Raw genomic sequence first — 57671 nt, 5'->3', positions numbered from 1 at the left:
AGGTTACGGTTAAAGGGCAGGAAGTTCTTCTCCAGCGCGTGTTTGTAGCCGAGCAGCACCTGTTCGGAGAATCCCATCCCTTCAGGATGAATGAGGGCAATCTGCCGTCGATTCTGGCTAATCAGATAGTTACAGGCCGTTTCGGTGGCAAAGCTGTGGTCAAACTGAATACTGGTCACATCGTCGCCCGCTTCCAGGCAATCCACCAGAATGACGTTTTCCTGGCTGATATTCAGCGGGAAACGCGCCCCAATAATCAGCACATCGTCACACAGGCCACAACTTAATTCATCAAGGGCGCTCATTACTTCTGCTTTGGTGTTGGCAAAGCGGAGCAACAGATGCTTTTGGTGCTGGCTCAGATGTTTTTCCAGTGCGTAAAGGTAGCCCGTCGTCTGGTTAATGTTGTCCTGCGCGCAAATCACGCCAATGCAACCGGTGCTCTGGCTGAGTAATGACTGGGCAATCACATTCGGACGATAGTTCAGTTCATCCACCGCCTTTAACACGGCAAGACGACTGGCTTCCTTCACACCACGCGATCCGCTCAACACGCGCGACACCGTGGCTTTAGACACGCCAGCCAAACGCGATACATCGTTGATAGTAGACATCATTCTCCCCTGACAGAGCCTGCCTGGCTCCTTCAATCCTGAATTTAACATTGGCTCAAATAATCACCACACGCAGTATAGCTGTTTCCGTTTTTCATGGAAACCGATTTTCCGTTTCCACTCAAAAAGTATGAAATAGCACCAAAACCGTGAGCCAAATCCAAATAATTAGCCTTATAAGAATAAGATCTTGACGGTTGTCACAGTTCCGTTTGCTTCATATGGAAACCGGTTTCCGTATGATATCAAATCAGACTCGCAATAAGTTTTTACATTTTGAGGATGGTTAATAATGTTCAGGATTATGTTGTGTTGCTCTGCAGGGATGTCCACCAGTCTGCTGGTTCGTAAAATGGTCGAAGCCGCAGAAGAGCGGAAGCTGCCAGTCCAAATTGATGCATATGGCGTTTCCGAATTTGACATTCAGTTTCCAAATTACCAGGTGGTGCTGCTTGGCCCCCAGGTAAAATACATGCTTAACACGCTCTCAGAGAAGGCTGCCACCCAAAACATCCCCGTAAAAGCCATTGATATGCAGGATTACGGAATGCAACGCGGTGACAAGGTGCTGGATTTTGCTCTGTCGCTGATTGAAGCGGCACATTAGAAAGGTGTCATTATGAGTTCGTTATATCAATCAATGGTTGCTGTCATAGAACAATCCATCACCCCTCTTGCCGGTAAACTGGGCCAGCAAAAGTATGTGATTGCGATTCGTGATGGTTTTACCGCGGCGCTGCCGTTTATGATCATCGGCTCGTTCATGCTGGTGTTTATTTTTCCGCCGTTCTCTGCCGAAACCACCAACAGCTTTGCCCGTGGCTGGCTCGATTTCTCCGCCACGTATCGTGAACAGTTGATGCTGCCGTTTAACCTCAGCATGGGCGTTATGACGTTCTTCATCTCTGTGGGCATTGGCGCCAGTCTGGGCCGTCAGTTTAATCTCGATCCAATCATGTCCGGCCTGCTGGCGTTTATGGCCTTTTTACTGGTCGCCGCCCCGTATGCCGACGGGAAAATCTCCACCCAGTACCTTTCCGGTCAGGGGATCTTTACCGCGCTGATCACCGCCATCTATGCCACGCGCGTTTATGCCTGGCTGAAGCAGCACAACATCACTATCCGTCTGCCGAAAGAGGTTCCGACCGGCGTCGCCCGTTCGTTTGAGATCCTCATTCCGGTTCTGGTGGTCATTGCGACGTTACACCCGCTGAACCTGTTTATTGAAGCGCAGACCGGCATGATCATTCCGCAGGCGATCATGCACCTGCTGGCACCGTTGGTTTCCGCGTCTGACTCCCTGCCGGCGATTCTGCTTTCGGTCCTGATGTGCCAGATTTTCTGGTTTGCTGGTATTCACGGTTCGCTGATCGTCACAGGCATTATGAACCCATTCTGGATGGCCAACCTTTCCGCGAACCAGGCGGCGCTGGCAGCAGGCGCGGCATTGCCACACGTCTATTTACAAGGTTTCTGGGATCACTACCTGCTGATCGGCGGCGTGGGCTCGACTTTACCACTGGCCTTCCTGCTGCTGCGTAGTCGCGTTACCCATCTGCGGACGATCGGCAAAATGGGCATCGTCCCTAGCTTCTTCAACATTAATGAGCCTATTCTGTTCGGTGCGCCGATCATCATGAACCCGATGCTGTTTATCCCGTTCGTTTTCGTGCCCATGATCAACGCCGTACTGGCTTACACCGCAACCCGTCTGGGCTGGCTGGATCAGGTGGTGTCACTGACGCCGTGGACCACGCCCGCACCGATTGGCGCCTCCTGGGCGGCAAACTGGGCCTTTAGTCCGGTGGTGATGTGTCTGATCTGTATGGTGATGTCAGCGTTGATTTACCTCCCGTTCCTGCGCGCTTACGAACGTTCTCTGCTGAAGACAGAAGAGCAAAAAGCCCAGGATGCCGTCTCCGTGGCGAACGCTGCCCGTAGCAACTCATAATGAATCAAGGAGTCAGAACAATGAGATACCGTTTTCCTGAAAACTTCTGGTGGGGCAGTGCCTGCTCAGCGCTGCAAACCGAAGGGGATAGCCTGAACGGCGGCAAAAGCCAGACCACATGGGATGTGTGGTTCGACCGCCAGCCAGGTCGTTTCCATCAGGGGGTTGGCCCGGCGAACACCTCAACCTTTTATCAGCACTGGAAACAGGACATCGCGCTGCTGAAGCAGTTGAAACATAACAGCTTCCGCACCTCGTTAAGCTGGTCGCGCCTGATTCCAGACGGTACGGGCGAGGTGAATCCAGAAGCGGTGGCGTTCTATAACAACGTTATTGACGAACTGCTGGCGCAGGGTATCACGCCGTTTATCACGCTGTTTCACTTCGACATGCCGATGGTGATGCAGGAGAAAGGCGGCTGGGAAAACCGTGACGTCGTGGAAGCCTTTGGCCGCTACGCGCAGACGTGTTTCGAATTGTTCGGCAACCGCGTTAAGCACTGGTTCACCTTTAACGAGCCGATTGTGCCGGTAGAAGGCGGCTATCTGTATGACTTCCATTACCCCAACGTGGTGGATTTCAGACGCGCAGCCACCGTGGCGTATCACACCGTGCTGGCGCACTCGACGGCGGTTCGAGCTTATCGTGCGGGCAACAACGACGGCGAAATCGGTGTCGTGCTCAACCTGACGCCTTCTTATCCGCGCTCACAGCATCCGGCGGATGTGAAAGCCGCGCACCATGCGGATCTGCTGTTCAACTGCAGCTTCCTCGACCCGGTGCTGAAAGGGGAATATCCGGCGGATCTGGTGGCGTTACTGAAAGAGTACGATCAGCTGCCCGCCTGCCAACCAGGTGACGTACAGCTGATTGCCGATGGCAAAATCGACCTGCTGGGCATTAATTACTATCAGCCCCGCCGCGTAAAATGCCGCGATACCGCCATCAATCTGAATGCGCCATTTATGCCGGAGTGGTTGTTTGATTATTATGAAATGCCAGGCCGTAAAATGAACCCTTACCGGGGCTGGGAAATTTATGAGCCGGGTATTTACGATATTATTACCAATCTGCGTGATAATTACGGCAACCCGCGCTGCTTTATTTCTGAAAACGGAATGGGTGTAGAAAACGAACAGCGATTTATTCAGAACGGGCAAATTAATGACAGTTACCGTATTGAATTTGTCTCTGAACATCTTAAATGGCTACATAAAGGGATCAGTGAAGGCTGTCAGTGCCTTGGTTACCATATGTGGACCTTTATTGATAACTGGTCATGGCTCAACGGATATAAAAACCGCTATGGTTTTGTCCAGTTAGATTTAGACACGCAAAAACGTACGGTGAAAAAGAGCGGCGAGTGGTTCGCCAATACCGCCGAACATAACGGATTCGATTAAGAGATATTTACAATGATTGCATTAGAAGAAGCAGTAATGGAAATTATCGTCAATGCCGGACAGTCCCGCAGTCTGTGCTTCGAGGCGCTTCACGCTGCGCGTGCAGGCAACATTGACGAGGCGAAAAGCCTGCTTCGGGAGGCGGACGGTTACGCCCGTCAGGCCCACCACATGCAAACCAAATTGATCGAACAGGATGCCGGGGAAGCCCGGCAACCCATGACGTTAATTATGGTGCATGCGCAGGATCATTTAATGACATCGCTGCTAGCCCGCGAACTGTCAGAAGAAATTATTCATCTCTACCAACGTTAATTTAAATCTATACCCAATGGATTTCGAGTTGCGTCGAGGCGGCAAGAGAGAATTCCCTGGTGCTTACTCAACTAAGTGACTGGGGTGAACGAACGTAGCCAACAAAGAAACAGCTTGAAAGTCGAAGGGTAATAATAATAAACGGAGACGCTATTACGATTAAATAAACGCATTCTGTACCCGCACCTATAAATAACAGATCAACTTGTTTTGGTGATAGCGAATTACACCAAGGCGGGATGGTTATTATCTTAAAATAAATTAATGCGCACATCTCTTCAGAATGCTCAATGCAAACTGAAGGATAAAACGTAAATGAGATAACCATGAACATGATAAAAAAACTTCCATTAGCCATGGCGGTCGTGGCCGCGCTTTGCCCGATTTCTGTACTCGCACAGGAATTTACGCAGGAACAAATCGACGCCATTGTCGCCAAAGCCGTAGACAAAGCCCTTGCGGAACGTCAGGCGAAAATGGACGCTGCTGTGGCGAAAAAAACCGATGTGATTGTTGAGCCGCAAAGCGCCGCGCAGTCACCCGATATGGCCATCCCGTTCGGTGTGAAATTCAGCGGCTATGCGCGTTACGGCGCGCACTTCCAGAGCGGCGATCAGAAGTACGTCGGCGTGGACGGTTCCTATAACGGCGCGTCCGCCATTGGTCGTCTGGGTAACGAAGGCAACGGCGGCGAATTCCAGCTTTCCAAAGCATTCAAAGGCGACAACGGTGCGATCTGGGATATCAACGTGATGATCGACCACTGGGGCGACGAGGTGAACCTCAAAAAGGCCTACGCAGGGGTGACCAACGTTCTGGAATCCAACCCGAACGCCTATATCTGGGCGGGGCGCGACTTCCACCAGCGTCCGCAACAAGGGATCAACGACTACTTCTGGATGAACCACGACGGCCAGGGCGCCGGGGTGAAGAACTTCGATATTGGCGGCGTGCAGTTTGACGTGGCGACCGTGGCCGCCGTGGAATCGTGCAGCCCGGAAGTGATGGAAGATGAGGCCAACCCGTCACGCATCACCTGTACCGGCGGTTCCGGCACCGGTGACAAAGGCAACTACGCCGTGACCTCAAAAATCCACGGCATGAAACTCGGTCCGTTAGATCTGGAAATTTACGCCAACTACGGCTTTGACTCGAAAGCGGTCGATAGCGACGATCGCCTGAAGGCCTGGCAGGGCGCGTTTGTCGTCAGCCACACCAATGACAGCGGCGTCAACAAAGTGATCGCCCGTTACTCTGACAACTCCGACAACAGCGTCTACAACAAAACCGACGATCTGACGGCGATTTACGCCAGTTTCGAAGGGAGTCATAAATTCACGCAACAGGCGCAGGTTGAATACCTGTTGGCATTCCATGACTACGACAACAGCGCCGATCAGAGTGAAAATCGCAAGAACTATGGTGCTATTGTGCGTCCAATGTACTTCTGGAACGACGTGCACTCCACCTGGCTGGAAGCGGGCTATCAGCGTGTCGACTATGATAACGGCGGCGATAACAAAGGCTGGAAGCTGACGCTGTCGCAGAACATGTCGATTGCAATGGGGCCGGAGTTCCGCCCGATGCTGCGCTTCTACGTCACCGGCGGCAAAGTGGATAACGACCGCACCGCTCGCGTGAACGGCACGGATGACGAAACGCTGGACGATTTCAACGTCGGCGCGATGTGGGAAGCGTGGTTCTGATGAGCCATATCGCGTTCTGCCGGATGGTGGCATAAATGCCTTATCCGGCCTACAGGTCTCCGTACCGTAGGTCGGATAAGCGCAGCGCCATTCGACAAACAGAGTGTGAGATCATTGCATACCCTTTATGCGAACTTTCGCTGCCACCAGAAGCGCCGTCAGCAGCATCAGGCTGCCGGAGAGCATCAGGGGCGACAGCAGGCCAAGGTTATCGAGTGCATAGCCTCCCACCGCGGCCCCACAGGTATTGGCAAGCTGGATCACGGCGACCTGGACGGATCCAGCCTTTTCTGCCTGATCGGCAAGCGACCGGGTAATCCATGTCGACCACCCCACCGGCACCAGCGCAAACGCCAGTCCCCAGATAATCGCAATACCCGCCGACACAATCTTGTCGCTGCCCCACAACGTAAGCACCAACGCACTCAGCGCCAGTACCAGCGGTGCACCGGCTAATGCCAGCTTGACCGAGCGTTTAAGAATCACAGACGACAGCGAGGTGCCAACAAAACTGGCGATGCCAAAGCTCAGCAGCACCAGCGTCAGGCCATCGACATCAAAGCCCGCCAGATTCATATACACCGGGCGGATATAAGTGAAGAACGCAAACTGGCCGGCAAAGGACATAAAGATGGCGATCATCCCTGCCGCAACACCGGGACGATTCAACAAGCTGAACATGTTTTGCTTCTGATGAGAAGGCTCACCGGGCAGCGACGGCAGTGATTTCACCACCCAGACCATACACAGCAAGCCCATCACCGCTGCGGCGTTAAAGACGTGACGCCAGCCAATAATGCCGCCTAAAAAACTGCCCAACGGCGCAGCAATCACCAGCGCGATAGAAACCGCGCCGAAAATCACTGACAGCGCTTTTGGCACTGTACGCGGCGGAACCAGGCGCATGGTCAGCGACGCCGACATCGCCCAGAATCCACCCAGCGCCAGTCCCAGACAGGCTCGTCCCACCAGCAACAACGCAAAGGAGTTGGCAAAAGAGACCAGCAGGCAGGAGAGGGTCAGTAACACGGAGAACAGAATCACCACATAACGACGATCCGTTGCCTGAATGATCTGCGTGATAAACAGGCTGGCAAACATGGCGACAAACGCGGTGACAGTCACCGACTGTCCGGCAACGCCTTCAGAAATCCCCAGGTCCTGCGCCATTGGCGTCAACAGACTGACAGGTAAAAACTCGACGGTAATCAGGCAAGCGACACAGAACGCCACGGCAAATACCGCCGACCAGTTCGGACGGACGACAACGTCAGCGCGGGTTTTCTCTTCGATACATTCACTCATTTCTGCGACCTGCGTGGTGTTCTGGTGGAAAAGTCACGCAGTGTAACATTTTAATTGTGACGCATTTAACGTTTTGGCAACTATTTGTCCGATGGCTACACCTGCCTTACGCTTCACTTGCGTAACAACATTCGTATCCATATTGCTCTTAATGCAGCCAGTGCACGCCGTCTTCAGGCTGAAAAAAGGCGTTGTAGCGCATCTGGAAGGCGTTGATGTCCTGCATATCCGGATCAACCTCGCGTAAGAAACCGAGCGCCAGACGTACCTGCGCATCGGTGACTGGCGCAGCCAGCCTGGCCTTTTGCAGTAGGCGATGCCACTGCAACAGGTTCTGCTCGCTGCCGTCCACAATGACGCTCTGCCAGATCAACAAAACCTGAGCGGCATTTTGCAGATGTGACTCGTCGGGGCGATGGAGATACTGCATAAATGCCTCACCCTGCACTTTTCCCATCTGATCGATCATCGATTCTACCGCCACCACATCAATATTCAGGCGCTCGCTCAAGCGGCGAATCGCCCGCCGGGATCCGGAAGTGAGTACCCGAAACCCGATAACAAACACCACCGCCAGTGTGGCCAGCATTATCCAGATCATGCGTTCTCCTGCTTTATCAGCGCTCATGATATCTGGAAACGGCCCGTGAATACTAATCCACCAGAATGATTTTCAGCGCAAAAAGCACCGCGACCACAACGACGCACAGGTTCAGTTCCCGCCAGCGTCCGGTAAACACTTTCATGATGCAGTACGACATAAAGCCAAGCGCGATCCCCTCAGTAATGGAAAAACTAAAAGGCATCATCACCGTGGTGATAAACGCAGGAACCGATTCGGTTAAATCATCCCAGTTAACGCGGGAAAGGCTGGAGGTCATCAGCACACCGACAAAGATCAGCGCGCCTGCCGTTGCATACGCGGGAACCATACTCACCAGCGGAGAAAAGAACATCACCAGCAGGAAGAGCACACCAACCACCACCGCCGTCAGGCCGGTACGCCCGCCAACCGCCACGCCCGAGGTGCTCTCAATATAGGCTGTCACAGACGAGGTGCCGATAAACGCCCCGGCAACCGAGCTCACACTGTCGACATACAGTGCCCGCCTCATACCAGGAAACTTACCGTCGCTACCGATTAACCCGGCTTTATCCGTCACACCAATTAATGTTCCTGATGAATCAAACAAATTGATGAGCATGAAAGAAAAGATAATCCCGGCCAGATTAAGCGATAAAGAACCACTTAAATCGACCTCACCCATCACTCCGCTAATACTGGGAGGCACAGAATAAATGCCGCTAAAATGGACATCACCGAAAAATAACCCACAGCAGGAGGTGACGACAATAGAGACCAGCACCGCAGCATGAAAATGACGTGATGACAGCACGGTAATAATAAAGAAACCTAAAATCCCCAGTAATACGCTGTGGGAGCTTAAGTTACCAATGGTCACCAGGGTGTCTTTATTTGCAATAATGACGCCCGAATTTTTTAATCCCATCAATGCAATAAATAAACCAATACCACTGGTGATGCCGATACGTAAATTAATCGGGATATTGGAAATCATCCAGTAACGGATGCGAAAAAGGGTGAGTAAAAATAGTCCGACCGCCCCCCAGAAGATAGCCCCCATTCCCGTTTGCCAGCTTACCCCCATTGCTCCCACCACCACAAAGGCAAAAAACGCGTTCAATCCCATCGCCGGCGCTAATGCAACGGGAAGGTTAGCGACGAGGCCCATCGCGATGCTGCCAATACCGGCGATGAGACACGTGGTGACAAACACCACTTTGGGGTCCATCTGCGCGGCCCCAAGTATTTGCGGGTTAACAAAAACAATGTACACCATCGTTAAAAACGTCGTCATCCCGGCAATCGTTTCGGTCCGCACATCGGTGCCATGCTGGCGGAGTTTAAATAATCGCGAAAGGTGATTTGAATCATGCTGCACGTCATCACTGATATCATTATTCATTTTTCTCATCCATTTATGAAGATATAAGCAGGCCTCATTTAAAACATCTCCTGTCTTTAATTCAGTGATTGTAATCACAATGCAAATGCCCGTTAATCGATAAACTTAAAATAATTACCCGGCATTTCTTAATGATAAATAATAATCAAATTGATAAAATCAAAATGAGAAAAATATGAATAACAGCATAAGTCATAAATTTCATTATATTAGCCGCCAGGAACAGCAAGAATTGTTAGCCGTTGCACGCGGCGAAGCGGTTGCTGATTATATTATTGATAATGTCATCCTTCTCGATATTATCAATGGCGGAGAAATGACTGGCCCTATTGTGATCAAAGGGCGGCATATCGCGGGCATCGGGGCGGAGTATCGTGACGCTCCGGCATTACGGCGCATCGACGCCGACGGCGCAACGGCGGTACCCGGCTTTATCGACGCTCACCTGCACATTGAATCCAGCATGATGACGCCAGTGACCTTTGAAACCGCGACGCTGCCGCGCGGGCTCACCACCGTCGTGTGCGATCCTCATGAAATCGTCAATGTGATGGGCGAAAAAGGATTCTCCTGGTTTATCCGCTGCGCCGAACAGGCGAAGCAGAATCAGTATCTGCAGGTGAGTTCCTGCGTTCCCGCTCTGGAGGGATGTGATGTGAATGGCGCACATTTCTCCCTCGACCAGATGCTGGCCTGGCGCGATCACCCGCTGGTCGCCGGACTGGCCGAAGTGATGGATTACCCAGGCGTCATTGCCGGACAGGATGCGCTGCTCGATAAAATGGACGCCTTTCGCCATCTGACGCTGGACGGCCACTGCCCAGGAATGAGCGGTAAGGCGCTCAACGCCTACATCGCCGCCGGGATCGAGAATTGTCACGAGAGCTACACACTGGAGGAGGGGCGTCGCAAGTTGCAACGCGGAATGGCGCTGATGATCCGCGAAGGTTCCGCCGCCCGCAACCTCGACGCGCTGGCACCGCTGATCAACGCTTTTAACAGCCCACAGTGCCTGCTCTGTACCGACGATCGCAATCCCTGGGAAATTGCGCATGAAGGGCATATCGACGCCCTGATTCGCCGACTGATTTTACAGCATAACGTCCCGCTACACGTCGCTTATCGCGTCGCCAGTTGGTCTGCCGCTCATCATTTTGGCCTGCGCCATCTTGGCTTGCTGGCCCCCGGAAAACAGGCGGATATTGTCCTGCTCAGCGATGCCCGCAACGTGACGGTACAGCAGGTGTTTGTCAAAGGAGAACCCGTTGACACTGAACGTCTGAAAGCCGATGAACCGGCAAGGCTGGCGCAAACCGTTCCGCCGTATGGCAATACCATTGCGCGCCACCCCGTTTGCGCCAATGACTTCCCGCTGCATTTCACCCCCGGCAAACGCTATCGGGTGATCGATGTTATCCCTAACGAACTGGTGACAGGCGCCAGTGACTGCGAGTGCACCGCGGAGGGCTTCGATCGTCATGATATTTGCTATATCGCCGTGCTTGAACGCTACGGTCGCCAGTCGCCCCCGGCCTGTAGCTTATTAGGTGGATTCGGACTGCGTGAAGGCGCGCTGGCGGCCACGGTCAGCCATGACAGTCATAATATTGTGGTGATCGGTCGCAGCGCGGAAGAGATGGCTCTGGCGGTTAATCAGGTGATTGACGATGGCGGCGGGCTTTGCGTCGTTCGTAACGGCCAGGTGCAATGCCACTTGCCGCTGCCGATTGCCGGGTTAATGAGCACCGACACCGCCGATTCGCTGGCGGAGCAGATCGATGCGCTAAAAGCAGCAGGGCGCGAATGTGGCTCTCTGCCCGACGAGCCGTTTATCCAGATGGCGTTTCTCTCCCTGCCGGTGATCCCCGCGCTAAAACTCACCAGCCAGGGGCTGTTTGACGGTGACACGTTTACCTTCACTTCCCAGGAGATCGCTGACTGATTAAGGGTCGCCTAACCAGAGAATATAAAAGGGGAACTAAATACTGAATCTCAAGTGCTTATACGTGCCTGCTGTGGTTCATGATACTCGTGTCGGGTGTCGTACATCCTGTCTCGTTACCCCACTGCTGCCCCGGTAGACGGATAAGCTGTTCCTGTTTTGCGGGTTATTCTCCCGCAGTCAGATTCTACGCACCACGCAACCAGGCCGTTAACGTCAATCAGTGCCAGCGGCAGGCCGCACTGTGCCAGCCACGCCAAATTGGCTTCGCTGAGTTCCCCGCATTGTAGCTCTGCTTCCAGTTTATCCACTAGCGCCACAAGTTTCGGCGAATACACTCCTCTCTGCTATGGTTTCTTCGCTCACGGTAGTTTATTCACAAAAGATATACAGCGTCACGAAAAGACCGAAGGAGGTACTCTATAATGACTATCTGTAAACTATACCGCTACAGAGGAAAAAATCAGTCAAAATAACTTATTCAAACATAGTGGCATTACTGATGATTTAACAAAAATTCAGACTATCAGTCTTTGAGATTTATTGCATGAATGTCATCGTATACTATTTGAGAGATTTTATTTTTGCCGCTCTCCTTTATTATTATAAATAATTCATTTAATTCATAATTAGTATATGTAGAGTGATAAGATATGTTTATTTTATCTTCTCCAATTAACACCTTAACTTGATTGCTTTTCAATAAACGGCCAAAGCGATACTTACCAAGCATTGAGAAATTTTTATCCATAAGAGCAAAATAATCTGCTTTGGTCATTGAGTTTTTAAATTCTTTAGAAACCACATCGGCATAAATTCCATTAAAATCCTTTGAATTAAATTGCTCATGAAATGCCTCAACCACAAGGATTGCATCATGAGTGTTGTCATCACCACATCCTACCAGTGTAACAATGCTACATACTAATAACATCATAAAATAAACATAATATCTCATATCAATTCACTATGCATTTTGTATATTGCTGGCAAGTAATTATGCCACTAAACCCAGCACCACCAACGCCACCACTGAGTGTTGTAGATATATGTACAGGATCTTCCTTTTTATTTAACTCAGACAAAATTGTTACCACACCATTGGCAACCAGCCCTACATCAGTGGTTCCCCCAATATAATTGGATGAACCAGATGATGACGGAGCATTAGTAGCAGTACCATAAAGTGACGCACCTCCAGCCGCTCCTATACCGAGCCCCTCGCAAGACATCATATATACGCAGAGATCTAAGCCTTTATCACCATTTCCGGTAAGCACTCCAGCGGAAACACTACCCCCTGTAATGCCATAAGCTGAAAGACCGCCATCTAAAGATATAGAAAATAGAGAGGGCGAATAATGTGGGCCGCTTAAATCCTTTAATGTCTGAATTCCTTCATCATATGAAATACGTCCTTCGGACACTGCATTTGGTACACTAACAACGCTATTTCCCCACGGGGTGTTATAGCTAGGAAAATCTATCAAGCCCAACGGTTCGATTCTATTCACAGGATTTAATGGATATTTATAACAATTCCATCCCCCCCATCAACCCTATCGGATCCTGCATAATATACCGCCTCTCTAACGGGTCTTAGCAACGTTGCCAGATATAATACAATCCGGTTGCCTTATCATGTAGCTTAGCTTTCAGCCGGATAAACTGTTGCAGGTTTTCCGGGTTATCCTCTATCAGTCGATTGCCCCATTCATCATATTCTGCACGTAATACCGCTTCGCCACTGCTGGCTCTATTCTTGAATGATGAATCGTCGATAAGACGGTTTATCATAGCAATAACAATCATAGTACAATCCTTCATCCCTACGACTAATTGGTCGGATGTAACCCTCCCCCTGATGGGTAATATTCATTAAGCAAATCCTCCAACATATCATTTTCTTTTTAAGCAGGAGGTAATAAAACCAACTCCGACTCCAATACATATAGTTATCGTACTGATAGCAAAATAAACACCACTGATAACTTTTAATCCTTCAATCCCAGAAAAATCACCATATGTTTCATTCCAAAATATAAAATGCATAAGCGTCATTAGACCGCCCAAAAATAATATATACAGGAGACTTATTAGCAATTTTCCTCTGATATTATAAAAATAAAGAAGATATGATGAAAAAGAATTCAATAACCAAAGGCATGTCAATAAACCATTACGGTTAATGTGCATTCTATTATAGACATAGCTATGAATGAGAGAGCTTAACCATAAAAAAACACTACTAATTATGATGATTGTGATACCAATAACGATTATTCTTTTTGTAGTCATAACATTATTTCCCCAGCGTTGAATTATACACTGGGTCTGGAGTGAATCCATTCTCACCGGGCTGAGGTCCAGGATTTACTGGAGAGTTGGGCCAGGCCCCCTTAGGTATTGATGTGCCACACTCTTTCATTGCTTGTTCAGCACAATGACAACAATTGAATTCCGTAAAACTGTAATCTTTTCCCTTACATTGATCCATCGCTTTCTTAATACAATCATCAAGAGCGGGTTGTTTGGGTTCTGTACAAACAGTACCTTCTTGATGCGGGTCGGGATCGGGATTAACCCCTTTAGGGTCATAACTTGATGTTGAGCCATCATCAAATTTTACGTAACAATGCCTCGCATAGGGAATGGGTAGAAGAAGATCCCTGTGACACATTTGGAATAGCCCCAATGGATCTATTTTTGTGACCGGGTTAAGCGGATATTGATACAGATTCCGCCCTCCCGCTAACCCAATCGGGTCCTGCGTGATATATCTTCCCTGTGCTGGGTCGTAATACCGGTGCCGGTTATAGTACAACCCCGTCTCTTTATCCCACTGCTGCCCCGGCAGACGGATGAGCTGTTCCAGGTTATACGGGTTATCTTCCCGCAGGATATTCCCCCATTCATCAAACTCTGCGCGCCACGCAATGGCCCCGTTAACGTCAATCAGTGCCAGCGGCAGGCCCCGGTGGTCGCAGTGGTACAGGTGGATTTTTCTTACCGGTATATATATCGGCTCCAGCTGATTTTTCATCTGCTCCGGCGTCAGGCCGCACTGTGCCAGCCACGTCCGGCTGGCTTCGCTGAGTTCCCCGCGCCGTAGTTCCGCTTCCAGATTATCCACCATCGCCACCAGTTCCGGCGGGAAGGTCACGTTTGCTTCCTGCTGAAATTTCTCCGCCAGCGTGCGGCGGATGGCTCTGGTCAGTTCTCCGGTTGCCGTTTCAATACGGATGAGCGGGGTGAAGCTCCCCGGCAGGTACACCGTCTGGATGCGGGTTTTGTCCGTCTGCGTGGTGGTCAGCCGGTCGCCATCCTGGCCGTACCACACGGTTTCCTGCAGCGCTGGTTGTGAACACGAACCATCGTGAAATACCGTACATGCCCACACCCGTTTGCTGATGCGGCGGCCCGGCGGGTCGTAAAGATAACGGCTTTCCGTCAGCACGTTGCCTGCCTGCATCCGGCGGTAGTGCACCAGCCGGTGCTGGTTATCATACTCATAATGATGCGACAGGCTGCCGTGCGGGTGTATCCGGCGTTCATCTTTCTCCGTCAGCCTGCCGTGTTCGTCATAATGGTAAAAATTCTCCACATCCTGGCTGATGCGGTTATCCGGGAAGCGTTCCGGCAGCATCGGGTATCTATCCCGTTCCGCTGTCCGGTTGCCCGCCGGGTCGGTGAACGTCCACTGCGCCAGGTCGTGGTGGGGCGATGTGATATGTGTGCCGAGGAGCCTCCCGGCGTCGCCATACTGATAATCCCGCTGCTCATGCTGCCCGCGGATGCGGACAAGCTGTCCGCCGCTGTTCCAGGTGTAGTCGCGGTTAAGCTGAAGAATGCTGAGGTGATGGCTCTGTAGCTGACCGCCCGGCGTGTATGCCGTGGTCAGGTCGTATTCGCCGAAGCGGCGCTGCGTCTCCCGGTGCAGGCGGTCGCGGGTGAAGTCGATAAGCGGCGTGTCGCCGAGCTTCATGCCGGCCAGATACCCGCTGCCGTAGGTCAGCCACGCCACCGGGGGAAGGGCGTCCGGTGTCACGCGGTCCGGCAGTCCCTTATCGCTGTAATCGTGCCGGGTTTCGTGCTGCCACAGCAGCTCTCCCGTTTCGGGATGCTGCACCGTCTGGCGTTCAAGGTTCATCCGTCCCTGTTTATCGTACTCATACTGCACGGCGACGCGGTGGCCGTCGCTGAGATGGCTGACTTCGGCCAGCCAGCCGTGCTCGTTGTACTGCCAGCGCTCTGCCTCTTCATCATTCACCGTTCGGTATGTCAGGCGGTCTGACGCATCGTAATGCCACAGGGTGATGAGGCTTTCGTCCTCACTGCGGATAAGCTGCCCGGTAATACCGTACTGATAACGCTGTGTTCTGCCGTCAAAGCCCGTTTCCTGCACCAGCCTGTCCAGCACATCATAAGCGAAGGTGGTGTGGCTGCCGTTTTCGTTGGTCAGTTGCGTCACACGGCCTGCGGCGTCGTATGCCATCTGCCGGGTCAGGCCGCCAGTGGTGGTGCTCACCGGGTGTCCAGCGGCATCATACTCTGTGGTCTGCCTGCTGCCGTCCGGGTGGAGCACGACCATCAGGTCGCCCGCGATGCTGTACTCATAGCGGGTTTCGTGGCCCTGTGCATTTTTCTGGCTGACCAGTCTGCCCCGGTCATCGTAAGCACGGTACTGGCTGAGGCCTTCTTCCTGATGAAGGGCAGTGACCTGACCGAAGCGGTCATATTCGTAACGGGTCTGGTAGCCTGAGCAGTCGGTGAAGCTCAGCAACTGCCCGTAGCGGCTCCACGTCATCTGTTTCCGGCTGCCGGTGGCGTCTTCGGTGGCGGACGGGTATTCACTGTGCGGGTCAGCATACACATAGCGGGTGGTGCTGCCGTCGCGCAGGATTTCGGCGGTGAGTCTGCCCTGAACGTCGTATTCCTGCCGGTTTTGCAGGCCGTCCGGGTATACGGTGTCCGTCAACTGGCGCTGGCTGTTGTAATAAAATTCAGTACGCCTGCCGTCTGGCGCGACGATTTCTTTTAACTGGCCGGAGCCGGGACTCAGGCGGTATTCCGTCTTACGGCCCGCCGCATCGGTCTGTGCAATAAGTCTCCCTGCCGGGTCGTATTCACTGTGAATGGCGCTGCCATCGGAGCGTTCCTGTTTCACTACCCGCTTCAGCCCGCCTTCGCCTTCGGTGTAAAGCACCTCCCGGCGGTTCAGGCTGTCGGTGATAATGACGCGGTTCTGTTCATACGAGTAGGTATAGCTTAAGCCTTCCGGGTTACGCTGTTCCGTTACCCGCCCGGCGATGTCATAGCGATAGCGTATCTCTGGTCTGCCCGCATAACGGTGTGCCACCATGCGTCCCGGATGCGGCGGGTCATACGTAAAATGGCGTACTGCCGTGCCGCTGCGGTCGTATACCGTTGCCAGTTCGCCACGCGGGGAATAGTCGTATCGCGCCAGCGGCGCGGCGGGCAGAGTGTCCGGGTATTCCGGGTCGTGGGTCAGCCATACTTCTGCCAGACGAAGGCCGTTGTCCGTGTCGTACGCGGTGGCGGGCAGAGCATCCGGGAAGGGAAGGGGTTTTGTGCCACTGGCGGTTACCTGCTTCCGGTACTGTGCTGCCCGCTGCGCCTGCGTGGTCAGCACCAGCCGGAAGCGGCGGCCTGCACCGTCCGTCACGGCGCTGATTTCCCCGGCTGCATCACCGGTAGCGGCACGATGGAAGACCATTCTCCGCCCTAAATTGTCCACCAGAGCCGTCAGCGTCCAGTACGGCGGCAGCGGGGCAGGAAAGGGTTCCTCCGCTCCCGGTACGCGCGCAGACCAGCCCAGGATCCACCACGGTCCCTGAACGCTGTTGGTTGCCAGATACACGTGTGGACTGGTGCGAATGTCTTCCGGCAACGACTGCCACAGTGTGTGCAGCGGATTGCTTTCATGCAGCGCCGGCACGCCGCCCCGCGCCAGCCAGAGCGATTCGCTGCGGCTGAAGGCCGTTTCACCGGGAAACAGCGGCTCAAAGTGGATGCTTCTGCCGCCGTTATCGTTAATTATCAGTTCGTTATCGTGGATTTGTAAGCGGATATCGAAGGGCGCTTTCCAGCCGGGGCCAAAAATACCCACCGGTGCAGGCGTTTTCGTCCGGTAGCTGTTGTAAGTCCTCGAGAGCACAAACGGCAACGGACCCGGCAGGGCGAAATCGGTTTCACCGGGCTGCACCTTTGCACCCAGCAACGGATTGACCGGGTTACCGGAAGTCATCCCTCCCGGGCAGACCGAGCAGGCCACGCCGGTAGGTGCGCCAATCATCACACCCGCAGAGCCCTGGATTATCGGGCCACCCTTCATGGTGCCGTCGCCCTGACGCGCCGCCGGTTTTCCACTCATGCTTAAACCCTTTTTGCATATAAATCAGAAGGATTACCTTAAGCTGGCATCATGGGGGAAAACTGCGAGGGGAGAGCAATATTGCCCGGATTCGGAAAACGTTTAGGCGGGAGGAAAAAAGCCCAGCGCGCAGGCTGGGCAAAATGTTACCAATTACACACTTAAGCGGTTCTTAACTGCTGAATTTTTCTTTCCCGGCGTATTTTGCGCTCTTCCATAACCGCAACCATCGCCATCAGGCAGATACAGCCGATAGCGGCGGCGTCCAGCGCAGCGAAGGTACCCGCCCAGCCGGTCAAACCAAACACTGGCGTACCGTCGGCAATCATCCCCAGACCTAACTTGGCAAAGCTATCGCCGATCAAGTACGCAAAGGTACCCTTGATACCGTCCGCCGCGCCAATGGCTTTTTTCGGAACAAAACCCACCGCCGCCACGCCAATCAACAGTTGCGGGCCAAACACCAAGAAGCCGAGCGCAAACAGTGACGCGAGATAGACATACTGGTTGCTGGCATGTTGGTACACGCCAAGCGTCGCGATGATCAGCGCCAGCGCCACGCAGGCCACCAGAGCACGGCGACCGTTCGCCAGATCCGAGAGCCAACCCCACAGCAGCGTACCGACCAGCGCCCCCACCTCAAACAAGGTAAAGCCCTGAATTGCCACCTCTTTGGACAGTTTCAGCTCCTGGAAAGCGTACACGGTAGACCACTGATCGATGCCGATACGCACCACGTACAGGAAGATGTTCGAGAAACAGAGCAGCCAGATCACTTTGTTTTTCAGCACGTATTCAACGAAGATCTGCCATTTGGTCATGTCATTTTCTTCGGTCTCTTTATCCTCTTCGCTGATCTCTTCGCCAAACAGTTCTTCAGCTTTACCGAGGCCATACGATTCCGGCGAGTCGCTACCAAAGCGCAGACCGATAAAGCCAACAATCAGAGCGATAATAGACGGGAAGATAAACATCCCAATCACGTGTCCGTCGAACAGCACGTTCGCACCGAACAGCGCCACGCCTGCCGCACCTGCGCCGCCAAGGTTATGAGAGATATTCCAGAAGCCGAGGAAAGTGCCGCGCTTACGGCGAGGCGTCCATTTGGTGATAGTGGAATAGCTGCACGAGCCGCCGGTGCTCTGGAAGAAACCACTCAGGGCATAGAAGGCGATCATCAGGAACAGGCTTACGGAACCCGTTCCCATGCTGGCGCTGAAGCCGAGCATACAAATTGCAGAGAGGATCAGCATAAACGGCAGGAACTGCTTGGTGTTTTTGCCGTCCGCATAATAGGAAACCAGCGTTTTACCCACGCCGTAGGTGATGGAGAACCCCAGACCAATCATCCCCAGTTGCGTCATGCTCAACCCGTAGGTGGAAATCATATCGTTCTGGGCGATGTTAAAGTTCTTGCGGATCAAATACATAGTCAGGTAGCCGATGAAGACCACCAGATAAGACTGCATGAACGGTTTGAACCACATCTTGCGCCGCACATCGAGCGGCAGATCCAGGGTCGGTTTACGCACCTGGTTTAGAAAAGCCAGCATAGGACACTCCCGGGCTAATTTTTATACCTGCGAATGGCAGGCATTGTAAAAATCAGTCGGGAGACATGCCTGAGACAGCGTCCAGGCGAAACCGGGAAAATTTCTTAGTTTTGCCCCACTCGCGGTAAAAAAGTGAACTGCATCACGCTTCGCTGGCCTCACGTGGAGCCTGGGCGTTGAGGAATGGCAGTAACAGCAGGGCGGAGATCCCGGCAGCGATAGCGATGACCACGAAGAAACCGGTCCAGTGCCAGGTTTCCAGTACCTGCGCCAGCGGCCAGCCGGAAAGCGATGCACCGAGATAAGCAAACAGCCCAACAAATCCGGTTGCCGCCCCTGCCGCCTCTTTGTGCGAACACTCCGCCGCCGCCATACCGATCAGCATCTGCGGGCCAAAGACAAAGAATCCGGTGGTGAAGAAGCAGGCCGCCTGCATTACATAACTGGCAAACGGCATCAGCCACAGTGAACCCACCGAAAGCAAAATTCCGGCGGTAAAAATCAGGTTCATCGGCCCGCGATTGCCGTTGAACAGTTTGTCTGACCCCCAGCCCGCCACCAGCGCGCCGATAAATCCGCCCAACTCGAACATCGTCACCGCCATGTTGGCGGACACCAGATCGACACCCAGCGTCTCGGACATATACAGATTGCCCCAGTCGTTGATGGCGGCGCGCACCACGTACACCAGCACATAACAGAGTGATAGCAGCCAGATATAAGGGTTGAGCAGCACGTATTTCGTGAGGATCTCTTTACGGGTCAGTCCCGCGCCCTCCTGTTGCTGAGCAATTTCCAGGGCATCGTGCTGCCAGTCGCCTACCGGTGGCAGCCCCACGGCCTGCGGACGGTCGCGCAGTCGCCAGCAAAGAAAAATCCCGACGACGATCGCCAGCATTCCGGCTATCATCATCCCGGCACGCCAGCCATAATGCAGTGCCGCAGCAGCCATGACGATCGGAATCAACGCACCGCCAACGTTGTGCGCGGTATTCCAGATAGCCCACCAGCCGCCGCGCTCGTTGCGCGAATACCATGCTGTCAGCAGACGTGCGCACACCGGCGCGCCCCATCCCTGGAAGAAAGCGTTCAGCGCCCACAGCAGGGCAAACGCCCAGAGCGAAGTGGAGAAACCAAACAGAATATTGACGATGCCGGTGGCAATCAGCCCTATCCCCATAAAATAGCGGGCGTTAGAACGATCGCTGACGATGCCGGAAACGAATTTCGACACGCCATAGGTGATGTAAAACAGCGTCGCCAGCAGGCCGATATCGCTGCGGGTTAACACGCCGTTGGCGAGAATGTCCGGGACGGCGGCGTTAAAACTTTTCCGCGTGAAATAGAACAGGGCGTAGCCCAGCCAGATGGTCAGCAGAATATGGCGACGCCAGTAGCGATAAAGATCGTCGATCTCGCGCTTGTCCGTTAACTGCGGCGCATTCGCCGGGGCGTTAAAAAAGGTTAGCATTGCCGCTCCTCAAACGTAACGCAGGGGTAGCGAGACGCTGACTCGCGTACCGTGCGTGCAGGAAATCGTCAGCGAACCGCCGAGCGCCGTAACGCGCTCGCGCATCCCGGTCAGGCCAAAACCCTGCTGACCGGAGCCCGGCGGCAGACCGCTGCCGTCATCCTCAATCACCAGCATCAGCCGCTCGTCCTGCTGCCAGCCCTGCAGCGTCACCGCGCTGGCGTTGGCATGTTTCACTATATTGTTCAGTCCTTCCTGACAGACGCGAAACAGCGTCACCCGCAAACCCTCGCTGAGCGCCGTCTCGTCGATCCGCCAGTCGAGATGGCTGACGATGCCGCGACTTTCCAGCTCCATTTCCCGCATCAACGAGCGGATCGCCTGTTCCAGCGTTAAATCATCCAACTGGCGCGGACGCAGGCGTCCCAGCAGGCGGCGCACGGAATCATAGACGCCCAGCGAAAGCTGTTCGATAAGCTGTCCGCTCTGCTTCACGCCGCCGTTTTCAACCGCCAGCCGCTGCACGATTCCGGCCTGAGTACGGATCGCGGTGATGGTCTGGCCGATATCATCGTGCAACTCACGCGCCACGTCGCGGCGTACGCTCTCTTCCGTTTCCAGCAGGCGCTCCGCCAGCCGGTGATTGCGCGCCAGTTCGTTTTGCAGCGACTGGTTCAGCTCGCGCAGACGCTGAATACCCGCGCCAAGCAGCAGTCCGGTCAGGCTTTGCGCCAACAGGGAGAGCAATAAATCTACGGGGTGATCGTGCCAGGTCTGGCTGGCAATCAGCGCGATAGCGTTCATCAGGGTTGCGATCAGTGCCCCCTGCCAGCCGTAATGCCAGGCCAGCGCAATAATCGGCAGCGCCAGACAGAAGGGGGTAAATCGCGAAAGCTCTGCGGGTAATCCCAACTGGAGCCACAGACTGACGCTAAACAGCAGCAGATACCAGATCAGGTGCCGACCGCGCCAGTTCACCGGTTGCGACACCAGCGCCGGACCCAACGGCAGCCAGGTCGTACTGGTCAGATAGTGCCAGAACACCAGGCAGATCGGTGCCAGCGTCAATCCGCCGGTCAGGGTCAGCAGCAGCGCATTCCACGCTTCTTCCCCCTGTCCCAGCCAGGGTAGCGACTGCAACAGCGCTGCCGCCGTCAACGCCGCGCCCTGAAGCAGCAGCGTTCGCCAGTCACGCTGATGGCGATAACGGGAGATCAGCGCCACGGGCAGCAGCGTCAGCAGGCCGCCAATCAGCAAAAGGGGAAGATGCTCCAGCGCCACTTCCTGCGCCAGCCAGAAGGTCAGCAGCCATTCCGCGCCCAGCAATACCGGCCAATAGCCGCGTGGACATTGCAGCATCAGCCCCAGGCGCAAACCAAACGGGAACAGCAGTACCGCCAGTTCCGGACGCTCAACCAGATGCAGGCTGATGCTCCACAGACAAAACCAGGCGGCAGAGAAAATAAAAAAACAGGCGAGAACGGTGATAAACCGTGACAACAGGGTTTTCATTGCCAGCCGTCAAACATGCGCCGCGCCAGCTCAACGTCATTGCTGACGCCCAGTTTTTCCATCAGGTTTGCGCGATGGACGTGCACCGTTTTCGGCGATAGCCCCAGCTCGACAGCAATCTCTTTTACCGCCATCCCCTGCGCCAGTTTTTCCGCCACCTGGCGCTCGCGCCGGGTCAGCGGATCCTGGCGGCCAGCCGCCAGTTTGACGGCGATTTCTGGCGTCAAATAACAGCCGCCGGTAGCCACGGTATGTACTGCGGCAATCAGTTCATCCGGGCTGCAGCGTTTGGAGAGAAAGCCGCGCGCCCCGGCGTTCAGCGCCTGTTCCACCAGCGCCGGGCTGTCGTGTACCGAGAGCATGATGGTCGCCATCCCTTTTGGCAACTGGCTCAACAGCTCCAGACCGGAGATATCCGGCATCGAGATGTCGCAAATACACACCTGAACACCGCGTCCCGGCAATCCCGCCAGCGCCTCACGCCCCGAGCCAAACTCGGCGACCACCTGTAAATCGGCCTCCAGCCCAAGCAATTGGGCAAAGCCGGAGCGAACGATAAGGTGGTCGTCTATAAGGGCAACGGTAATCATGGCTCTGTCCTGGCGGGTAAAAAAAACGCGCTTACCTTAACGATAAGCGCGTTGCTGTTCAAGCCTTGAGCGATCAGGCGATACCCGTGGTGACCGTAAAACTCCGCGTTTGCTGCGGCGGCACGTCAAGTAATGAGCCATTTCGCTGGGCGGCGAGAAAGCCTTCCGGACGGCAGGTGGCGGGCAGGGCGAATGCTGCGACCTGCTGATCGCCGTTATACAGGATCCAGCGGGTGACATAGTTGAGTTCCGAACTGGCGAAACGGGTGACAAACGTGGTGCCATCCGGGGCGATCATGCGGAATTCGGGTTTATCCGTATACCTGTCCAATTTGTCGGCAAAGAAGACGATTTCCGGATCGTAAAAGTCAGGTTCATTGAGCGCGGCCAGCGACGCGTCGCCTTGTAAGATCCGCTGATTAAACGCCAGCCACTGTGCGGTGGGTTTCACATGCGCCGGGACCGATTCGCGAAGCCGCAGCGCCTCATCCGGGATATTCTGGCTGAAAGTGGCTTCCGGTACGTACGCATAGTTCATGTGGCACATGTACTGTAACGGCATCGCGACGGATGCGAGGTTAGTGACGGCCATCTGAATATCAAACAGCGCGCTCGCTTTATGCATCACCACCGCAGGCTGCGCCTGATAATGATGACCGAATCCCATCACATACTCGTAGCGTCCGGTCACGCGCAGACTGTCGCCGTCCAGTTCCAGCCAGGCCTCGTCCATCGCGGCGCAGGCCATTTCACCGTGCAACGGGTGCGTATCTTCCGGCGACGGGCAGCCATTGGCCAGCAGGCCGGAATGGAAGGCAAAACAGCCATAGGTCGCCACGACTTCCGTTGCGGGTTTCGGCTGGCGGAACATGTTGCGCATGGTCAGATCGTGGCCATCAAACCGGGCATCCCAGATCATCTGCCCCATCCAGGGCAGAATCACCAGATGACCACGACTGTTCTGTACCTTCAGCCCTTCCACACCGCTGGCATAACGAAAGGCAGTGACCGTGAAATCACAGTTCTCCAGCAGGACTTGAGGATGTTCACCAAAGAGCGTCCGCCACAGCGTAATACGTGTTGTCATCATCGTTCTCCTCAGGATGCAGTCGCTTCAGCCAGGCTGCGCACTTTGCTTTCACGCCAGAAGTAAACCCCTACGTAAACGAAGCACAGCATGGAGACGAGGAACGAGAGTTGTAGCGAGTGGAACATATCCGCCACATAACCCTGAATCGCCGGAACCACGGCGGCGCCAACGATGGCCATCACAATCACCGCACCCGCCATTTCAGTATGTTCGTTATCGACCGTATCCAGCGTACCGGCATAGATGGTCGCCCAGCAAGGTCCAAACAGAATGCTCACCAGTACCGCGACGTATACCGCGCTAAAGCTCGGAGCCAGCGAAACATAGGCAAGGAACAGCGCGCCGATAATGGAGTAAAGGATCAGCACCTTTTCCGGATTAAAACGGGTCATCAGGATGTTGGCGATAAACTTACCGATAAAGAAGCAGGCAAAGCTATAGACCATGAAGTTAGAAGCATCACGCTCGTTGATATCGCCCAACTCCAGCGCCAGACGGATGGTGAATGACCACACGGCAACCTGCATTCCCACGTACAGAAACTGCGCCACAATACCGCGGCGGAAACGGGCATTGCTCGCCAGATAGCGCAATGTGTCCATCGCTGACGGGCGTTTATGGTTGGCGGTTTGCGCTACTTTGCAGGTCGGGAAGCGGGTCAGCAGGAACAGTACCATCACCACCACCAGAACCATAATCATGTACTTATACGGCTCAAGGGTGTTTTCCAGCATCAACACTTTAAAGTTATGGATCTGCTCGGCATTCATCCCCGCCATCTGTTTTTCCAGACTATCGCCTTCGGAAAAGACCAGATATTTACCCAGCAAAATGCCGGACGCCGCGCCAATCGGATAGAAAGTCTGACTGATATTCAACCGTAAGGTGGCGTAGGCTTTTGGACCGATCATCGAACTGTAGGTGTTCGCCGCGGTTTCCAGGAAGCTCAGACCAATGGCAATCGCGAAGATCGCCGCAAGGAACATGGTGTAAGTGGCCATGTGTGAGGCCGGGAAAAAGAGCGTACAGCCGACGATATACAGCGTCAGGCCGATTAATATCGCTACTTTATAACTGGTCTTTTTAATCACCAGGGATGCCGGAATCGCAATTAAAAAATAACCGCCATAAAAGGCGCTCTGAACTAATGCTGAGGCAAAGTTGCTGAGTGAAAATACGCTTTTGAATTGCGTAATCAAAATATCATTTAATGCGGCTGCGCATCCCCATAACGGGAATAAACAGGATAACAAAATAAACTGGAACAGAGGGGTCTTATTCAGATATCCATCGGGCATCTGAATGATGTTTTTATCGTTCATAGTGCTACCTTTTACAGTGCAGGAGTATTATTCGTTTAGGGTAAGAAATTCATTAAATTGTTCGATACTCGGATAAGAGGATTGTGTGCCTTTCCCGGTAACGCTAAACGCAGCGAAAAGGACGGCTTTCTTCATCGCGGCTTCGACATCTCCGCTCTGGACATAGTAATGGGCAAAGCAACCGATAAAAGCATCGCCTGCGCCACTGGTATCAACAGCATTAACGCGAAACGCCGGAACATGAACTTCCTGGTCACGCGTCATCCATAACGCACCTTTTTCGCCCATGGTGACAATAATATTGTTTAACCCTTTATCCACCAGGGATCGGGCGGCGGTACGAATATGGTCATACGAGTCCACCGACATGCCGGTTAATATTTCCAGCTCGGTTTCATTCGGTACAAAGAAATCACATTTACAGGCGTACGACATATCTAATTCCCGCAATGCCGGAGCGGGATTTAATAACACTTCAATGCCATGCTTTTTGCCAAATTCAATGGCGTGATAAACCGTCTCCAGCTGAACTTCCAGTTGCAAGACAATAAGCTGACATTTTTTTAAATCTTCCGCAGCGCGATCGATATCTTCCGGAGAGAGGAATTTGTTCGCCCCTTTAATAATAAGAATGCTGTTACTGGAGTTCGCATTCACAAAAATCGGCGCCACGCCGCTACTGGTACACGGGACTTTTTCGACATAGGTGGTGTTGATGCCCCAGGATTCGAGATTGCGAATCGTGTTATCCGCAAAGATATCGTCACCGACTTTGGTCAGCATCAGCACTTTCGAATTGAGTTTCGCCGCAGCAACAGCTTGATTCGCACCTTTACCACCGCAGCCGATTTTAAACGCTGGCGCTTCCAGGGTTTCCCCTTCTTTGGGCATCTGATTGGTGTAGGTGATGAGATCCACCATGTTAGAGCCAATAACCGCGATATCCATTTTACTACCTCTCAGAAACAATCACACAACAATGATATTAAAATAACATTATCATGTTACTTCCGTATCATTTGTGACTACGATCGCGATTGGAAGATCATTTCACTGTTTATTTATTAGGCGTAATACGACTACCCTGCCATTCTGACTTTCCACAGAATGGTGACAATCAACTGAAAGTTAACTGTTTATAATCAAAAAAACGCGAACAAACGCGCTTTTCTTTACCGATTGTCAGACGTATAGTAATGCAGCAACGTTATGTTCCCACAGACACATAAATGTTACTAAAGGAACATACAAAAACAGAATCGCGGAGAAGGTGAATGGAAACAAAGCAAAAAGAACGTATTCGACGTCTGATGGAACTGTTGAAAAAAACGGATCGCATCCATCTGAAAGACGCGGCGCGTATGCTGGAGGTTTCCGTGATGACCATCCGCCGCGACCTTAGTCAGGATGACGAACCGTTACCCCTGACGCTGCTCGGCGGCTATATCGTCATGGTGAATAAACCTGCCGCGTCCTCTCACGCCCCGCTGCCTGCGGTTAAAACCCATCATCGCGACGATTTGCCTGTCGCGATCCTGGCGGCCGGTCTGGTGAGCGAAAACGATCTGATCTTTTTTGATAATGGTCCGGAGATGCCGTTGGTGATCAGCATGATCCCGGACGAGATCACCTTTACCGGGATCTGCTACTCGCACCAGGTTTTTATCGCGCTCAATGAAAAACCCAACGCCACAGCAATCCTCTGCGGGGGAACCTATCGGGCGAAGAGCGATGCGTTCTACGATGCCAATAACCCGTCACCACTGGATTCACTGAATCCGCGGAAAGTCTTTATCTCCGCCAGCGGCGTACACGAGCACTTCGGCGTCAGTTGGTTTAACCCGGACGACCTTGCCACTAAACGCAAAGCGATGGAGCGCGGACTACGTAAAATTTTACTGACGCGTTACGCCCTGTTCGATGAGGTCGCTCCCGCCAGCATCGGCCCGATTTCCACTTTTGATGTCCTGATATGCGATCGTCCGTTACCGGCAGATTACGCCACCCACTGCCGGAACGGTTCTGTCAACGTGATTACCCCTGATTCAGACGGCGATTAATTTACTCAAAGAACACGGCAATTTTGTTGAACATCGTCGGGTCTGACTGATTACGTACCACTTTCACTACATCTTCCAGCTTATCGATTTGGCTAATCATCTGCTCCAGACGCTGATCGTCGTTGACCAGAAGCCAGATGCGGCTCTGGTCGCTACTCTGAATCGGCAGACAGAGGATGCCCTCGACGTTAAATGCACGGCGGGCAAAGAGTCCGCAGACGTGGGTCATAACGCCTGGGTGGTTGCGGACGGTGAGTTCCAGAATGACGTTCTCATGTGATTGTTTCTGCATGGCTTATTCCCCCACCATCTCTGTATTTGCCGCGCCTGGCGGTACCATTGGATACACTTTTTCTTCCGCATCAATGCGTACATGGATCAGCGCCGGTCCCGGCCGACTGATGATCTCCTGCAATGCCGCCTGCGGGTCCGCTTCGTTATTCAGATCGCAGGTATGCAAACCAAATCCGGCAGCAATCTGCATGAAGTTGATGGTTCCCGGATAGGTCGCCGCAAAAACGCCCTGCTTGTAAAACAGACTCTGCTGTTGATGCACCAGCCCCAGCGCTTCGTTATTCATCAGGATGATTTTCACATCCAGTTGGTTTTCGCTGGCGGTCGCCATCTCCTGAATGTTCATCATCAGACTGCCGTCGCCGGAGAAGCACAGTACTTTCTTATCCGGGTTCGCCAGCGCCGCGCCAATTGCCGCCGGCAGACCAAATCCCATGGTGCCCAGCCCGCCAGAGGTCAGCCACTGGCGTGGACGGTTCAGCGGATAGGCCTGCGCCGCCCACATCTGATGCTGGCCCACGTCGGTAGTGATAATCGCGTTGTCGTCCACACAGGCCGCCACGGCGTTGATCAGACCATAATGACTGAGTGGGTCGCTTTCCTGTGGAATAGTACACGGAAATTCACGTTGCAAATCGCTGACCAACTGGTGCCACTCTGCGCGCGGTTTCGCCTCAATTTGTGGAATCAGTTGCGCCAGCACGTCATCCACATCCGCCTGAATCGCGATGTGCGGCTGCTTGATTTTACCCAGCTCCGCGCGGTCGATATCGACGTGGATAATTTTGGCGTTCGGGCAGAACTGCTCGGTTTTGCCTATCGCCCGGTCATCAAAACGCGCGCCCAGCACGATCAGCAGATCCGCCTCTTGCAGGATGAAGTTGGTGCTGCGTGCGCCGTGCATCCCTAACATGCCTAACGACAACGGATGCGCTTTCGGCAGCATTCCCAGCGCCATCAACGTCATGGTGGTCGGCAACTGCGCCTTTTCCGCCAGTTCACGCACCCGCTGTGGCGCATTAATCACCCCGCCACCGAGGTACAACACCGGGCGCTGTGCAGCGTTAATCATTGCGGCTGCGTCACGAATGCTGTCTGCACTGAAGTCCGGCGTCGCCATTTTCTGTGCCGGTTCTGGCATCTCGTCAATCTCGAGGACCGCCATCTGGATATCCTTAGGTATGTCTATCCACACCGGGCCAGGACGTCCGGACTGAGCAAGACGAAATGCGTCGCTCATCACCTGCGGGAGTTCATCGATATGTCTGACCAGATAGTTATGTTTTGTGATGGGGATAGAGATGCCGTAGGTGTCCACTTCCTGGAAGGCGTCGGTGCCGATCATGGAGGCCGGAACCTGCCCGGTGATACACACCATAGGGATAGAATCCAGGCGCGCATCGGCGATAGCGGTCACCAGATTGGTCGCGCCCGGCCCGCTACAGGCCATGCACACCGCCGGTTTGCCGTCGGTGCGCGCCATGCCCTGCGCAATGAACCCCGCTCCCTGCTCGTGGCGCGCCAGAATATGGCGGATTTGCGTGCTCTGACTTAAGGCATCATAGACGGGGAGAATCGATCCACCGGGAATCCCAGTGACAATCTTAATGCCCTGACGTTCCAGAAAATGAACGATGAATTCAGCGCCCGTAAAACGCGTACGCTGGGATGTTGATGTTGTGCCCGAACTTGCCATGCTCCAGTCCTTTTGTTCTGGGCCGACGCTCCGGACAGGTCTCTTAAACGAAAAACCCCGCCCGGTTTGCGCCGGCGGGGTTTTGGAATCGTGTGTTGTTCCGGACCCTACGGCGCATTGCCGACGACCACCACCACACGCACGACGACCGCTGCGCGAGATGGCGCAGTGTTTAGTAGGGTCGCAGTCAGCATGGAAGGGTTCATTAGGGACCTTGTCTGTTTAATGATTAACAGGATTTATACAAGCACAGCTTTCATAACCTGACAACGGAAAAATTTTCATCTGCGTAAAAATGCGTCGACGATCACGTTTCGCTAATAAAAACCCCTGAAAACAAAAAACCCCGCCGGAGCGAGGTTTTTCAGCGGGATGCGGTTGGTTGCCGCAAAGCACACTGTGTTATGTCAACAGCAAAAGTATACGCGTTCTGCGAAGAACACGCAATTTCGGCACGGATTTTGACGCTTTTGAGTATGGATCAGAAGTTCGGTACTGTCCACAAATACCTGTTCATTCATACAGTATTTATCTATAATATCTCCGTACGCAGTGTGTCAGGTGGGGCCGCATCGTAAACCGGCGCAACAAAGTCCTGGCTGAAACGGGTGGTGCCGTCAGCGCCTTAACCCCCCCGGTGAGCACACTGTGTTATGTCAACAAAGGTGCTGATAACAGGCGGCGGAAAGGCACGTCAGCACCGTGCTCCTTTGCTAAAGGAGACGCGTATGAGCCTCGTGGATATCGCTATTCTTATCCTGAAACTCATTGTTGCAACCATGCAACTGCTTGATGCTGTTCTGAAATACCTGAAGTAATTCAGATTCAAGTCGCACTAAAGGGGAGCGGGCAACCGCTCCCCTTTTACATCGCAGATGCTTATGCGGTGATGATATGTTACGTTTTTATGACATTCCCTGATGACGTCTGCGCTATGACCCTTACCGTTTTCTGCATTTTGCTGTTCGCCGCACTGCTGCACGCCAGCTGGAACGCCATTGTGAAAGCCGGGAACGACAAACTCTACGCCGCCATCAGCGTCAGCGGTTCCGCCGCCATTATGGCGCTCCTGTGCCTGCCCTTTGCGCCACCACCCTCAACCGCCAGCATCCCGTTTTTAGCGGCCTCGACCGCATTACAGGTGGTCTACACCGTACTGGTCGCCAGAACGTATACCGTTTCCGATATGAGTCAGACCTATCCGCTGATGCGCGGGACGGCGCCGCTACTGGTGGCCATCATCAGCGTACTTTTTCTTGGCGACAGCCTGTCCGCCCTGGCCTGGACGGGTATCGCGGTGATCTGCGCCGCCATCCTCGGCATGGCCTTTAACGGTCGGACTCGTTCGCAGCAAGGTATTGTGCTCGCCCTGATTAACGCCTGTTTCATCGCCGGATATACGCTGGTGGACGGCACCGGCGTCAGGCTCTCGGAAACCGCGCTGGGATACACGCTCTGGACCTTCTTTTTGAACGGTTCCTGCCTGCTGGGATGGGCGATGATGGCCCGTCGTCGTGAAGCATTGCGCTATCTGACGCAGCACTGGAAGAAGGGGATTTTTGGCGGCATTGCCACCATGGGCTCTTACGGACTGGCACTCTGGGCAATGACTCTCGCGCCGCTGGCTGTCGTCGCTGCACTGCGTGAAACCTCAATCCTGTTCGGCGCGCTGATTGCCTGGCTGCTGTTGAAGGAACGAGTGGTGGGCTTGCGCCTGGTGGCTGCTGGCGGAATTGCCGCTGGCGCCATTCTGTTACGCCTGTCCTAGAACTCAAACTCGGCAACATTTGTTGCCGCTTTTTGTTTACATATCCTGCCGTTCACTCCTTTTCCATTCCCGCTCACCATCTGGCCTTCTTTTTTTAGTGTGGTAGATTTCACTCGCATTTATGGGAATGCGTAGCACCTTATTCTTATTTTTTCTCTTTTTGAAAAGTATTCAGCGAAATGAAAAGGCAGAGAAACGTCAATTTGTTGTTGATGTTGGTATTACTTGTGGCTGTGGGTCAGATGGCACAAACCATTTATATCCCTGCCATTGCCGATATGGCACGCGAGCTTAACGTTCGCGAAGGGGCCGTGCAAAGCGTGATGGCAGCTTATCTGCTGACCTATGGCGTATCGCAACTGTTTTATGGCCCGCTGTCCGACCGCGTCGGACGCCGCCCGGTGATCCTCGTCGGGATGTCGATTTTTATGCTTGCCACGCTGGTCGCGATTACGACTCACAGCCTGACGGTGCTGATCGCCGCCAGTGCGTTGCAGGGAATGGGGACCGGCGTCGGCGGGGTAATGGCTCGAACCTTACCGCGCGATCTGTACGAAGGCACACAGCTGCGCCACGCCAACAGCATGTTGAATATGGGCATCCTGGTCAGTCCGCTGCTGGCCCCGCTGATTGGCGGGCTGCTGGATACAATGTGGAACTGGCGCGCCTGTTACGTTTTCCTGCTCGTGCTCTGTGCGGGCGTCACTTTCAGCATGGCGCGCTGGATGCCGGAAACGCGTCCTACCGGCGCGCCGCGCACGCGGCTGATTGCCAGCTATAAAACCTTGTTTGGTCACAGCGCGTTTAACTGCTATCTGCTGATGCTGATTGGCGGACTGGCAGGGATCGCGGTGTTCGAAGCCTGTTCCGGCGTGCTGATGGGCGCGGTGTTAGGGCTGAGCAGCATGGTGGTGAGCATCCTGTTTATCCTGCCGATTCCGGCGGCGTTTTTCGGCGCATGGTTTGCCGGTCGCCCGAATAAGCGCTTCTCCACGTTAATGTGGCAGTCGGTAGTGAGTTGTCTGCTGGCCGGGCTGATGATGTGGATCCCCGGTTGGTTTGGCGTGATGAACGTCTGGACGCTGCTGATCCCCGCCGCGCTGTTCTTCTTCGGTGCCGGGATGCTGTTCCCGCTGGCAACCAGCGGCGCAATGGAGCCGTTCCCGTTCCTCGCCGGTACAGCAGGCGCGCTGGTAGGCGGCCTGCAAAACATTGGCTCCGGCGTACTGGCGTGGCTTTCCGCGATGCTGCCACAAACCGGGCAGGGCAGCCTCGGTCTGCTGATGACGCTTATGGGGCTGCTGATTTTACTGTGCTGGCTGCCGCTGGCGGCGCGTTTTTCACACCAGGGACAGGCGATTTAATGACCGTGTGACCGGGCGTTTCGCAGTCCGGCGCAATCATCGCCAGTAACAGCGGTTCGAGCGCGGGCCGCCATGCCCCCTCTTCCCCGTCGTAAAATTGCGTATCGGCGTTGATTGCATAGGGAATTTTCGCTTTCTTCAGCTCACAGGCCATGAATGTGGCAAAGGCGAGTTGTGAAGAGGACGGGGGATTCTTGCTGGTTTCTCCCGTGGCCCAACCGCCAACCCAGTTGACATGACCGCTTTTTTGTTGCCAGTGCACCGCGGTAGCGATGCGCGCGCGAATCGCGGCTTTCTCTGACTCGGTGCCCGACGTCCAGGGGTATTTACCGTTATTTTTCACCGGCCCCCACGGGAAGATATGCCATTCCGCCAGGACATAGTTCTGGCTTTGCGGCGGCAGGCGTAGATTCGTCAGCTCTTCCGGCGCGGCGCGCAGTCGCGGCGCGACAAAAATCATCCGTTGCGGATCAATAGCATGGATAGTGCGAATGGTCTTTTCGTACACCCGGTTCAGGGAGGCCAGATTATGATTCAGCTTACCGGCCGGTTCGTAAATCAGATCAAACCCCAGCAGCGGCGCGCGGTGGGCGAAATAGTGCGCCACCGCAACCCACCAGTTGGTCACCTCTTTTTCGTTGCTCGCACTGGGATCATTTTTATACTCGTCGGCCTGGTAGGCGATAACCGGAATGACGCCATACTGCTCGCAAGCTTCCACCAGCTTGCGCAGATGAATAAGCCGCGCCTCGGTGGGTTCTCCCGCCACCCGAATGCGTACATGGGTAATCCCTTTCGCGTGGAAGTCCCGCACCACCAGCGGGTCAAACTCCCGGATACCCTGTTCCGTGCGTGCCCAGTCGACGTCCATCCCCACACCGAGCTGCTGCGCATAATGTGTTGCCGTCAGCGGCGGTTGCGCTGCCCCCAGGGCGAAACTGACCAACACGAAGAGCGAGACGAGCGGTTTAATCACGATGACCCTCAGTAATGTTGCAAGAGCTATCTCGTATTTAGCACGCTTTTTTAGTTATCGCGTAGCAGTTTCGCTTTGGGTAAACGGCTTCGCCTGCTCACGCAGCCAGGTGATAAAGGCATCAATTTTCGGCCATTGTCTGCCGGGTAACGTCGTCATGTAGTAATGCTGATGACAGGTCAACGCCATCTCACCAAACGGGGCGACCAGCTCACCGCTTTCGAGCCGCTTCTGTACCAGCCGTTTACGCCCCATCGCCACGCCGATATGGTTCATGGCGGCAATCACCGCTAAATCAGAACGATCGAAGCCAATTCCTGACGATGTCGGCAAATTCACTGAAAAATGTTGTGCCCAACTATGCCATTCATCGGTTCCTGAATCATTGCTCCAGGCCTGACGGTCATGCAGCAGCGTGCAGTGCGGCAAATTCACCAGCGAGCCCATTAAATCAAAACGCCGGGCATAATCCGGGCTACAAACGGGGAGAATCGCTTCATCCATTAAAAAGTGATGTTCCAGTTGGGCAGATGGCGCATCGTCAAAGTAGAGTGCCAGATCGACCCCGGCGCGCTGTAGGTTTACGTTGTCGTTGCCGGTTAAGATCGTGAGCGAGATTGATGGATAGCGGCGGGTAAAGTCACCCAGCGCAGGCACCAGCCAGCACTGCGCGATAGACGGGCGAGAATAGACGGTCAACGTCCCGGAGAGTTCCTGATTTTTGATATCGAGGATCTCCTGGTTCAGCGTATCCAGCGACGATTTCAGCGCCCAGAACACCCGCTTACCTTCATGGGTAAGTTCCACTTTGCGGTGCGAACGGACGAAAAGCTGGATCCCCAACTCCTCTTCCAGTTGGTTAATGCGGTGGCTGATAGCGCTGGGACTCAGCGACAGTTCGTCTGCGGCCATCGCAAACGACTGATGTCGCGCGGCCACTTCAAACGTGTACAGTTTCGATAATTGCCAGCCATTGAGGAGATGGTTTCTGACTTCGCGAAGGGGTTCCATTTATACCTCGGTGACTTCAGCTTCAGTCCGGCGAAGTGTAAAAAAAATCGCAGAAAAAATCAGCATAAAGATGAATGAGGGTGAACCATATCGCAAAATTGCGCGAATATTCGATGTAAATCACCTCTTTGATTCAATCTAATTCATGTGAGTGAGGATTTATATCGTTTGTCAGCCCACGCCGAATTTTTGTCCAATAGGGACAGGTTAATCACAGGGCAAGGTGAGATATGCACTCTCAAATCTGGGTTGTGAGCACGCTGCTAATTAGCATTGTGTTAATTGTATTGACCATCGTGAAATTCAAATTCCACCCGTTCCTGGCACTGCTGCTCGCCAGTTTCTTTGTGGGAACCATGATGGGCATGGGGCCGCTGGATATGGTCAACGCCATTGAGAGCGGGATTGGCGGTACGCTGGGCTTTCTCGCCGCCGTCATCGGTCTGGGTACGATTCTCGGCAAAATGATGGAGGTTTCCGGCGCAGCAGAACGCATCGGCTTAACGCTCCAGCGCTGTCGCTGGCTCTCTGCTGACGTCATTATGGTGCTGGTGGGGCTGATTTGCGGGATCACGCTGTTCGTTGAAGTTGGCGTGGTACTGTTAATTCCGCTGGCGTTCTCCATCGCGAAAAAAACCAACACCTCGCTGCTGAAACTGGCAATCCCGCTGTGTACCGCGCTGATGGCCGTTCACTGCGTCGTACCACCGCACCCGGCAGCGCTGTTTGTCGCCAATAAACTGGGCGCGGATATTGGTTCAGTGATCGTCTACGGCCTGTTGGTTGGCCTGATGGCGTCGCTGATCGGCGGCCCGCTGTTCCTGAAATTTCTCGGCAATCGCCTGCCGTTCAAACCGGTTCCCGCTGAGTTTGCAGACCTCAAGGTACGCGAAGAAAGCACGCTGCCGTCGCTGGGCGCAACGCTGTTTACCGTCCTGCTACCGATTGGTTTAATGCTGGTGAAAACCGTTGCTGAACTGAACATGACCAAAGGCAGCACGCTGTACACCCTGCTGGAATTTATCGGTAACCCGATCACCGCGATGTTTATTGCCGTCTTCGTGGCGTATTACATTCTCGGTCTGCGCCAGCATATCGGTATGAGCACCCTGCTCACCCATACCGAAAACGGTTTTGGTTCTATCGCCAATATTCTGCTGATTATCGGGGCGGGCGGGGCATTCAACGCCATCCTCAAAAGCAGCGGTCTGGCAGATACGCTGGCGGTGATCCTTTCCAATATGGATATGCACCCGATTCTGCTGGCCTGGCTGGTGGCGCTGATTCTGCACGCGGCAGTCGGTTCAGCCACCGTTGCGATGATGGGCGCCACGGCGATTGTCGCGCCGATGCTGCCGCTTTATCCCAACGTCAGTCCGGAGATTATCGCCATTGCCATCGGTTCCGGTGCCATTGGCTGCACGATCGTCACCGACTCCCTCTTCTGGCTGGTTAAGCAATACTGCGGCGCCACCCTGAATGAGACGTTCAAATACTATACGACCGCGACATTCATCGCCTCGGTCATTGCACTGGCTTGCACATTCCTGCTTTCCTTTATCATCTAAGCGCAAAGAGACGTCCTATGGAAAACATACAAAAACTCATCGCCCAGTATCCTTTGGTGGAGGATCTGGTGGCTTTGCGAGAAACGACCTGGTTCAATCCCGGAACGACCTCTCTGGCGGAAGGTTTACCCTATGTAGGGCTGACGGAACAAGACGTTAAGGGTGCCCACGCCCGTCTGGCGCGCTTTGCGCCGTATCTGGCCAAAGCCTTCCCGGAAACCGCTGCGAGCGGGGGGATTATTGAATCTGAGGTTGTTGCCATTCCGGCCATGCAGCAGCGTCTGGAAAAACAGTACGGCCAGAAAATCAGTGGCGAAATCCTGCTGAAAAAAGATAGCCATCTGCCCATTTCCGGCTCGATTAAAGCGCGCGGCGGCATTTATGAAGTGCTGACGCACGCCGAAAAACTGGCGCGGGAAGCCGGGATGCTGACCCCAGACGAGGATTACAGCGTTCTGCTTTCTCCGGAGTTCAAAGCCTTCTTTAGCCAATACAGCATCGCGGTGGGGTCAACCGGCAACCTGGGGCTTTCTATCGGCATTATGAGCGCCCGCATTGGCTTTAACGTCACGGTGCATATGTCTGCGGATGCCCGGGCGTGGAAGAAAGCCAAACTGCGCAGCCACGGCGTCACGGTTGTTGAATATGAAGAAGATTATGGCGTGGCGGTTGAACAGGGCCGTAAAGCGGCGGAGTCCGATCCGAACTGCTTCTTTATCGACGATGAAAACTCCCGCACGTTGTTTTTAGGCTATGCCGTTGCGGGGCAGCGTCTGAAAGCGCAATTCGAACAGCAAGGCCGCGTGGTGGATGCCGATCACCCATTATTTGTTTACCTGCCGTGCGGCGTGGGCGGTGGCCCCGGCGGGGTGGCGTTTGGTCTGAAACTGGCATTTGGCGATAACGTACACTGCTTCTTTGCTGAACCGACGCATTCCCCTTGCATGCTGCTGGGTGTGTATACCGGTCTGCATGATGCGATCTCCGTGCAGGAGATCGGTATCGATAACCTGACGGCGGCAGACGGCCTGGCGGTAGGGCGGGCATCAGGCTTTGTCGGCAGAGCGATGGAACGCCTGCTCGATGGGTTATATACCCTCAGCGATCAGTCCATGTATGACATGCTGGGCTGGCTGGCACAGGAAGAGAACATCCGTCTGGAACCGTCAGCGCTGGCGGGAATGGCGGGACCTCAGCGTGTTTGTGCATCCACTGACTATCAGCAAATGCAGGGAATTAGCGCTGAGCAGCTCAATAATGCAACGCACCTGGTCTGGGCGACGGGCGGCGGTATGGTACCAGAAGCAGAAATGGCGCAATACCTGGCGAAAGGGCGCTAACGCCCGGCACGCAGCATCGCCATCAGCTCTGCCGGTGAGCGATGCTGCTTGATCAGATCACGCATCACGCGCATGTGCGGCGCGCTATGACGGATAAAGTCGCGGTATCCGGCGCACAGCATGCTTTTCCCGCTCTCATCCCGATGTTTAGGGCAATCACCATGACAAAAGCGCAGCAGCGAACAGGCCTGACACGCTGCGCTTAACGTGGTTCTTTTCAGCTCTCCAAAAGCTTTCGCCTGCGGACTGGCATTGAGCGCCTTCAGCGGCGTGTGATGAATGTTACCCAGCCGGTACTGCGGATAAACATAGTGATCGCACTGATACAAATCACCATTGGCTTCCAGCGCGAAAGCGTGACCACAGTCCTGACTTAGCGCGCACATCTGCGACGGATAGCCGCACCACACGCCCAGCGTCGAGTCAAAAAGCTGAATATACACACGGCCAATATCTTCCCGTACCCAGATATCAAATACCGATTTAAGAAACTGCCCCCATGCCTGTGATTCGACCGATTCCGCCGTCAGCCTGCCGTGCTCATCCAGCTCAACGAGCGGAATAAACTGTAAAAAAGGCGTCCCTAGCTGGCGAAGATAGTGATACATCCGCTCCGGCTGGTTGCTGTTGAGGCGATTCACCACCACCAGCAGGTTGAACTCCACGCGGTATTCGACCAGTTTTTGCAGCGCAGTCATCACTTTTTGATGGGTTGGATTGCCGCGACGGCTGACCCGAAAGGCATCATGCAAATCAGCAGGACCGTCCAGTGAGAGTCCCACCAGCCAGTTATTGTCGTGCAGAAAACGACACCATGCGTCATTGAGCAAAATACCGTTGGTCTGAAAAGCATTCTGGATCTGCTTTCCCGCGCCGAACTGCTTTTGCAACGCCACCACACGATGAAAAAAATCCAGACCGCAGAGCGTCGGTTCTCCTCCCTGCCAGGCAAACAGAACATCTGGCCCTGGCTGTGCGGCAATATGCTGCTGAATAAACGTCGATAACGTGATGTCATCCATCACCGGGTGGGCGGGTTTATCAATGTAAAAGCAGTAACGACAATCCAGGTTACAACGTGAACTGGCCGGCTTGGCCATGACCTGACATCCTGTCATGCTAAATTCCCGAGAAATACGATAAGTTGGCGAATGTGCGTTACAGCAAACAGTATTGCGAGAGATAACACCGCGAGGGAGATCATAAATTTGTCACGAACCGCGCGTGACTGGACAAAATCAATATGCGAGACATCCATCAGATTACGCTTGCGCGTATAGCGCCAGAGGATCACTACCACGATAGCCAGCACCGCGATAGAGACCCAGAACAAGAATCCCGCCTGATGCCAGTGATGTTTTATCGCCAGCGCCATCAGCGCACCGTAGCCCAGCAGCGTGCGAAACCATGCCAGCGATGTGCGCTCCGGCTGCAGTCCCGGATCGGCCAGGCGACGGGCCTTACGGCTATCCGGCATACAGCACCAGCGCCATGACCACAATCGCCACAATGGTCAATATCAGACTGATGATCAGCAGGCTTCGGGTATAGGGCAAATCCTCTTTCAGCCGCATCGCCTTTTCATTGCGCAGCCAGCGCAGATAACCGTAAATCGCCAGACCGCCAGCGAACAAACAGAGCAGCAGCGCCAACAGCTCGCGGATCACCGGCGTGGCGAAGTCCGGCGCCAGTTGGTCAAGCCCAACGCCGGCGGCCAGGAAACCCAGCGCGGTGCGGATCCACGCCAGAAAGGTACGCTCGTTTGCCAGTGAGAAGCGGTAATCCGGGGCTTCTCCGAGGCGGGAAATCTTCATTTAACCCCCTACTGAATGCGTAAAAGTGCGCATGAAATAAGCGCAATATTACCTGAGCACCTGGATAAATAGCATTAATAAACTCTGTAACTCAGGTCGATGCATGTAGCGTTTGCGAAACCAGTTTCATTTCTTCCATGGTAAATCGGCACAAGCATCTGGCGATGAATACGCAGTACCGCCACCGCAAAACCCTGGCGTTATCGCACGGCTAAAATGGGGATTGTGCACCTATTGGCTGAAAATGACGTGCTACGAGCATTTTCAACACCTGGGTGTAGAAAAACCGGACGCCACAACGGGTTAGTAAGAAAGCGTGATGTGTTGAACGATGCTGACCGGCAACCCGATGGATGCCGGTCGATATGAGCAGATCTAACTTAATCCCCAGAAAATCACCGCCAGCAGTTGAGGCGTGATAATCCGCAGGAACATCACCAACGGATACACCGTCGCATACGACAGCGCCGCCGCGCCGCTGGTGGCATGCAGGTTGTTTGCAAACGCCAGCGCCGGTGGATCGGTCATCGAACCGGCCAGCATCCCGCACAGCGTCAGGTAGTTCATTTTGGCAAAAATACGCGCCAGTAAACCGACGGTGATAAGCGGGATAGCAGTAATAAAAATACCGTAGCCCACCCAGCTCAGACCATCGCCCTGCGTCAGCGTATCGATAAAATCACCACCTGATTTCAGCCCTACCACGGCCAGGAACAGCACAATCCCCAGTTCACGCAGCGCCAGGTTCGCACTTGGCGGCATAAACCAGTACAGCTTACCAATGCTGCCGATACGTCCCAGAATCAGCGCCATAATCAGCGGTCCGCCCGCCAGCCCCAGCTTTAACGCCACCGGAAAGCCGGGAATAAAAAGCGGAATAGACCCCAGCAACACCCCCAGACCGATGCCAATAAACACCGGCAGCATCTGCACCTGCTGCAGTTTTTGCTGGGCGTTACCGACAACATTGGCAACGGCATCAATCGAGGCAGGTCGTCCCACCAGATTAAGGATGTCACCAAATTGCAGGCTGGCATCGCTGCTGGCCACCAGTTCAACGCCCGCACGGTTCAGTCGAGAAATCACCACGTCGTAACGCTCTTTAAAGTGCAAATCGCGGATGCGTTTGCCGAGCACTTTTTCGTTGGTGACCACGACGCGTTCGACGCGCAAATCGGTGCCGCGGGTGGACAGTGAGGTATCCACCTCCTGACCTATCACCAGTCGTGCGTTATGCAGATCGCCCGGCTGACCAACGAGGTGCAGCAAATCACCCAGTTGAATCACCGTTCCCGGCGACGGCACCATCAGCGTCTCTTCACGCTTCAGTCGTGAGCAGATGATTTTATCGCTATTAAGGATCGGCACATCCTGAATCGCCATATTGTTGAGATTGGGGTTCTCAACGCGGATATTGATGGTCTGAATCAGCGAGTGACCGTTAGTGAGCGTCGATTCATGCTGTTGCGCTTCCGCTTCCACATTGACGCGAAATATCATGCGCATCAGCCACATGGTCAGCAAAATACCGCAAATCCCAAACGGATACGCCATCGCGTAGCTCATCCCCATCTGGTCCACCAGCTCCATTGGCGTACCCAGATCGCGCAGGATTTGTTGTCCGGCCCCCAGCGCCGGAGTATTGGTGACTGCACCGGAGAAAATCCCCAGCACCACCGGCAGCGGAATAGCAAACACTTTATGCAGGATAGCGGTAACCAGTCCGCCGATGATGACGATCAGAACCGCAAACAGATTGAGACGCAGACCAGAAACCCGCAGCGAGGCGAAGAACCCTGGCCCCACCTGAATCCCAATGGTGTAGACGAACAGAATCAGGCCAAATTCCTGGATAAAGTGCAGCATATCGCCGCTCAGCGTCACCCCAGCCTGATCAACGAAGTGGCCGACGATAATGCCGCCGAACAACACGCCGCCGATGCCAAAGCCGACACCCCGCACCTTGATGTTGCCGATCCACAATCCGACAACCGCCACCAACGCCAGAACGCTGACCGTCAATGCTATATCACTCATTTTTTATTCCCTGTGAATAACATTTCAATTTACATGGATTATGACTGAACCGTTCAGGCATATATGCAAGATGGCGCACATTCTCATGCTGCCGAAACGGTAAAGCACCCTTATGATGGGCGTTTCTTCCCCTTTTTTCTTCATCGTAACCTGACGTTGCTGAATGCTTTCTTCTGGTAAGGGCATCATACCCCAAAACCCGATGTTACCTTCGTGCACAAAAAAGCCCCGTCATTTCTGGCGGGGCAAAGGCAAGGAGCTAAATTAGCTATTTAATGCGGGACGTTCGCTGATGGCGATACGTTGCGGAGCAACCGCTTCCGGGACATTACGGGTCAAATCGATATGCAACAACCCGTTGGTAAATGTCGCGCCGGACACTTCCATATTTTCAGCCAGGGTAAAGCTCAGGCTGAACGACTGGGTGACCAACCCCTGATGCAACCATTTGGTCTCTTTTTCAGGCTGCTGCGGTGTGCCTTTTACGGTCAGGCGGGTGCCTTCCAGCTGAATATCCAGGTCTTCCTGACGGAAACCGGCCAACGCAAGCGTAATGCGATAGTGGTTATCGTCACTTTTTTCAATGTTATAGGGTGGGAAGCTCTGGCTTTCACCGGTGTTTTGTAACGCGTTGGCCAGTTTGTCAAAACCGATCCATTGACGCAGCAGCGGGGATAAATCGTAGTTACGCATAATCATTCTCCTTCTAAGAAGCGAGTTTTCACTACACCCTGCAACGCAAGCGGTTTAGGGCGTAGTCGTACCTGCAAATCCGTAGATTCGCATAGGCCCCCTGTCGGCGAGCCCGGGATAACAGGCCGCGCAACGCGGCCCGTCAGAATTAATTGATTTCGATACGGCGCGGTTTGTTCGCTTCCGGAATCACGCGCTCAAGATCGATGTACAGCAGACCATTGACCAGATTCGCGCCGCGAACATGGATGTTCTCAGCTAACTGGAACTTACGCTCAAAGTTGCGCTCCGCGATACCCTGGTAAAGGTAGGTCCGTTCTTTTTGCTCGTCCGCATGTGCGCCTTTCACCACCAGCAGGTTGTCTTGTGCGGTAATTTCCAGCTCGCTCTCAGCGAAACCGGCAACGGCGATGGCAATGCGGTAATGGTTTTCGTCTACCAGCTCAACGTTATACGGAGGGTAGCCGCCGTTACTCTGGCTCTGATTGCTTTCCAGCAGGTTAAACAGGCGGTCAAAACCAATAGCAGAACGGTACAGCGGGGATAAATCAAAGTTACGCATAATCAATAGCTCCTGAAATCAGCGAGAAGTTAAATGACCTTCCATCATGGACAGGTCCGGTAGTCAGAACACCCATCAGGCGTGCTCTTCATTTGCCTACACCATCAAAATGGGTCTGAATACGCACATTTCAAGCCGTCCAGGCTGACTTTTTTTTGCAGTTTGCTGTCTATTGCATAGACTGGGTGGGGACAGCACTAATCGTTAAAGTGCGATAGCCGCCACAGTGCGATGTGATGAGGATGTTATTTCTGGCAAGGGATCGCTATAACTCATCATGCAAACACCGATGATCAACAGATGAATAAATCATGATAAGAAATGTGTTGTTAACGCTGATGATGTGCAGTGGGATGGTTTTACTGAGTGGTTGCTCCAGCGTAATGTCACATACCGGTGGTAAAGAGGGAACTTATCCTGGCACCCGCGCCAGCGCCACGATGATAGGTGACGATGAGACAAACTGGGGTACCAAATCGCTGGCGATACTGGATATGCCCTTTACGGCAGTAATGGACACGATCCTGTTACCGTGGGATCTGTTCCGTAAAGACAATTCAGTCAGATCGCGTGTCGAAAGAAGCGAGGAGAGAACACGGATAACCAACTCCGTGATCCCTCCGGCGAAAATGCCCGCCCCCTGATTACCGCCCGGTTTCTGTCATCCACAGTTGACGGAAACCGTCTACATCTTCCATCCACGCCACAAACTGACCATCAGGCGAGAAAACCACAGCATCCCCAGAAGGCGGAGTGCCGTGATTCTGCGTTAAAAACGTGATCTCTCCGCTGCGCGCATCACAGCAGGCAATGCGGTTATCCACCACGCATCCCAGCCATTTTCCTGACGGATGCCAGTTAAACGCGGACTGAACCCCGGTAGCATGACGGGTCAACTGGCGGGGCTCCCCGCCCTGTGGCGAAATCAACCACAGTTGCACGATACCAGCCTCATCGCGCATCAGGAACGCAATCTCCGTCGCCTGCGGATTACTTCGCACCCAATGACGCGGAACCGTTGCCAGCCCAGGGAAACGACGTGCATGGGTGAACGTCAGGCGGCGCTGTGTCACTCCGCGCGGCGGTGCGGGCAGCGTGGAATCCGTACCTTCCAGCGGGGCATCACCTGGCGTTTTCCAGTCCGCCTCCGTCTGCGGGAGTTCAACCAGAAACAGCTCCGGTACTTTCTCACCCTTTTCAGACATTGTGTCGCCGATAAACGCCAGCGCATGATTTCCCACCCAGCCCTCTTCGTAGGCGCGAGAAATCTCATCGCTGCCCGGCGTGGGTTCGGGCGTCGTCTGGCTGACCAGCACGCACCAGTGGCTGCCGCTGTATTCTCTTGGATGCTGCGCCGACACCGTCACCGGCCCATAAGGCAGTGCGACGCCCACGTTGCGTAAATCCAGCGCCAGATCGCGTTCATGCATGACATGATCGTTGTAGGTAAAGCTGACAAACTCACCGTTCGGGCTGAAAACATGAACATGGCTGCCGCCGCGCAGTGCACCCGGCGTGTACGGTGAAGTGATATCCATCGCGTCCAGATTCGTCACCTGCCCCTGTTCGGCAATCACGCCGCGACGATGATGAAAGTCATAGTGCCACGTCGCATCCGGGTTTTCAGGCCCATGAATAAATACATATTTCTCCGCCAGCGGATGCACCGTTACCACACCGACATGCGCCCCCTGCGTCGCGCGATAAATCACCTCCTGCTCACCGGTATGGACATTCACCCTTTCAATGGTTTCGCCAGTGAAAGACGCTCCTGACGGGCGAACGTCAAACACCAGCCAACGGCTGTCCGCCGTCCAGGCCCGGGTATTGGTAAGCTGATGATTACGTGGCGTAAAGGTGATTTGCTTCATGGGATACTCAGGTCAGGAACAATTTCATCAATCATACTTCACAAGGACTTCACTTTCAGGCATTAGCGTAGTGCCATCTTCATTTTTTGCGGACAAAAAGATGGAACATTTCGACGTAGCGATTATCGGTCTCGGCCCGGCCGGCGCAACGCTGGCGCGTAAATTGAGCGGTAAAATGCGCGTGCTTGCGCTGGATAAAAAACGTCACTGCGGCAATGAAGGGTTCACCAAACCCTGCGGCGGTTTACTGGCACCGGATGCACAGCGTTCGTTTATTCGCGACGGCATTACGCTGCCAGTGGACGTCATCGCCAATCCGCAAATTTTCAGCGTTAAAACGGTGGATGTCGACACCTCACTGACGCGCAACTACCAGCGCAGCTATATCAACATCAACCGTCATGCCTTTGATTTATGGATGAAATCGCTGATCCCGGATGAGGTACAGGTGTATCACGACAGCCTGTGTCGAAAAATCTGGCGAGAAGAGGGGAAGTGGCACGTGATTTTTCGCGCCGACGGTTGGGAGCAACAGATTACCGCCCGCTATCTGGTGGGGGCCGACGGAGCAAATTCGCTGGTACGTCGCTATCTTTATCCGGAACATCAGATTCGCAAATATGTCGCCATCCAACAGTGGTTCGCAGAAAGTCATCCGGTCCCGTTTTATTCCTGCATTTTCGATAACGCTGTGACGGACTGTTACTCCTGGAGTATCAGCAAAGACGGCTATTTCATCTTTGGCGGCGCTTATCCCATGAAAGACGGCCAGGCACGCTTTGACGCGCTAAAAGAGAAAATGGCAGCCTTTCAGTTCCGCTTCGGCGAGCCGATGAAAAGCGAGAAATGTACTGTACTCTTTCCGTCACGCTGGGCAGATTTCGTCTGCGGTGAAGATAACGCATTTCTGATTGGCGAGGCCGCCGGGTTCATCAGCGCCAGTTCACTGGAGGGGATTAGCTACGCCCTGGATAGCGCGGAGATCCTCAAGGCTGTTCTGCTGCTGGATGCGCCGGAGAGCAACCGCGCTTACCGGAAGGCCACCCGCCAACTGCGCGTTAAACTGTATGGCAAAATCCTGAAGAGTCGTTGTTTGACTGCGCCCGTATTGAGAAGCGCGATTATGCGAAGCGGCATCGCGCATATCCCGCTAAGCCAGGATGACCAGCCCACCACAACGTCTGGCGGGCTGGTAAAGGAGTATTAACCTACGCGTTTTACATCACCCACCAGCAGGATGTAAGAGAGCGCGCCAATCAGGGCAACGGCTGAGATATAAACCAGCGCGGGACCAAAGCCATAGTCCTGCGCAAGGTAGCCAATCACCAGCGGAACCGTAATCCCGCCCAGCCCACCAACAAAGTTAAAAACGCCACCGGTCAGGCCGATGAGGCGCATCGGCGCCAGTGAAGAGACCAGTGACCAGGTGATGGAAGCAAAACCGTTACCGAAGAACGCCACCGCCATCAGGGTCATAATCCACACCGGATCGTTGGTGTAGTTTGCACCCATGATGCAGGTGGAGATTAACAGACCACAAATAATCGGCGTTTTACGCGCCACGCCCAGCGAAAAGCCTTTTTTCACCAGCTTATCCGCCAGCCATCCGGAAAGCAGTACGCCAAAGAACGCCGCGAGGAACGGTACGGTGGTCATAAAACCCGCCTTCAGCGCGGTAATGCCTTTTTCCTGTGTCAGGTAGTTCGGGAACCACGTCAGGAAGAACCACAGCGTCGAGGTGACGGCAAACTGGCCCAGATAAACGCCCACCAGCTTACGGTGGAACACCAGTTTCCAGTCCGCTTTGGTCAACGGCTGACGCGCCTCTTTCTTAACGGGTGCATCGCCATCCACCAGGCCGCCGCCGTCGCGAATATAGTCCAGTTCCGCTTTGGTGATACTTTTGGTCAGACGAGGCGGTTGATACACTTTAAACCAGACCAGCGACCAGATAATGCCAATCCCCCCGGTGACAATGAACACCCAGTGCCAGCTCAGCATCTCTTGGATCCAGATCAACAGCGGGGTCAGGAACGCCAGGCCGACAAACTGTCCGGAGGTATAAAAACCGACGGCGGAGGCACGTTCATGCTCAGGGAACCAACTCGTCACCATACGGTTGTTGGTAGGGAACGCCGGGGCTTCGAATATCCCGGTAATGGCGCGCAGGCCAATTAACGACATTAACCCCGTGGCGAAGCCCTGGAAGAGGGTTGCCACCGACCAGCCAAATATCGCGATAAAGTAGGTCAGACGGGAACCGACGCGGTCAAGGAACCAGCCGCCGGGGATCTGGCATAGGGTATACAACCAGGCAAAAGCCGAGAAGACATAGCCCATTTCCGCTTTCGTAATACCAAACTCTTCCTGAATATGCGCCGACGCCACCGCAAGGTTGGCGCGGTCGACATAACAGATGACCACGGTAATAAAGATCATAATCAGCGTCAGGTAACGGCGACGCCCGGTTTTTGCAGCAGTAACTGGAATATCCATCGCAATCTGTCTCCAGATTTTGGGCATAGCGAAGCCGCTCACCATGCCCGGTAATTTACAGAGGGTGTAATTGTTTTTATTAAGAGAGATGTCCTAAATAATTCGTGTCGCAGGAAGGCGGCAAGATTGCAAATCCCCAGGAGCTTACATTTGTAAGTGACTGGGGTGCGCAATCGCAGCCAACGCATCTGCGGCGCGAAGTATGACGGACATCACCATTCGGCGACCGAACCATCTTCATGACGCCACAGCGGATTACGCCAGTCCGGCGCATTTTTGCTTAGCTCAATGACTTTGGCTTCATCAATATCCACGCCAAGGCCCGGCTTCATTAATGGTTTAAAGAACCCGCCTTCCATGTTGAAATCGTCTTTGTTTTTCACAAAGTCGAGCAGTTCCGCGCCCTTGTTATAGTGAATCCCCATGCTCTGTTCCTGGAACACGGCATTACGTGAAACAAAGTCGACATGCAGACACGCTGCCAGCGCAATCGGTCCCAGCGGACAGTGCGGGGCCAGCGCCACATCATAAGCTTCCGCCATTGCGGCAATTTTGTAACACTCGGTAATACCGCCCGCATGTGACAGGTCCGGCTGCAAAATCGCCAGCCCGCCCGCTTCCAGCACCCGTTTAAACTCGAAGCGCGAGAACATACGTTCACCCGCCGCGATCGGAATATGGGTCTGTTCCGCCAGTTTCGGGTAGTACTCTGCCTGTTCCGCCAGCACCGGCTCTTCAATAAACAGCGGGCGATAAGGCTCCAGCTCTTTAATCAGCACTTTCGCCATCGGCGCGCTGACGCGTCCGTGGAAATCCAGACCAAACTCAATTTCATTGCCAAAGGCTTCGCGGATTTGCGCCACGGTGTTGACCGCGCGATCGACCGCCCGTGAATTATCAATCACGCCCATCTCTTCGCAGCCGTTGAGCTTGAAGGTGTCAAAGCCGATATTCCGCAATTGCTTAATGCCGTCGATCACTTCCGCAGGACGATCGCCGCCAACCCAGCTGTAGGCTTTGATTTTGTCGCGTACCAGGCCGCCCATCAGTTGCCAGACCGGCGCGTTCAGCACTTTACCTTTGATATCCCACAATGCCTGGTCGATGCCAGCGATGGCGCTCATCAGAATCGGGCCGCCGCGGTAGAAACCTGCGCGATACATTACCTGCCACAGGTCATTAATGCGCGCCGGGTCCTGACCAATCAGGTAATCGCCCAATTCATGCACCGCCGCTTCGACAGTACGGGCGCGGCCTTCAATCACCGGCTCGCCCCAACCAACAACGCCTTCGTCGGTTTCAATTTTCAGGAACATCCAACGTGGAGGTAAACGGTACGTGGTGAGTTTGGTTATTTTCATTTCACTGCCTCTCGATATGCCTTAACAAATGCTGCCGCCTGCTGCGCGGTGCGCGCTACGGACTGCCCGGCGCGATACAGATCGCTGCCCAGTCCCGCACCCACACACCCGGCTTTCATCCACTGCGCCAGGTTGTCTGGCGTTACGCCGCCCACGGCAAAGACCGGTACACTGGCGGGTAATACCGCTTTCAGCGCTTTGATGTAATCCGGTCCAAAGGCCGATGACGGGAAAATTTTCAGCGCCTGCGCGCCAGCATCCAACGCGGTAAAGGCTTCTGTGGCGGTGGCGCATCCCGGACAGACCGTCATGCCGTAACCCACCGCACGGCGAATGACCTCCGCATTGATATTTGGCGTCACAATGAGCCGACAGCCCATCTTCGCCAGGCGATCCACCTGCTCCGGTTGTAATACCGTTCCGGCACCGATCAGCGCGTTATCGCCAAACGCATCCACCACGGCCGGAATGCTCTTTTCCCACTCGGGGGAGTTAAGCGGGATCTCCACCGCGTCAAATCCGGCGTCGATCACTGCGCCAACGTGCGCAAGCGCCTCCTCGGGGGTAATGCCGCGCAAAATCGCAATAAGCGGAAGATTAGTTTGCCACTGCATGGGCGATGCTCCTTATACCTGCCTGAAATGCCGTATCGCCGGGAACCGCGGAAACGTCACGCCCCATGGCGTGGAACGCCTGCTGATAGCGTGATGTCAGCGATGCGCCTGCGACAATCGTGATGGTCTGCTCGTGCGCGATGAAATCACGCATGCTGGCGACCTCTGCGCCAATCAACAGGCCAGAGAGAAACTCACTGACCTGCTCGCGCGGGAGATTTCCCAGCACGTGCGAGGCACGAACCTCAAAAAGTTGTGGCAAAACGGCAGGGGAGTCGATCCCGCGCGCAAGCCCGGCGGCAAAGGCGTCTGAAGAGGTTTTCTGTTCCGGCAAACCAGCGCCCACCAGCGAGTGTTGCAGGAGCAAATGGTGTAGTTCACCGGTCATCACGGTACGAAAATCGTGAATTTGCTCTGCGTCAGCCTGCACCCATTTGCAGTGCGTCCCCGGCATGACATAGACAGAAGAAGGAGAAAGCGTGCGTGCGCCGAGCAGTTGTGTCTCTTCGCCGCGCATCACATTGTGGTTATCGTCGCGCGAAACACACAAGCCAGGAATAATCCAGACATTGTCGCCAACGGGCGTTAACTGCTCACCAATGGCAGCGAAAGAGGCAGGAACCGGCAGATACGGGGCAATCTTCCAGCCCACGTTGCTACCGACCATTCCGGCCATGACCACCGGTGTGGCGCTGTCGCGCCAGTTTTGTGTGACTTCTGCTAACACCGCCTCGGGGGATTTACCGTTCAGACGCGTAACGCCTGCTTCTGATTGCCTGCTTTCCATGCATTTGTCGCCCTGGTAAAGCCAGGCGCGCAAATTGGTCGATCCCCAGTCAATTGCGATGTAGCGAGCTGTCATGTGATTTCCTTCAACCTTCGTGTCGAGCTGGCGATCATGGTCAGGGCCGCCTGCTCTGCCGCATTGCTATCCTGATGCCGTATCGCATCGAATAGCGCCTTATGTTCCTGGAGCGTTTTTGGCATGTTGGCTTCATCGCCCATCCAGGTCCGTTCAAATACCGCCCGCTGAAGCGAAGTGATTGCCACGCTCAGCTGTTGCAAAACCGGGTTATGCACTGACTGCAATACCGCCTCGTGATAGCGGATATCCGCTTCATTAAAGGCCTCCCGATCCTGATTGTTGGCGATCATGTCATTGAGCGCCGATTCAATTTCAGCCAAATCACTCGAGGTCGCGCGTTCCGCTGCCCAGCGGGCAATCGCGGGTTCCACCAGATTTCGGACCTCGCTCATCGCACTGATGAGCCGCGGGTCGTAATCGTTTTCCAGTACCCATTGCAACACGTCGGTATCGAGGTAATTCCACTGATTCCGCGATGTGACAAAGGCACCGCGATAACGCTTCATTTCAATCAGCCGCTTTGCCATTAGCGAGCGGAACACTTCGCGAATGATATTGCGTGAGGTTTCAAACTCCTCACACAGCTCCGCTTCCGCAGGGAGTGCGGCACCCGGTACGTATTTACCGCTGACAATCTGTTTGCCCAGCGTGATCACGATGCGATCGGTTTTATTGAGAGTCATGGAGAGTCCTTATGCTCTGGATGGTCCTCTCTACTTTACCGTTATCGCTGAAATTCGCCTCATTTTTGTAGTACTAACGTGATGCTATACAGTGTTGCGATGCGCTCAATGTAGTACAACATAGATATATTGTACTACAATTTAGATCACAAAAACGACAATCGGTAATGAAAATGTTATGAGGAGTAAACGGCGGGGATAAAAAAACCCGCGATCAACGCGGGTCATGGCAAACCATCCAGAGGAATTACTTCAGGACGTATTGCTCAATGGCATACGCAACGCCATCTTCCAGATTTGATTTGGTGACAAAGTTGGCAATCTCTTTCACCAGGGGAATGGCGTTATCCATCGCTACCCCAAGCCCGGCATACTCGATCATCGCGATGTCATTTTCCTGATCGCCAATCGCCATAATTTCTTCCGGTTTGATGCCCAGCGCATCAGCCAGTGATTTCACACCAGTGCCTTTATTGACGCGTTTATCGAGGATTTCGAGGAAGTACGGCGCACTTTTCAGCACGGTATATTTCTCTTTCACTTCTGCCGGAATACGGGCGATGGCCTGATCGAGGATCGCGGGTTCATCAATCATCATCACTTTCAGGAACTGGGTTTGCGGATCCATCTTTTCCGCTTCGCAGAACACCAGTGGAATGGTCGCGACATAGGATTCATGTACGGTGTAATAGCTGATATCACGGTTTGCGGTATACAGCGTGGTACGGTCCAGCGCGTGGAAGTGCGAGCCGACCTCGCGGGAGAGTTTTTCCAGATAGCGGTAATCGTCATAGCTCAGCGCGGTTTGTGCGACAGTGCTACCATCGCCCGCTTTCTGCACCAGCGCACCGTTATAGGTAATGCAGTAGTCGCCGGGTTGTTCCATATGCAGCTCTTTCAGATAGCTGTGTACACCCGCATACGGACGACCGGTGGTCAGTACCACGTTTACCCCTTTTTCACGGGCTGCGGCAATCGCACGTTTAACCGCCGGTGAAATGGTGTGATCGGGTAACAGAAGGGTGCCATCCATATCGATAGCAATGAGTTTGATAGCCATGAATTCCCCGCATTCAATGAGTCCTGACTCATGCTAACGCGATTCCGCTCAAAAAACAGCAGCGAAAAGGGGGATAAGAAGGGGAATCACGATTCCCCTTTTGACGATCAATTGTAGGCCTGATAAGCAACGCGCCATCAGGCATCACGCAGGATCTTGCCGGATGGCGGCGTAAAACCGCCTTATCCGGCCTATAGACAGGGATTAGATATCGATATTTGCCGCTTTCAGGGCGTTCTCTTCGATAAACGCACGACGTGGTTCTACCGCGTCGCCCATCAGCGTGGTGAACAACTGGTCAGCAGCAATCGCATCCTTCACGGTAACGCGTAACATGCGACGGCTTTCCGGATCCATGGTGGTTTCCCACAGCTGATCCGGGTTCATCTCGCCCAGACCTTTATAACGCTGAATAGCCAGACCACGACGTGACTCTTTCACCAGCCAATCCAGCGCCTGTTCGAAGCTGGCAACCGGTTGACGACGTTCACCACGTTCGATGAAGGCATCTTCTTCCATCAGGCCGCGCAGTTTTTCACCCAGCGTGCAGATACGGCGGTATTCCGCCCCCGTTACAAACTCGTGATCCAGCGCGTAGTCGGTGTCCACACCGTGGGTACGCACACGCACGATCGGTTCAAACAGATTCTGTTCCGTATTGTGCTGGATATCGAACTTCCACTGGCTACCGTGCTGCTCTTTCTCATTCAGCTCGGTAATTAGCGCGTTCACCCAACGGGTCACGGTCTGCTCGTCTGAAAGATTGTCTTCAGTCAGCGTCGGCTGATACACCAGCTCTTTCAGCATTGCTTTCGGGAAGCGACGCTCCATACGACCAATCATTTTCTGCGTGGCGTTGTACTCAGAAACCAGTTTTTCTAACGCTTCACCAGACAGCGCCGGTGCGCTGGCGTTGGTGTGCAGCGTTGCACCGTCCAGCGCGATGGAGATCTGGTACTGGTCCATCGCCTCATCGTCTTTAATGTACTGTTCCTGCTTGCCTTTCTTCACTTTATACAGCGGCGGCTGGGCAATGTAGACGTGGCCACGCTCAACAATTTCTGGCATCTGACGATAGAAGAAGGTCAACAGCAGCGTACGAATATGCGAGCCGTCGACGTCCGCATCGGTCATGATAATGATGCTGTGATAGCGCAGTTTGTCCGGGTTGTACTCGTCACGACCGATACCGCAACCGAGCGCGGTGATCAGCGTCGCCACTTCCTGCGAAGAGAGCATCTTGTCGAAGCGCGCTTTCTCTACGTTGAGGATCTTACCCTTCAGCGGCAGAATCGCCTGGTTCTTGCGGTTACGCCCCTGTTTTGCAGAGCCGCCCGCGGAGTCCCCTTCCACAAGGTACAGTTCGGACAGCGCCGGGTCGCGTTCCTGACAGTCCGCCAGTTTGCCAGGCAGACCCGCCAGATCCAGCGCCCCTTTACGACGCGTCATTTCACGCGCACGGCGGGCTGCTTCACGGGCACGGGCCGCATCAATAATTTTACCGACCACGATTTTGGCGTCAGACGGGTTTTCCAGCAGGTATTCGCTCAGCAGTTCGTTCATCTGCTGTTCTACCGCCGATTTCACCTCAGAGGAGACCAGTTTATCTTTGGTCTGCGAGGAGAACTTCGGATCCGGCACCTTCACGGACACCACGGCAATCAGACCTTCACGGGCATCATCACCGGTAGCGCTGACTTTCGCTTTTTTGCTGTAGCCTTCTTTGTCCATGTAGGCGTTCAGGGTACGGGTCATCGCCGCACGGAAACCTGCCAGGTGCGTACCGCCGTCACGCTGCGGAATGTTGTTAGTAAAGCAGTAGATGTTTTCCTGGAAGCCGTCGTTCCATTGCAGTGCAACTTCCACGCCGATACCGTCTTTTTCGGTGGAGAAATAGAAGATATTCGGGTGGATTGGCGTTTTGTTCTTGTTCAGATACTCAACGAACGCCCTGATGCCACCTTCATAGTGGAAATGGTCTTCTTTACCATCGCGCTTGTCTTTCAGGCGAATAGAGACGCCAGAGTTCAGGAACGACAGTTCGCGCAGACGCTTCGCCAGAATCTCGTATTCGAACTCCGTGACGTTAGTAAAGGTTTCGTGGCTCGGCCAGAAACGCACCATCGTACCGGTTTTATCGGTATCGCCAGTGACTGCCAGCGGTGCCTGCGGAACGCCGTGCTCGTAGATCTGACGGTGGATTTTGTTATCGCGCTGGATAACTAGTTCCAGTTTCTGTGACAGGGCGTTCACCACGGAGACACCCACACCGTGCAGACCGCCGGAGACTTTATAGGAGTTATCGTCGAATTTACCGCCTGCGTGCAGAACGGTCATGATCACTTCCGCCGCCGATACGCCTTCTTCCGGGTGAATACCGGTCGGGATGCCGCGTCCATCATCCTGTACGGAGACAGAGTTGTCGGCATGGATGGTGACAATAATGTCTTTACAGTGACCCGCGAGCGCTTCGTCGATAGCGTTATCTACCACCTCGAATACCATATGGTGCAGACCGGTGCCGTCATCCGTATCGCCGATATACATACCCGGGCGCTTACGCACCGCATCCAGTCCTTTCAGGACTTTGATACTGGAGGAGTCATAAGAATTCGACATCAACGTTTCTCGCTCATTTAAACTTGGGTTAATCCGTTATTTTACCCTTTTCCACGGTGAACATCTTCGAATTTTTGTCCGACATGTCCAGAACGTGTTCAGCGCTGATTGCGCTGACAAAGACCTGTGATTGTGTCGCTTTTAATCGACTGGCTAACAGTCCGCGACGCGCATCATCAAGCTCTGAGGCAAAATCATCTATCAGGTAGAGACACCGCCGCCCGCTTTCACGGGTGAGGAACTCCCCTTGCGCCAGACGTAAGGCGCACATTAGCAGCTTTAACTGCCCACGCGACAAGGTATCTTCTACCGGCGCACCGTCGGCGCGAATGCGGAAATCCGCTTTATGCGGGCCGTGCGCGGTGTAAGTCAACATGCGGTCGCGTTCAAAACCACGTTCCAGCACCTCGGCATAATCAGTCTCTTTCTCCCAGCCGCGCTGAAAAGAGAAGGAGAGAGAAAATTCAGGAAGAAACTGCTGGCAAGTATCCGCCATATCCTGTGCGATACCGGCGCTGTACTCCGCGCGCCAGGTGCTGATTTGTTCCGCCAGCGGGATCAGTTCTTTATCCCACGGACGCAGTTGCTCGTAACGACTCACCTGGCGCAGCGCCGCATTGCGCTGCTTGAGCAGACGCTTCAGGTTGCTCCAGGCGGTGAAGAATCCAGCTTCATTGTGAAAGCATCCCCAATCGAGGAACGCTCTTCTGTATTTGGGGCCGCCGTTGAGTAAAGTAAACCCCTCAGGGGTGATCAGTTGCATCGGCATCAACAGCGCCAGCTCCGCCACCTTGTGGCCGTCAGTGCCGTCGATACGCACTTTACTGTCACCCAGCTTATCTTTGGTTAACCCAATCGAGGTTTCCCGCTCATTTCCCTGCAATCGCCCATGAAGAACAAACGACTCCTGCTCGTGACGAATGACGCGACCAATCTGCAAACTGCGAAACGCCCGGCCGTGGCCGAGCGTATAGATGGCTTCCAGAACGCTGGTTTTACCGCTGCCGTTCGCGCCAACCAGGAAGTTAAAGCCGGGGGATAACGCGAGATCCGCATTTTCAATATTGCGGAAATCTTTGATTAAGAGTCGGGATAGCGACATATTTCAGAGCATCATCCAGGGGGCGTGAGTGTCGCAGCCAGTTCGTTTACCGCCAGCGCACAGAAAGCGGAGCGTACACGAAGTACGTGAGCATTTCGAGCACTGCCGGGAAACGAAATGGCAAGTAAACCAGCCCCTTTCAGATTCTACAATCTCATTGGCATAACAACGTAAGCCGCACTTTGCGACGCCGCATCTTCAATTTGTACGCTCGACACGGAGTCAGTCAGCATGATGCGCACGTTTTCACACTTCAGCGCATTCAGGACATCTAATACGTAGCTGACGTTAAAGCCGATCTCCATTTCAGTCCCCGGGTAGGTGACATCCAGAATCTCTTCGGCTTCCTCCTGTTCCGGGTTGTTCGCCGTGATTTTGAGCTGATTTTCACTCACATACAGACGCACGCCGCGGAACTTCTCGTTCGACAGGATCGCCGCGCGGGCAAAAGCCTGCTTGAGGATATCGCAGCCGGCTTCCAGATGTTTATCCGGATTCTTCGGCAGTACGCGACGGTAATCCGGGAAACGGCCGTCCACCAGCTTAGACGTAAAGATAAAGTCGCCAACGTGTGCGCGGATGTTGTTGCTGCCAATCTGCACGCGCAGCGGGTTATCGCCGCCGTCGAGCATACGCATCAGTTCAATCACACCTTTACGCGGCACAATCACCGAATGGTTGGGCAGCGACTGACCAACAGGCATAGAGCAAACCGCCAGACGGTGACCATCAGTTGCCACGGTACGCAACTCTTCACCTTCGGTCTCAAACAGCATGCCGTTTAAGTAGTAACGCACGTCCTGATGAGCCATGGAGAACTGCGTGGCTTCAATCAGACGCTTCATCGTCGCCTGCGGCAGGGTGAATTCTACCTCGCTCTGCCAGTCATCCAGATTCGGGAAGTCGGCGGCAGGCAGCGTGGACAGCGAAAAACGACTGCGGCCCGAACGTACCAGCATGCGATCGCCTTCCAGCTGGACGGCGATTTCCGCCCCTTCCGGTAGGCCACGGCAGATATCAAAGAACTTCCGCGCCGGGACCGTGGTGGCGCCGGGCTCATGCGGCTGAATCAACGCAACGCGGGCCACCATTTCCATTTCAAGATCGGTACCCGTCAGCGAAAGCGCACCGTCAGCCACCTGCAGCAACAGGTTGCCAAGAATAGGCAGCGTAGGACGACCACCCAGCGGGCCGCTGACCTGCTGAAGCGGCTTTAATAAATGTTCACGTTCAACGGTAAATTTCATAGCGTCACGAAGATAATGTTCTGATTAAGTTTGAGAAATCTTCTTTAATATCATGGCTTTCTTCACGCAACTGCTCAATCTTACGGCAGGCATGAAGCACCGTAGTGTGGTCGCGGCCACCAAACGCATCGCCAATTTCCGGCAAGCTGTGGTTGGTGAGCTCTTTCGCCAACGCCATGGCCATCTGACGCGGACGCGCTACCGAGCGAGAACGACGCTTGGACAGCAAATCCGCAATTTTAATTTTGTAATACTCCGCCACCGTCTTCTGAATATTGTCGATGGTGACCAGTTTTTCCTGTAACGCCAGCAGATCGCGCAGCGCTTCGCGAACGAAGTCGATGGTAATCGCCCGACCGGTAAAGTTGGCGTTGGCAATCACACGGTTCAGTGCCCCTTCCAGCTCACGCACGTTAGAGCGTAGACGCTTGGCAATAAAGAAGGCCACTTCACCCGGCAGACGAATATCATTTTCATCGGCCTTTTTCATCAGGATCGCCACGCGCGTTTCCAGTTCTGGCGGTTCGATCGCCACCGTCAACCCCCAGCCGAAGCGGGATTTCAGACGATCCTCAACGCCGTTGATCTCTTTTGGATAACGATCCGAAGTCAAAATGATCTGCTGATTACCTTCAAGAAGGGCGTTAAAGGTGTGGAAAAATTCTTCCTGAGATCGTTCTTTATTAGCGAAGAACTGGATGTCATCGATGAGGAGGGCGTCGACGGAACGATAATAGCGTTTAAACTCTTCGATCGCGTTGTTTTGCAGGGCTTTTACCATGTCCTGGACAAAGCGTTCGGAGTGCATATACACCACTTTGGCATTAGGTTTGCGCGCCATAATGCCGTTTCCCACCGCGTGCAACAGGTGGGTTTTACCCAGACCGGTGCCGCCATAAAGGAACAGCGGGTTATAGGCGCCACCAGGATTGTCTGCCACCTGACGCGCCGCCGCGCGAGCCAACTGGTTGGATTTACCTTCAACGAAGTTATCAAACGTGTGTTTGACGTTAACGTTAGAGCGATAGGTGGGTTCTGCCGGCGCAGGCACATTGTCCCAGCCAGGACGCGCCGCGACAGGCGACGCGCGCTGCGGCTGAACCTGGTGCGCCACCTGAGCCGGTGCGGCGACGTTGTTGTTCACGGGCGCCTTCAGCGTCTGGCTGACGGGCTTCGTCCCGACCTCAAAACGCAGTTGCGGGGCATCTGCACCGCAGAAATTATTCAGCAGCCCATTGATATTGTTAAGGTACTTGTCTCTTACCCAATCGAGCACAAAACGGTTTGGCGCATACAAAGCCAGCGTGTTATCGCTCAGTTCCGCCTGCAAAGGGCGTATCCACATACTGAATTCTGTGGCTGGTAACTCATCCTGCAATCGGGCAAGACACTGCTGCCAAAGCGAAAGTGACAC

General features: G+C 54.0%; 49 protein-coding genes, 2 pseudogenes and 1 other annotated feature (1 of these 52 running past the window's edge). Of the genes and pseudogenes, 14 read left to right on the top strand and 37 right to left on the bottom strand.

Annotation, left to right across the window (positions count from 1 at the left end):
• Positions 1-614: the 5' portion of a LacI family DNA-binding transcriptional regulator gene (locus HVZ37_RS00260; protein ID WP_042998691.1), read on the bottom strand. The gene continues 343 nt to the left of window position 1, outside the view; the window shows 614 of its 957 coding nt (coding positions 1-614); its start codon is at positions 612-614; its stop codon lies beyond the left edge, outside the window.
• 292 nt (positions 615-906) lie between these two features.
• Between HVZ37_RS00260 and HVZ37_RS00255 the strand changes: the two genes are divergently transcribed.
• The 5 genes from HVZ37_RS00255 to HVZ37_RS00235 all read left to right on the top strand — a co-directional run bounded on the left by HVZ37_RS00255 (position 907) and on the right by HVZ37_RS00235 (position 5989).
• A complete protein-coding gene (locus tag HVZ37_RS00255; RefSeq protein WP_042323435.1) occupies positions 907-1221 on the top strand; it encodes a PTS sugar transporter subunit IIB in 315 nt (104 codons plus the stop codon).
• A 12-nt stretch (positions 1222-1233) separates the two neighbouring features.
• Positions 1234-2565 (top strand): PTS sugar transporter subunit IIC, encoded by a 1332-nt coding sequence (locus tag HVZ37_RS00250; RefSeq protein ID WP_042998692.1) that lies wholly within the window; start codon positions 1234-1236, stop codon positions 2563-2565.
• A 20-nt stretch (positions 2566-2585) separates the two neighbouring features.
• A complete protein-coding gene (locus HVZ37_RS00245) occupies positions 2586-3968 on the top strand; it encodes a glycoside hydrolase family 1 protein (protein WP_042998693.1) in 1383 nt (460 codons plus the stop codon).
• A gap of 12 nt (positions 3969-3980) precedes the next feature.
• A complete protein-coding gene (locus HVZ37_RS00240; RefSeq protein WP_008786514.1) occupies positions 3981-4283 on the top strand; it encodes a PTS lactose/cellobiose transporter subunit IIA in 303 nt (100 codons plus the stop codon).
• 326 nt (positions 4284-4609) lie between these two features.
• Positions 4610-5989 carry a carbohydrate porin gene (locus HVZ37_RS00235; RefSeq protein WP_042998694.1) on the top strand — a complete coding sequence of 460 codons (1380 nt, stop codon included), beginning with the start codon at positions 4610-4612 and terminating at the stop codon, positions 5987-5989.
• A gap of 111 nt (positions 5990-6100) precedes the next feature.
• On the opposite strand, the gene nepI is transcribed toward HVZ37_RS00235, so the two are convergent.
• From nepI to HVZ37_RS00220, 3 genes are all read right to left on the bottom strand, one after another.
• On the bottom strand, positions 6101-7294 hold the full coding sequence (gene nepI / locus HVZ37_RS00230; protein ID WP_042998695.1) for a purine ribonucleoside efflux pump NepI: 1194 nt from the start codon (positions 7292-7294) through the stop codon (positions 6101-6103).
• A gap of 148 nt (positions 7295-7442) precedes the next feature.
• Positions 7443-7895: a DUF1198 domain-containing protein gene (locus HVZ37_RS00225; protein ID WP_042998696.1), complete on the bottom strand. Its 453-nt coding sequence runs from the start codon at positions 7893-7895 to the stop codon at positions 7443-7445.
• A 52-nt stretch (positions 7896-7947) separates the two neighbouring features.
• Entirely contained in the window at positions 7948-9282 is a 1335-nt protein-coding gene (locus tag HVZ37_RS00220; RefSeq protein ID WP_042998697.1) for an NCS2 family permease, read from the bottom strand.
• 175 nt (positions 9283-9457) lie between these two features.
• Here HVZ37_RS00220 and adeD point away from each other — a divergent pair, with 175 nt between their 5' ends.
• The gene (adeD, locus tag HVZ37_RS00215; RefSeq protein ID WP_042998698.1) at positions 9458-11224 is read left to right on the top strand and encodes an adenine deaminase; all 1767 of its coding nucleotides are present in this window, start codon (positions 9458-9460) and stop codon (positions 11222-11224) included.
• Positions 11225-11340: 116 nt separating this feature from the next.
• On the opposite strand, the gene HVZ37_RS00210 is transcribed toward adeD, so the two are convergent.
• From HVZ37_RS00210 to rbsK, 11 genes and pseudogenes are all read right to left on the bottom strand, one after another.
• Complete coding sequence (locus HVZ37_RS00210; protein WP_099433951.1) at positions 11341-11562, bottom strand: hypothetical protein; 222 nt, start codon at positions 11560-11562, stop codon at positions 11341-11343.
• 188 nt (positions 11563-11750) lie between these two features.
• Complete coding sequence (locus HVZ37_RS00205) at positions 11751-12161, bottom strand: hypothetical protein (protein WP_155985519.1); 411 nt, start codon at positions 12159-12161, stop codon at positions 11751-11753.
• Positions 12162-12699: 538 nt separating this feature from the next.
• Positions 12700-12952 (bottom strand): annotated as a pseudogene (locus HVZ37_RS00195) (RHS repeat-associated core domain-containing protein); the annotation flags it as partial.
• A 574-nt stretch (positions 12953-13526) separates the two neighbouring features.
• On the bottom strand, positions 13527-17579 hold the full coding sequence (locus HVZ37_RS00190; RefSeq protein ID WP_346654978.1) for an RHS element core protein: 4053 nt from the start codon (positions 17577-17579) through the stop codon (positions 13527-13529).
• A 200-nt stretch (positions 17580-17779) separates the two neighbouring features.
• Complete coding sequence (gene uhpT, locus HVZ37_RS00185; protein ID WP_042998701.1) at positions 17780-19171, bottom strand: hexose-6-phosphate:phosphate antiporter; 1392 nt, start codon at positions 19169-19171, stop codon at positions 17780-17782.
• Between the two features lie 142 nt (positions 19172-19313).
• Positions 19314-20642, bottom strand: a complete 1329-nt coding sequence (locus tag HVZ37_RS00180) for an MFS transporter (protein WP_181628000.1) — start codon at positions 20640-20642, stop codon at positions 19314-19316.
• A 9-nt stretch (positions 20643-20651) separates the two neighbouring features.
• Positions 20652-22154: a signal transduction histidine-protein kinase/phosphatase UhpB gene (uhpB, locus tag HVZ37_RS00175; RefSeq protein WP_044256147.1), complete on the bottom strand. Its 1503-nt coding sequence runs from the start codon at positions 22152-22154 to the stop codon at positions 20652-20654.
• Positions 22151-22744 carry a transcriptional regulator UhpA gene (gene uhpA / locus HVZ37_RS00170; protein ID WP_042998704.1) on the bottom strand — a complete coding sequence of 198 codons (594 nt, stop codon included), beginning with the start codon at positions 22742-22744 and terminating at the stop codon, positions 22151-22153. The genes uhpB and uhpA overlap by 4 nt, the downstream gene beginning before the upstream one ends.
• 73 nt (positions 22745-22817) lie before the next feature.
• Positions 22818-23831 carry an aldose 1-epimerase family protein gene (locus tag HVZ37_RS00165; RefSeq protein WP_042998705.1) on the bottom strand — a complete coding sequence of 338 codons (1014 nt, stop codon included), beginning with the start codon at positions 23829-23831 and terminating at the stop codon, positions 22818-22820.
• An 11-nt stretch (positions 23832-23842) separates the two neighbouring features.
• A complete protein-coding gene (gene fucP / locus HVZ37_RS00160) occupies positions 23843-25156 on the bottom strand; it encodes an L-fucose:H+ symporter permease (protein ID WP_042998706.1) in 1314 nt (437 codons plus the stop codon).
• Positions 25157-25183: 27 nt separating this feature from the next.
• Entirely contained in the window at positions 25184-26104 is a 921-nt protein-coding gene (gene rbsK, locus HVZ37_RS00155; RefSeq protein ID WP_054177162.1) for a ribokinase, read from the bottom strand.
• A 326-nt stretch (positions 26105-26430) separates the two neighbouring features.
• On the opposite strand from rbsK, the gene HVZ37_RS00150 reads away from it, so the two are divergent.
• On the top strand, positions 26431-27216 hold the full coding sequence (locus tag HVZ37_RS00150) for a DeoR family transcriptional regulator (RefSeq protein WP_181627999.1): 786 nt from the start codon (positions 26431-26433) through the stop codon (positions 27214-27216).
• Position 27217: 1 nt separating this feature from the next.
• On the opposite strand, the gene ilvN is transcribed toward HVZ37_RS00150, so the two are convergent.
• From ilvN to ivbL, 3 genes are all read right to left on the bottom strand, one after another.
• Positions 27218-27508, bottom strand: coding sequence for an acetolactate synthase small subunit (ilvN, locus tag HVZ37_RS00145; protein ID WP_042998709.1), 291 nt, complete (start codon positions 27506-27508; stop codon positions 27218-27220).
• A 3-nt stretch (positions 27509-27511) separates the two neighbouring features.
• Positions 27512-29206 (bottom strand): acetolactate synthase large subunit, encoded by a 1695-nt coding sequence (gene ilvB, locus HVZ37_RS00140; protein ID WP_090050736.1) that lies wholly within the window; start codon positions 29204-29206, stop codon positions 27512-27514.
• Between the two features lie 107 nt (positions 29207-29313).
• A complete protein-coding gene (ivbL, locus tag HVZ37_RS00135) occupies positions 29314-29412 on the bottom strand; it encodes an ilvB operon leader peptide IvbL (protein WP_042998711.1) in 99 nt (32 codons plus the stop codon).
• A 522-nt stretch (positions 29413-29934) separates the two neighbouring features.
• Between ivbL and tisB the strand changes: the two genes are divergently transcribed.
• The 3 genes from tisB to emrD all read left to right on the top strand — a co-directional run bounded on the left by tisB (position 29935) and on the right by emrD (position 32338).
• Positions 29935-30024 carry a type I toxin-antitoxin system toxin TisB gene (gene tisB / locus HVZ37_RS00130; protein WP_181627998.1) on the top strand — a complete coding sequence of 30 codons (90 nt, stop codon included), beginning with the start codon at positions 29935-29937 and terminating at the stop codon, positions 30022-30024.
• A gap of 116 nt (positions 30025-30140) precedes the next feature.
• Entirely contained in the window at positions 30141-30974 is an 834-nt protein-coding gene (locus HVZ37_RS00125) for a DMT family transporter (RefSeq protein WP_054177161.1), read from the top strand.
• A 179-nt stretch (positions 30975-31153) separates the two neighbouring features.
• The gene (gene emrD / locus HVZ37_RS00120; RefSeq protein ID WP_042998713.1) at positions 31154-32338 is read left to right on the top strand and encodes a multidrug efflux MFS transporter EmrD; all 1185 of its coding nucleotides are present in this window, start codon (positions 31154-31156) and stop codon (positions 32336-32338) included.
• Here the strand turns inward: emrD and HVZ37_RS00115 are convergent.
• Both HVZ37_RS00115 and dsdC read right to left on the bottom strand, forming a co-directional pair.
• Positions 32265-33314, bottom strand: coding sequence for a cellulase family glycosylhydrolase (locus tag HVZ37_RS00115; protein WP_181627997.1), 1050 nt, complete (start codon positions 33312-33314; stop codon positions 32265-32267). The two genes, emrD and HVZ37_RS00115, sit on opposite strands and share 74 nt — an antisense overlap.
• A gap of 54 nt (positions 33315-33368) precedes the next feature.
• The gene (gene dsdC, locus HVZ37_RS00110) at positions 33369-34325 is read right to left on the bottom strand and encodes a DNA-binding transcriptional regulator DsdC (RefSeq protein ID WP_042998715.1); all 957 of its coding nucleotides are present in this window, start codon (positions 34323-34325) and stop codon (positions 33369-33371) included.
• A 230-nt stretch (positions 34326-34555) separates the two neighbouring features.
• Between dsdC and dsdX the strand changes: the two genes are divergently transcribed.
• On the top strand, positions 34556-35893 hold the full coding sequence (dsdX, locus tag HVZ37_RS00105) for a D-serine transporter DsdX (RefSeq protein WP_042998716.1): 1338 nt from the start codon (positions 34556-34558) through the stop codon (positions 35891-35893).
• Positions 35894-35910: 17 nt separating this feature from the next.
• Positions 35911-37233, top strand: a complete 1323-nt coding sequence (gene dsdA, locus HVZ37_RS00100; RefSeq protein ID WP_042998717.1) for a D-serine ammonia-lyase — start codon at positions 35911-35913, stop codon at positions 37231-37233.
• On the opposite strand, the gene HVZ37_RS00095 is transcribed toward dsdA, so the two are convergent.
• From HVZ37_RS00095 to ibpA, 6 genes are all read right to left on the bottom strand, one after another.
• Positions 37230-38351: an anaerobic sulfatase maturase gene (locus tag HVZ37_RS00095; RefSeq protein WP_181627996.1), complete on the bottom strand. Its 1122-nt coding sequence runs from the start codon at positions 38349-38351 to the stop codon at positions 37230-37232. The two genes, dsdA and HVZ37_RS00095, sit on opposite strands and share 4 nt — an antisense overlap.
• Positions 38348-38710 carry a DUF202 domain-containing protein gene (locus HVZ37_RS00090; RefSeq protein ID WP_181627995.1) on the bottom strand — a complete coding sequence of 121 codons (363 nt, stop codon included), beginning with the start codon at positions 38708-38710 and terminating at the stop codon, positions 38348-38350. Before HVZ37_RS00090 ends, HVZ37_RS00095 begins: the two co-directional genes overlap by 4 nt.
• Positions 38700-39047, bottom strand: coding sequence for a DUF202 domain-containing protein (locus HVZ37_RS00085; protein ID WP_042998720.1), 348 nt, complete (start codon positions 39045-39047; stop codon positions 38700-38702). The genes HVZ37_RS00090 and HVZ37_RS00085 overlap by 11 nt, the downstream gene beginning before the upstream one ends.
• A 375-nt stretch (positions 39048-39422) precedes the next feature.
• Positions 39423-41084 carry a putative transporter gene (locus tag HVZ37_RS00080; protein WP_181627994.1) on the bottom strand — a complete coding sequence of 554 codons (1662 nt, stop codon included), beginning with the start codon at positions 41082-41084 and terminating at the stop codon, positions 39423-39425.
• A gap of 264 nt (positions 41085-41348) precedes the next feature.
• Entirely contained in the window at positions 41349-41777 is a 429-nt protein-coding gene (ibpB, locus tag HVZ37_RS00075) for a small heat shock chaperone IbpB (protein WP_042998722.1), read from the bottom strand.
• Positions 41778-41925: 148 nt separating this feature from the next.
• Positions 41926-42339: a small heat shock chaperone IbpA gene (gene ibpA, locus HVZ37_RS00070; protein ID WP_042998723.1), complete on the bottom strand. Its 414-nt coding sequence runs from the start codon at positions 42337-42339 to the stop codon at positions 41926-41928.
• Positions 42333-42407 (bottom strand) — a sequence feature (ROSE (Repression Of Heat Shock gene Expression) occurs in the 5'-region of heat shock genes and acts as an RNA thermometer to modulate expression.). (Overlaps the previous gene by 7 nt.)
• A 243-nt stretch (positions 42408-42650) precedes the next feature.
• On the opposite strand from ibpA, the gene HVZ37_RS00065 reads away from it, so the two are divergent.
• Complete coding sequence (locus HVZ37_RS00065; protein ID WP_042998724.1) at positions 42651-42983, top strand: YceK/YidQ family lipoprotein; 333 nt, start codon at positions 42651-42653, stop codon at positions 42981-42983.
• On the opposite strand, the gene HVZ37_RS00060 is transcribed toward HVZ37_RS00065, so the two are convergent.
• Complete coding sequence (locus HVZ37_RS00060; RefSeq protein ID WP_181627993.1) at positions 42984-44210, bottom strand: DUF3748 domain-containing protein; 1227 nt, start codon at positions 44208-44210, stop codon at positions 42984-42986. It lies immediately after the preceding gene.
• Positions 44211-44310: 100 nt separating this feature from the next.
• Here HVZ37_RS00060 and cbrA point away from each other — a divergent pair, with 100 nt between their 5' ends.
• The gene (gene cbrA, locus HVZ37_RS00055) at positions 44311-45417 is read left to right on the top strand and encodes a colicin M resistance lipid reductase CbrA (RefSeq protein ID WP_181627992.1); all 1107 of its coding nucleotides are present in this window, start codon (positions 44311-44313) and stop codon (positions 45415-45417) included.
• On the opposite strand, the gene HVZ37_RS00050 is transcribed toward cbrA, so the two are convergent.
• The 10 genes and pseudogenes from HVZ37_RS00050 to dnaA form a co-directional block, all read right to left on the bottom strand.
• Entirely contained in the window at positions 45414-46751 is a 1338-nt protein-coding gene (locus HVZ37_RS00050; protein ID WP_072031698.1) for an MFS transporter, read from the bottom strand. The genes cbrA and HVZ37_RS00050 overlap by 4 nt on opposite strands.
• Positions 46752-46918: 167 nt before the next feature.
• Entirely contained in the window at positions 46919-48067 is a 1149-nt protein-coding gene (gene dgoD, locus HVZ37_RS00045; RefSeq protein ID WP_042998727.1) for a galactonate dehydratase, read from the bottom strand.
• On the bottom strand, positions 48064-48681 hold the full coding sequence (locus HVZ37_RS00040; protein ID WP_181627991.1) for a 2-dehydro-3-deoxy-6-phosphogalactonate aldolase: 618 nt from the start codon (positions 48679-48681) through the stop codon (positions 48064-48066). The genes dgoD and HVZ37_RS00040 overlap by 4 nt, the downstream gene beginning before the upstream one ends.
• Positions 48665-49543 carry a 2-dehydro-3-deoxygalactonokinase gene (locus HVZ37_RS00035; protein WP_181627990.1) on the bottom strand — a complete coding sequence of 293 codons (879 nt, stop codon included), beginning with the start codon at positions 49541-49543 and terminating at the stop codon, positions 48665-48667. The genes HVZ37_RS00040 and HVZ37_RS00035 overlap by 17 nt, the downstream gene beginning before the upstream one ends.
• A complete protein-coding gene (gene dgoR / locus HVZ37_RS00030) occupies positions 49540-50229 on the bottom strand; it encodes a D-galactonate utilization transcriptional regulator DgoR (RefSeq protein ID WP_042998730.1) in 690 nt (229 codons plus the stop codon). The genes HVZ37_RS00035 and dgoR overlap by 4 nt, the downstream gene beginning before the upstream one ends.
• A gap of 253 nt (positions 50230-50482) precedes the next feature.
• Positions 50483-51289, bottom strand: a pseudogene (gene yidA / locus HVZ37_RS00025) (sugar-phosphatase); the annotation flags it as partial.
• Positions 51290-51493: 204 nt separating this feature from the next.
• Positions 51494-53908, bottom strand: coding sequence for a DNA topoisomerase (ATP-hydrolyzing) subunit B (gene gyrB, locus HVZ37_RS00020; RefSeq protein ID WP_042998732.1), 2415 nt, complete (start codon positions 53906-53908; stop codon positions 51494-51496).
• Between the two features lie 28 nt (positions 53909-53936).
• A complete protein-coding gene (gene recF, locus HVZ37_RS00015; protein ID WP_042998733.1) occupies positions 53937-55010 on the bottom strand; it encodes a DNA replication/repair protein RecF in 1074 nt (357 codons plus the stop codon).
• A 146-nt stretch (positions 55011-55156) separates the two neighbouring features.
• A complete protein-coding gene (gene dnaN, locus HVZ37_RS00010; protein WP_042998734.1) occupies positions 55157-56257 on the bottom strand; it encodes a DNA polymerase III subunit beta in 1101 nt (366 codons plus the stop codon).
• 4 nt (positions 56258-56261) lie between these two features.
• Complete coding sequence (dnaA, locus tag HVZ37_RS00005) at positions 56262-57671, bottom strand: chromosomal replication initiator protein DnaA (RefSeq protein ID WP_042998735.1); 1410 nt, start codon at positions 57669-57671, stop codon at positions 56262-56264.

Source organism: Citrobacter sp. RHB35-C17 (assembly GCF_013816795.1).
GTDB classification, from domain to species: Bacteria; Pseudomonadota; Gammaproteobacteria; order Enterobacterales; family Enterobacteriaceae; genus Citrobacter_A; species Citrobacter_A amalonaticus.
The sequence above is the reverse complement of the archived record's forward strand: the minus strand, read 5'-3'. Positions and strand labels throughout refer to the sequence as shown.

Bases quoted from the DNA above. Each gene is read 5' to 3' on its own strand.
- HVZ37_RS00255 (WP_042323435.1), top strand. From the start codon at position 907: ATGTTCAGGATTATGTTGTGTTGCTCTGCAGGGATGTCCACCAGTCTG.
- HVZ37_RS00250 (WP_042998692.1), top strand. From the start codon at position 1,234: ATGAGTTCGTTATATCAATCAATGGTTGCTGTCATAGAACAATCCATC.
- HVZ37_RS00245 (WP_042998693.1), top strand. From the start codon at position 2,586: ATGAGATACCGTTTTCCTGAAAACTTCTGGTGGGGCAGTGCCTGCTCA.
- HVZ37_RS00240 (WP_008786514.1), top strand. From the start codon at position 3,981: ATGATTGCATTAGAAGAAGCAGTAATGGAAATTATCGTCAATGCCGGA.
- HVZ37_RS00235 (WP_042998694.1), top strand. From the start codon at position 4,610: ATGAACATGATAAAAAAACTTCCATTAGCCATGGCGGTCGTGGCCGCG.
- nepI (WP_042998695.1), bottom strand. From the start codon at position 7,294: ATGAGTGAATGTATCGAAGAGAAAACCCGCGCTGACGTTGTCGTCCGT.
- HVZ37_RS00225 (WP_042998696.1), bottom strand. From the start codon at position 7,895: ATGATCTGGATAATGCTGGCCACACTGGCGGTGGTGTTTGTTATCGGG.
- HVZ37_RS00220 (WP_042998697.1), bottom strand. From the start codon at position 9,282: ATGAATAATGATATCAGTGATGACGTGCAGCATGATTCAAATCACCTT.
- adeD (WP_042998698.1), top strand. From the start codon at position 9,458: ATGAATAACAGCATAAGTCATAAATTTCATTATATTAGCCGCCAGGAA.
- HVZ37_RS00205 (WP_155985519.1), bottom strand. From the start codon at position 12,161: ATGATGTTATTAGTATGTAGCATTGTTACACTGGTAGGATGTGGTGAT.
- HVZ37_RS00190 (WP_346654978.1), bottom strand. From the start codon at position 17,579: ATGAAGGGTGGCCCGATAATCCAGGGCTCTGCGGGTGTGATGATTGGC.
- uhpT (WP_042998701.1), bottom strand. From the start codon at position 19,171: ATGCTGGCTTTTCTAAACCAGGTGCGTAAACCGACCCTGGATCTGCCG.
- HVZ37_RS00180 (WP_181628000.1), bottom strand. From the start codon at position 20,642: ATGCTAACCTTTTTTAACGCCCCGGCGAATGCGCCGCAGTTAACGGAC.
- uhpB (WP_044256147.1), bottom strand. From the start codon at position 22,154: ATGAAAACCCTGTTGTCACGGTTTATCACCGTTCTCGCCTGTTTTTTT.
- uhpA (WP_042998704.1), bottom strand. From the start codon at position 22,744: ATGATTACCGTTGCCCTTATAGACGACCACCTTATCGTTCGCTCCGGC.
- HVZ37_RS00165 (WP_042998705.1), bottom strand. From the start codon at position 23,831: ATGACAACACGTATTACGCTGTGGCGGACGCTCTTTGGTGAACATCCT.
- fucP (WP_042998706.1), bottom strand. From the start codon at position 25,156: ATGAACGATAAAAACATCATTCAGATGCCCGATGGATATCTGAATAAG.
- rbsK (WP_054177162.1), bottom strand. From the start codon at position 26,104: ATGGATATCGCGGTTATTGGCTCTAACATGGTGGATCTCATCACCTAC.
- HVZ37_RS00150 (WP_181627999.1), top strand. From the start codon at position 26,431: ATGGAAACAAAGCAAAAAGAACGTATTCGACGTCTGATGGAACTGTTG.
- ilvN (WP_042998709.1), bottom strand. From the start codon at position 27,508: ATGCAGAAACAATCACATGAGAACGTCATTCTGGAACTCACCGTCCGC.
- ilvB (WP_090050736.1), bottom strand. From the start codon at position 29,206: ATGGCAAGTTCGGGCACAACATCAACATCCCAGCGTACGCGTTTTACG.
- ivbL (WP_042998711.1), bottom strand. From the start codon at position 29,412: ATGAACCCTTCCATGCTGACTGCGACCCTACTAAACACTGCGCCATCT.
- tisB (WP_181627998.1), top strand. From the start codon at position 29,935: ATGAGCCTCGTGGATATCGCTATTCTTATCCTGAAACTCATTGTTGCA.
- HVZ37_RS00125 (WP_054177161.1), top strand. From the start codon at position 30,141: ATGACCCTTACCGTTTTCTGCATTTTGCTGTTCGCCGCACTGCTGCAC.
- emrD (WP_042998713.1), top strand. From the start codon at position 31,154: ATGAAAAGGCAGAGAAACGTCAATTTGTTGTTGATGTTGGTATTACTT.
- dsdC (WP_042998715.1), bottom strand. From the start codon at position 34,325: ATGGAACCCCTTCGCGAAGTCAGAAACCATCTCCTCAATGGCTGGCAA.
- dsdX (WP_042998716.1), top strand. From the start codon at position 34,556: ATGCACTCTCAAATCTGGGTTGTGAGCACGCTGCTAATTAGCATTGTG.
- dsdA (WP_042998717.1), top strand. From the start codon at position 35,911: ATGGAAAACATACAAAAACTCATCGCCCAGTATCCTTTGGTGGAGGAT.
- HVZ37_RS00095 (WP_181627996.1), bottom strand. From the start codon at position 38,351: ATGACAGGATGTCAGGTCATGGCCAAGCCGGCCAGTTCACGTTGTAAC.
- HVZ37_RS00090 (WP_181627995.1), bottom strand. From the start codon at position 38,710: ATGCCGGATAGCCGTAAGGCCCGTCGCCTGGCCGATCCGGGACTGCAG.
- HVZ37_RS00085 (WP_042998720.1), bottom strand. From the start codon at position 39,047: ATGAAGATTTCCCGCCTCGGAGAAGCCCCGGATTACCGCTTCTCACTG.
- HVZ37_RS00080 (WP_181627994.1), bottom strand. From the start codon at position 41,084: ATGAGTGATATAGCATTGACGGTCAGCGTTCTGGCGTTGGTGGCGGTT.
- ibpB (WP_042998722.1), bottom strand. From the start codon at position 41,777: ATGCGTAACTACGATTTATCCCCGCTGCTGCGTCAATGGATCGGTTTT.
- ibpA (WP_042998723.1), bottom strand. From the start codon at position 42,339: ATGCGTAACTTTGATTTATCCCCGCTGTACCGTTCTGCTATTGGTTTT.
- HVZ37_RS00065 (WP_042998724.1), top strand. From the start codon at position 42,651: ATGATAAGAAATGTGTTGTTAACGCTGATGATGTGCAGTGGGATGGTT.
- HVZ37_RS00060 (WP_181627993.1), bottom strand. From the start codon at position 44,210: ATGAAGCAAATCACCTTTACGCCACGTAATCATCAGCTTACCAATACC.
- cbrA (WP_181627992.1), top strand. From the start codon at position 44,311: ATGGAACATTTCGACGTAGCGATTATCGGTCTCGGCCCGGCCGGCGCA.
- HVZ37_RS00050 (WP_072031698.1), bottom strand. From the start codon at position 46,751: ATGGTGAGCGGCTTCGCTATGCCCAAAATCTGGAGACAGATTGCGATG.
- dgoD (WP_042998727.1), bottom strand. From the start codon at position 48,067: ATGAAAATAACCAAACTCACCACGTACCGTTTACCTCCACGTTGGATG.
- HVZ37_RS00040 (WP_181627991.1), bottom strand. From the start codon at position 48,681: ATGCAGTGGCAAACTAATCTTCCGCTTATTGCGATTTTGCGCGGCATT.
- HVZ37_RS00035 (WP_181627990.1), bottom strand. From the start codon at position 49,543: ATGACAGCTCGCTACATCGCAATTGACTGGGGATCGACCAATTTGCGC.
- dgoR (WP_042998730.1), bottom strand. From the start codon at position 50,229: ATGACTCTCAATAAAACCGATCGCATCGTGATCACGCTGGGCAAACAG.
- gyrB (WP_042998732.1), bottom strand. From the start codon at position 53,908: ATGTCGAATTCTTATGACTCCTCCAGTATCAAAGTCCTGAAAGGACTG.
- recF (WP_042998733.1), bottom strand. From the start codon at position 55,010: ATGTCGCTATCCCGACTCTTAATCAAAGATTTCCGCAATATTGAAAAT.
- dnaN (WP_042998734.1), bottom strand. From the start codon at position 56,257: ATGAAATTTACCGTTGAACGTGAACATTTATTAAAGCCGCTTCAGCAG.